We start from the raw sequence: 57,671 nt of genomic DNA on the forward strand, positions 1-57,671 counted from the left end.
AAAACGGTGTTTTCGTAGTGGCCGGCTTTCACGTATTCAATGAAGTTGGCGACGGTGATCGGCGCTTTCTCGGCGTTCAGCTCGATGACGATGTCACCGTGGTTGGTGGTCAGTTTGACTTGAGTCATGTTCACTACTCTTTTCAGGGAATTCGTGGGTGTGGGCGCCTGGGCACCTTACCTGTCTGGCTAAACGACGGCCAAGGCGCGCAGTTTAGCGTGCCCTGCGGGAATTTCGAGGTGGTTTTTTACCGCCCGGGCAATTAATTGGCCGCGCTCTGTATGTGTCTTGACTGCTTCGGCTATTATGAGCCCTTTGTTTTATCTGGCCCCACCTGGCCATGCACCTGTCTGTTCAAGGATCCTATGAGCAAGCCCACTGTCGACCCTACCTCGAATACCAAGGCCGGACCTGCCGTCCCGGTCAATTTCCTGCGCCCGATCATCCAGGCGGACCTGGATTCGGGCAAGCACACGCAGATCGTCACCCGTTTCCCGCCAGAGCCCAACGGCTACCTGCACATCGGCCACGCCAAGTCGATCTGTGTGAACTTCGGCCTGGCCCAGGAGTTCGGTGGCGTCACGCACCTACGTTTCGACGACACCAACCCGGCCAAGGAAGACCAGGAATACATCGACGCCATCGAAAGCGACATCAAGTGGCTGGGCTTCGAATGGTCCGGTGAAGTGCGCTATGCCTCCAAGTATTTCGACCAGTTGTTCGACTGGGCCGTCGAGCTGATCAAGGCCGGCAAGGCTTATGTGGACGACCTGACCCCGGAGCAGGCCAAGGAATACCGTGGCACGCTGACCGAGCCGGGTAAGAACAGCCCGTTCCGCGACCGTTCGGTAGAAGAGAACCTGGACTGGTTCAACCGTATGCGCGCCGGCGAATTCCCGGACGGCGCCCGCGTGCTGCGCGCCAAGATCGACATGGCCTCGCCGAACATGAACCTGCGTGACCCGATCATGTACCGCATCCGCCATGCCCATCACCACCAGACCGGTGACAAGTGGTGCATCTACCCCAACTACGACTTCACCCACGGTCAGTCGGACGCCATCGAAGGCATCACCCACTCCATCTGCACCCTGGAGTTCGAAAGCCATCGCCCGCTGTACGAATGGTTCCTGGACAGTCTGCCGGTTCCGGCGCACCCGCGTCAGTACGAGTTCAGCCGCCTGAACCTGAACTACACCATCACCAGCAAGCGCAAGCTCAAGCAACTGGTGGATGAAAAACACGTGCATGGCTGGGACGACCCGCGCATGTCCACACTGTCGGGCTTCCGTCGCCGTGGCTACACCCCGGCGTCGATCCGCAACTTCTGCGACATGGTCGGCACCAACCGCTCCGACGGCGTGGTCGATTTCGGCATGCTCGAATTCAGCATCCGTCAGGACCTGGATGCCAATGCACCGCGCGCCATGTGCGTGCTGCGTCCGTTGAAAGTCGTGATCACCAACTACCCGGAAGGCCAGGTCGAGAACCTCGAACTGCCGCGCCACCCGCAGAAAGAAGAGCTGGGCGTGCGCAAATTGCCATTCGCCCGCGAAATCTACATCGACCGTGACGACTTCATGGAAGAGCCGCCCAAGGGCTACAAGCGCCTGGAGCCGAATGGCGAAGTGCGCCTGCGCGGCAGCTACGTGATCCGTGCGGACGAAGCGATCAAGGACGCCGATGGCAACATCGTTGAACTGCGTTGCTCGTACGATCCGGACACCCTGGGCAAGAACCCTGAAGGCCGCAAGGTCAAGGGTGTGGTCCACTGGGTACCGGCCGCTGCCAGCATCGAGTGCGAAGTGCGCCTGTACGATCGTCTGTTCCGCTCGCCGAACCCTGAGAAGGCGGAAGACAGCGCGAGTTTCCTCGACAACATCAACCCTGACTCCCTGCAAGTACTCACTGGTTGTCGTGCCGAGCCATCGCTTGGCGACGCACAGCCGGAAGACCGTTTCCAGTTCGAGCGCGAAGGCTACTTCTGCGCGGATATCAAGGACTCGAAACCTGGTGCTCCGGTATTCAACCGTACCGTGACCTTGCGAGATTCGTGGGGCCAGTGATTTAAGGGAAACATCGTGCTAACGATCTACAACACGCTCAGCAAGACCAAAGAAGTCTTCAAGCCGCTGGACGGCAACAAGGTGCGCATGTACGTGTGCGGCATGACCGTGTACGACTACTGCCACATCGGCCACGGCCGCAGCATGGTTGCCTTCGACCTGGTGACCCGCTGGTTGCGTTTCAGTGGCTATGACTTGACGTATGTGCGCAACATAACCGACATCGACGACAAGATCATCAACCGTGCCAACGAAAACGGCGAGTCGTTCGATGCGCTGACCGAGCGCATGATCGCCGCCATGCACGAGGACGAGGCGCGCCTCAACATCCTCAAGCCGGACATGGAACCGCGTGCCACGGACCACATCCCTGGCATGCACGCGATGATCCAGACCTTGATCGACAAGGGCTACGCCTACGCCCCAGGCAACGGCGACGTGTACTACCGCGTCGCCAAGTTCATGGGCTACGGCAAGCTGTCGCGCAAGAAGATCGAAGACCTGCGCATCGGCGCGCGGATCGAAGTCGACGAAGCCAAGCAGGACCCGCTCGACTTCGTACTGTGGAAAGGTACCAAGCCGGGCGAGCCGAGCTGGGAGTCGCCGTGGGGCGCCGGGCGTCCGGGCTGGCACATCGAATGCTCGGTGATGTCCACCTGCTGCCTGGGCGAGACCTTCGACATTCATGGCGGCGGCAGCGACCTTGAGTTCCCGCACCACGAAAACGAAATCGCCCAGAGCGAAGCCGCCACCGGCAAGACCTACGCCAATGCCTGGATGCACTGCGGCATGATCCGCATCAATGGCGAGAAGATGTCCAAGTCCTTGAACAACTTCTTCACCATCCGCGACGTGCTGGAAAAGTACCACCCGGAAGTGGTGCGTTACCTGCTGGTGTCGAGCCACTACCGCAGCGCCATCAACTACTCCGAAGACAACCTCAAGGACGCCAAGGGCGCTTTGGAGCGTTTCTATCACGCGTTGAAAGGCCTGCCCGCGGTGGCACCTGCAGGCGGCGAAGCCTTCGTGGCACGTTTCACCGAAGTGATGAACGACGACTTCGGCACCCCGGAAGCCTGCGCCGTGCTGTTCGAGATGGTGCGCGAGATCAACCGCTTGCGCGAGACCGATATCGACGCAGCGGCGGGCCTGGCGGCGCGCCTGAAAGAACTGGCCAGCGTGCTGGGCGTGTTGCAGATGGAAGCCGATGACTTCCTGCAAGCGGGTGCCGAAGGGCGTGTGGATGCCGCTGAGGTAGATGCACTGATCCAGGCGCGTCTGGCGGCTCGCACCAATAAAGACTGGGCGGAATCCGACCGTATCCGCGACCAACTGACCGCGATGGGTGTGGTGTTGGAAGACGGCAAGGGTGGGACGACGTGGCGGTTGGCTGACTGACCGTTGAAAGCTGCACGCTGAATAAAAAAACGCCCCGACTGGTTCGGGGCGTTTTTTTGCACTCTCGTTCCCACGCTCTGCGTGGGAATGCATACCGAGACGCTCCGCGTCGCCCGCTCGCCCGAGTGGGGCGGACGCGGAGCGTCCTGAGCGGCGTTACCACGCAGAGCGTGGGAACGATCTGCGGGCTGCTGACTTCGGCGGGGACGTCATCACCGGCCATGCGTTTGCGGAACAGGTTAGTTGGATCGTTCCCAAACCGCTTTACTGATCGACCGGGCGCTTCCCGGTGTGGCGCGTAGCGGGATGATGCTAAGTTGGCGCAATTGGTGGCGCGTATCCGATCTTTTGCCTGACACCAAACCAAATGTGGGAGCTGGCTTGCCTGCGATAGCGGTTTATCAGTCACAGCATCATTGACTGAAATTCCGCTATCGCAGGCAAGCCAGCTCCCACATTTTTACTGAATTCGCCTGAAGAATCAGCGGCGGCTGCTGACTTCGGCGGGGACGTCATCACCGGCCATGCGTTTGCGGAACAGCGCCGTTCGCGCCAGCAGCAGTGTGGTGACCGGCACGGTGATCGCGAGCAAAATCGGAATCAACCAGCCGTGCAACACCGGCCCGGATTTGAGCGTTGAAAAATAAATGATCGACGCCAGCGCCACGCTCCACGCCCCCAGCGTCGAGGCCAGTGCCGGCGGGTGCATGCGTTGGAAAAATTCTTTCATCCGCAGCAAGCCAATCGCGCCAATCAAGGCAAACAGGCTGCTGAGCAACAGCAACGCCGCCACGATAATCTCAACCCATAACGGCATCATTCAATCACCTCCCCACGCAGCAGGAATTTGGCCAGGGCGAACGAGCCGACGAAGCCGAACAGTGCGATCAATAGCGCTGCTTCAAAGTAAGTGTCGCTGGCATAGCGAATACCCAGGGTCAGCATCATCAGCATCGCCAGGATGTACAGGTAGTCCAGCGCCAGTACCCGGTCTTGGGCCGAGGGGCCTTTGAACAGGCGCACCAGGGTCAGCACCATGGCCAGGGAGAACAGGAACAGGCTGAACAGGATCGCATTGGCGAGCAGGGCGCTCATTCGAAGATCTCCATCAGGGGCCGTTCGTAGGCGTGCTTGAATTGCTGGATAAACGAGGCTTCGTCATCCAGGTCGAAAACGTGCAGCAGCAGGATGCTGCGGTCCAGGGCCAGTTCCGACCAGACGGTGCCGGGGGTCACGCTGGTGATCATCGCCAGCATCGCCAGGCCGTTGGCGTCGCGCAGGTCCAGGGGGATCTTGATAAAGCGCGAGCGCGGTGGGCGTGAGCCGCAAGTGAGTACGCCCCAGGCGACGTGCAGGTTGGAGATGATTACGTCAAGGCCGACCCGGAAAAACAGGCGGATGATCACCCCAGGGCGACGGATGCGGATCGGCAGCGGGCGCAGCGGCGCCATCATCAGCGGCGCAAGAAAGCCCAACAGTGCGCCCAGCAGCAGGTTGCCGGGGCTGATCGACAAGTTCAGCACCAGCCACAATACCCACAACGCCAACGACAGCCAGGGAGCCGGGAACAGACGTTTCATGGCTGCACCTCCAGGGCGGCGGCCTTGGCTTCAGGGCTGGGCACTGGGCGGGTCGCGAGCACTGCCATCACGTAGTGTTCCGGGTTGTTCAGGCTTTGCGCGGTGGCCTGGGTGTAGCGCATCAGCGCCTCGGCCTTGAAGGTCAGCGCGATGCTCAACCCCAGCAGCAGGAAGATCGGCACACACTCGTAGCGGCGCAGCAGCGGTGATGGGCGTTCTTCCGGGGTCCAGAAGCGCTGGATGCCGAGGCGGGCGAAAGCGATGAGCGAGGCCAGGCCGGAGAGAATCAGCAGCGCGACCAGGCCCCAGGCCGCCGGGCGGATGGACTCGTCCACGGCGTTGCCCAGGCCCAGTGGATTGATCAGCGCACTCAACAGGCTGAGCTTGCCGATAAACCCGGACAGCGGCGGCATGCCGATAATCAACAGCGCGCAGGCGATAAAGCTCAGGCCCAGGAAGGCCATGGTCCAAGGGATGACCTGGCCGATCACCGCTTTTTGCTCATCGTCCAGGTTCACACCCGGGCGCGGATGCAGCGATTCCATGGCTTTGGGCAGCGCATCAATCTCCTCATCCAGCGGCAGGTCGTTGGCCGAACGCGAACGCCGATCAACTCCGCCAGCAAAAACAATGCACTCAGTGCCAGGGTTGAGCTGACCAGATAGAACAGCGCCCCCGCGGTCAGGCTCGGCTGGGCAAACCCTACCGCTGACAGCAGGATCCCGGCCGACACCAGGATACTCAGGCTGGCCATGCGCTCCAGGCGCTGCGCCGCCACCATCGCCAGTGCCGCGCAAATGATGGTCGCCATGCCGCCATACACCAGCCAATCCCCGCCAAACAGCGCCGAGGCGCCGGCCTGGCCGGAGAACAGCAGGGTCCACAGGCGCAGCACGGTGTACACGCCGACCTTGGTCATGATCGCGAACATTGCCGCCACCGGCGCGCTGGCCGAGGAATAGGCGGGCGCCAGCCAGAAGTTCAGCGGCCACATGCCGGCCTTGGCCAGGAACGCCGTAGCCAGGATCGCCGCACCGGCATGCAACAGGCCGCGATCCGCCTCCGGCACCAGCGGGATCTTCAACGCCAGGTCGGCAAAGTTCAGCGTGCCGGTGACGCCGTAGATCATCGCCGCGCCAATCAGGAACAGCGACGACGCCAGCAGGTTGATCGCAATGTAATGCAGCCCCGACGATACCCGCGCGCGGCCGGAACCGTGCAGCATCAGGCCGTAGGAGGCGGCCAGCAGCACTTCGAAGAACACGAACAGGTTGAACAGGTCGGCGGTGAGGAAGGCGCCATACAGCCCCATCAGTTGGATCTGGAACAGGGCATGGAAGCTGGTGCCCGCACGGTCCCAGCGGGCCATGGCGAACAGCAGCGCGCTGACGCCGATAACTCCGGTCAGCACCAGCATCATCGCCGACAGTTGGTCCACCACCAACACGATGCCGAACGGCACCTGCCAGTTGCCCGGCAGGTACACGCCAATGGAGCCGGGGCCGCCTTGTTGCGTCCAGTACAAGAGCAGGATGGCCACGCCCAGGCCGACGATGCTGGAGCACAGATTGATCTGGGCTTTGAGCGGGCGGCGTTTCTCGCCCAGCATCAGCATCAGCCCGGCGGTGAGCAGCGGCAGCAGGATCGGCGCGACGATCAGTTGATTCATCCACGTCATTCCTTGGGCTCCCGGCCGTCTACATGGTCAGTGCCGGTGAGGCCCCGGGAGGCCAGCAGCACCACCAGGAACAACGCGGTCATGGCGAAGCTGATCACGATGGCCGTGAGCACCAGGGCCTGGGGCAGTGGGTCGGTGTAGTTGAGCAGGTCTTGGGGCACGCCGTCCTTGATGATCGGCTCCTTGCCGATAAACAGGCTGCCCATGCTGAAGATGAACAGGTTGACGCCGTAGGACAGCAGGCACAAACCCATGACCACCTGGAACGTCCGTGGCCGCAGGATCAACCAGACGCCGGAGGCCGCCAGGACCCCAATGGCTATTGCGATGACTTCTTCCATCAGGCGGCTCCTTCGGTTGCAACAACCACTTTGGGCTGGTTGCTCGGTTTATGCGCGCGCACCGACTGGTGGCCGAGGGCGGTGAGCATCAACAGGGTCGAGCCCACGACCATGGCGTACACGCCGACGTCAAAGAACAGCGCACTGGCGATATGAATATCGCCCAGTAACGGCAGGCTGAAATGCCAGGTATGCGTAGTGAGGAACGGGTACCCGGCGAACAGCGCACCCAGCCCGGTCAAGGTGGCCGACAGCAGGCCGAAGCCCATCCAACGCATGGGCCGCAGGCTCATCTGCGCCTCGACCCACTGGGTGCCGGCAACCATGTATTGCAGGATAAACGCCACCGACATCACCAGCCCGGCGACGAAACCACCACCCGGTTGGTTGTGGCCACGCATGAACAGGTAGAACGACACCACCAGCGCAATCGGCAGCAGCAGGCGCACCAGCACCGCCGGTACCATCATAAAGCCCAGGGCGGTGTCGCTGGCCTGGCGCGGGTTGACCAGGTCGGTCGCCACGTCCGGCGCCAGTTGGCGCTGTTGGGGCGGCAACTCCATGCTTTCCTTGGATGGGCGGAAGCGGCGCAGCAAGGCGTACACGGTCAAGGCTACAGCGCCCAGTACGGTGATTTCGCCCAGGGTGTCGAAGCCACGGAAGTCCACCAGCATCACGTTCACCACATTGCTGCCGCCGCCTTCGGGCAGGGCACGGCTTAAGTAGAACGAGGAAATATCGTTGGGCGTCTGGCGGGTCAGCATCGCGTAGGACAACAGCGCCATGCCGCCGCCCACCGCGGTGGACAGCAACAAGTCGCGTACCCGGCGAATACGCGCCTTGCGCAGGGTATTGGGCAATGGCCAAACCTCCTCGATACGCCGTGGCAGCCAGCGCAGGCCAAGCAGGATCAACACGGTAGTGACTACTTCCACCACCAATTGGGTGAGGGCCAGGTCCGGCGCCGAGAACCACACGAAGGTGACGCAGGTCATCAGGCCGCACACGCTGACCATGGTCAGGGCCGCCAGCCGGTGGTACTTGGCTTGCCAGGCGGCGCCGAGGGCGCAGGCAATCGCCAGCAACCACAGGTGACGAAGACGATGGACCCCGGGATTTTGGGGCGGTCACCCCAGCTGAGGCCACTGTTGAGCATCGGGATCATCGCGCCGATCACTGCCAGCAGCACCAACAGGAACAACTGGGTTTGCAGGCGCTTGGTGCTGATGCGTTTCTCGATCCGGCGCACACCGCGCATCATCACCACCAGGCAGCGTTCGAAACCGCGCTTGCCGTTGAAGTAGCCGATCAGCGGCGGGTATTCGAAGCGGCCACGCTTGAGTTGTTTGCGCAGCATCAGGTACAGCACCACGCCGCCGGTCATCGCCACCAGGCTCATGATCATCGGCGCGTTCCAGCCGTGCCAGATCGCCAGGCTATATTCCGGCAACGTACCGCCCACCACCGGCAGGGCGGCAGCGGCGAGGATCGAGCCGACCATCTGGGCCGGGAAAATCCCCACCAGCAGGCAGGTGAACACCAACAACTCGACCGGTGCACGCATCCAGCGCGGCGGCTCGTGGGGCGTGTGTGGCAAGTCGGTGGCGGGCGGGCCGAAGAACACATCCACGGTAAAACGCAGGGCATAGGCCACGCTGAATGTACCGGCAATGGTCGCGATCAGCGGCAGGGCGATTTCCACCCACTGAGTCGACGAGATAAACACGGTTTCGGCAAAGAACATCTCTTTGGACAGGAAGCCATTGAGCAACGGCACCCCGGCCATGGACGCGCTGGCGACCATCGCCAGGGTCGCGGTAAACGGGATCAGGCGCACCAGCCCGCTGAGCTTGCGGATATCCCGCGTGCCGCTTTCGTGGTCGATGATGCCCGCGGCCATGAACAGCGAAGCCTTGAAGGTGGCGTGGTTGAGAATATGGAATACCGCGGCAACAGCGGCCAGCGGGCTGTTAAGGCCCAGCAGCAGGGTGATCAGCCCGAGATGGCTGATGGTGGAATAGGCCAGCAGGCCCTTGAGATCGTTTTGAAACATGGCGCAGTAAGCGCCGAGGAGGAGCGTGAGGGCGCCGGCACCGCCGACGATCCAGAACCATTCTTCGCTGCCGGACAGCGATGGCCACAGGCGGGCCAGCAGGAACACGCCGGCCTTCACCATCGTCGCCGAGTGCAGGTAGGCCGAAACCGGCGTTGGCGCCGCCATGGCGTGGGGCAGCCAGAAATGGAAGGGGAACTGCGCGCTTTTGCTCAAGGCGCCGATCAGCACCAGGGCGAGCATGACCGGGTACAGCGAATGCGCGCGAATCTGATCGCCCGCCGCCAGCACCTGGTCCAGATCATAGCTGCCGACGATATGCCCCAGCAGCATCACCCCCGCCAACAGGCACAGCCCGCCGGCGCCGGTGACCATCAGCGCCATATACGCCCCGCGTCGCGCATCGGCACGGTGGTGCCAATAGCCGATCAGCAGGAACGAGAACAGGCTGGTCAGTTCCCAGAAGAATACGATCTGGATCAGGTTGCCGGAGATCACCAAACCCAGCATGGCGCCCATGAACGCCAGGAAAAACGCAAAGAAACGCGGCACCGGGTCGTCCGGCGACATGTAGTAGCGCGCATACAGCGACACCAGCGTGCCGATGCCCAGCACCAGCATCGAGAACAGCCAGGCAAACCCATCCATGCGCAACACGAAGTTCAGCCCCAGGCTGGGCAACCACATGAATTCTTCGCGGATCACGCCACCGTGGGCGATCTGGGGGTAGAGCAGGGCGACTTGAATAGTACCGACCAGCGCCACAAGGCCGGCCAACAGGGATTCGGTGTTACGTGCGTTATGCGGCAGCAAGGCCGCCAGACAGCTGCCGATAAAAGGCAGAAGCAGTAGAACTATCAGGGACATAGGCTTCTAATCTGCGGGAGTTTGGGATGCATCATACGTGCCGCTTTCATGATCACCAAACGCCAAGATGTGGCAGGATCCTACAAGGTAGGCTGAAACCTCCCATTTGGCACTGTTTCAACCTCCCTCTGAACTGAAATGCCGACCCTCTGGGAGCCGGGCTTGCCCGCGATGACCATAGACCTGGCACTCCAGCGTTCCCAGGTTAGCCCTGACGCTCCTGTTCCAAGGCATCTGAGCTCAACGGCCTTTTGCCCCTTGGTCTTCAACTCACTCACAATCACCGCCAGCACAATCAACACCGCACCCAGCATCGCGATTGGCGGGAACCGTTCCCCGGCGATCCGCCCCACAACGCCTGCCCACACCGGCTCACCGGCATAAATCAACGTCGCCCGCGTTGGCGAAACACTTTGCTGGGCCCAGTTCATTGCCACCTGGATCACCGCACTGGTCAAACCCAGGCCTACGGCGCTGAACAGCAGCAACCACGAAAAGCCGGGTAACGCCTCGCCCATCGGCACCACCATCATGAACGACAGCACTGAAGCCGTGGCCAATTGCACAACGGTCACCCGACGAATATCCACTTGGCCGGCAAATGCGCTGATCAAAATGATCTCGGCCGCTATGGCCACTGCACCGATCAAGGTGGCGATTTCACCCGCGCTGAAATTCAGCGAGGCCCCCGCCGGGCCGGTCAACAGCATCAACCCGGCAAACGCCAACATGATGCCGATGCTGGGCATCAAGCCGGGGCGACGGCCCAGCACCAGCCACTGCAACAGCGGTACGAACGGCACATACAAGGCGGTGATAAACGCCGATTGGCTGCTCAAGATGGTTTGCAGGCCAATGGTCTGCAAACCGTAGCCGAACATGATCGCCACCCCGATAAACACTCCGGCCTTCAATTCGAACAGGGTCAGGTCGCGCAGGGTGCGCAAGGAAAAGAACCCCACCACAATCGTCGCGGCTGCGAAGCGCAGGCCGACAAAGAACATCGGCCCGCTGACGGTCATGGCGTGCTGCACCAGTAAAAAGGTGCCGCCCCAGATCATGGTGATCACCACCAGGATGCATTCGGCTTTACTGAAACGGTTGAAACGCGAAGGGGAGTTCGGGGCGGTCATGGCGGCTCGGTCTTGCAAGGGGAAAGCACGGACCGCACAATGCGCCGCACGCTGGGCAGTATACTGCGCACACCCACCTATTGAGCAATATAGTGCACAAAGAAAATCCGCAACGGGCTTCGGTCCTGCAGCACGTCAGCCAGAACGTTCGTCGCCTGCGCCATGCCGCCGACTTGAGCCAGACCGCGCTCTCGGAAAAGTCCGGAGTCAGCCGGCGTATGCTGGTGGCGATTGAGGCGGGGAGAAGAACGTCAGCCTGTCGACCCTGGACCGTGTCGCCGAAGCGTTGGGCGTGGCGTTCAGTGACCTGATCCAGGCGCCGGATGTGCGGGACCACAGCCGTATCAACGAGCTGGCCTGGGCGGGCGAGATTGTCGGCAGTAAGGCAGTGTTGCTGGCCAAGGCCACGGCACGGCGTGAAGTCGAATTGTGGGAGTGGCGGCTTGAGCCTGGTGATCGTTATTGCCCGGACCCTGATTTGGAAGGGTGGAGCGAGCAACTGTTTGTGTTCGAGGGCAGCCTGACGCTGGTGATAGGTGATCAGGAAACTGTCATCGAGGCTGGAGAGTTCTTTATGTTCGCCAGCCACCAGCCCCATGCTTATCGCAATGATGGGAGCGCGGCGGTACGGTTTGTTCGAAATGTGGTGATTTGAGCAACAATAAGGGCGAACTGGCATGAGTGAATCCACCCGCGTTGCAGACGTACTGATCATCGGTGGTGGCCTGAGCGGCACGATGCTGGCCGTGCAACTGCTGCGCCTGCCGGGCACGCGGCGCATCCTGATAGTCGAACCCCGTGCGGAACTGGGGCGCGGCGAAGCCTACAGCGCGGTCGAATTGGGCCATACGCTAAACGGCAATGCGGCGCGCATGAGCGTTGACCCGGACAACGCCGACGACCTGACCCAATGGCTCACCGACTACATCAGCGCCGGCGGATGGCCCGAGTCGTACCAACAGCATGTGCCCATCAGCGAACTGTTCCCGCCGCGGGGGCTTTTCGGCCTGTACGCCCAGCAGCGTCTGGCGCAAGCCAAGGCAGTGTCCACCTCGATCGTCGAGCACATCCGCGCCGAAGGGGTAGACCTGCAAGTCGACCCCACCTCGGCGTTGTTGACCCTCGATACTGGCGAGCAACTGCGCGGCGCCTGTGCGGTAGTGGCCACCGGCATGTTTGCGGCGGCGCGCACTCCGCAGACCGAGTCCACAGGATTGAATGCCGCCGCGTTGGACCCTTGGGATGTCCCCGCGGTGGCTCGTCTCGACCCACAATCGACCGTACTGATCATCGGCTCCGGCCTGACCATGGTCGATGCAGTAGTCTCCCTGGAACAAGCCGGGCATCGCGGACCTATCGAGGTTTTTTCGCGCCACGGCTTGTTGCCCCATGTACGCCGGCAACCGCCGAGCTGGGACGACTTCCTCGCCGCTGACCACAGCCTGAGCAGCCCCCGACAATTGCTGCGTGAGGTGCGACGCCAATGCCAGCTCGCGCTGAGGCAAGGCATTGACTGGCAGGCACCGCTGGACACGGTGCGCGCGCACATAGCACGCCTGTGGAGCCAGGCCAGTGAGGCTCACAAGCGCCAGTTCGTGCGGCATGTACGGCCTTGGTGGGAAAGCCATCACCACCGTTCGCCGCCCTTGAGCGCGCAGTTGGTGGCGCGGTTGCAGGAGCAAGGGCGATTGCGGATTCAGGCGGCGTCGTTCAAGGGCTTGGTGCCGTCGCAAGAGGGAGTTGCCATTGCGGTGCGTTACCGTGGCGAGGATGTGATCACCCCGGTGTTGGGCGCTGCGCTGATCAATTCCAGCGGCATCGAATACGACTGGCGCCGGGTGGCCCGGCCTTTACCGCAGCAACTGCTCAAGCGTGGGTTGGTCCAGCCTGGGCCGCTGGCGCTGGGGATTGCGGCGGATGCAACGGGGGCGGTGCTGGATGCTCGCGGCCAGGTCAGCCAGCGACTGTTCGCCATGGGGCCGCCGTTGCGGGGCATGTGGTGGGAGAGCACGGCGGTGACCGATGTGGCCCTGCAGGCCAAGGCGCTGGCCGCCAGGCTGGTACAGCGCTGAATGTGGGAGCTGGCTTGCCTGCGAAAGCGCTAGTGCAGTAACAGATGCAGTGACTGACACACCGCTTTCGCGGGCAAGCCCGCTTGTATGCTAGGACTTGAAGGGAGGAGAAGGGACAAAGCCCGATTCTGACTGTTGACGCAGTACAGACCGTGGGAGATTTCGCCCCTCCTCCTTTCACCCAAGCGCCGATAAAGAATGCATCTGGCTATGACCGACGATAGGAACAAGCCTGCGCCTCTGGGTGAGCCCTTCAAGTGCTCAAAACCTTAGCCCGGAGGAAGCCCCATGGCAATGCCAGTTTCTGTCTCAAAGCCAATCGTAGGCGTCGATGTCGCTAAGAATGAACTGGTGATTTATCACGCTGAAGTCGATCTGTTAGAAACAATCCCAAACACCAAAGCCGCTATCAAAAAATGGCTGAAGGCCTTGTCCTGCAAAGTGGCCATCGCAATTGAAGCCACCAATATCTACCACTTGGAGTTTGCTGATCTAGCTCATGAAGCTGGTTGCGTGGTTTACATGGTTGGAGGTTATGAGCTCAAGCATTACCGCGAAAGCGTGAAGATCCGGGCCAAGACCGATGCTTTGGATGCCAAGCTGCTCGTCCGCTATTTGAGAAAGGAGGCAGACGAACTGCGTCCCTGGACACCTCCATCACCGCTGTATCGCCATCTTCTAAGCCTGTTTCGTCGGCGCGCAGCCTTGGTTCAGGCGCGCGTCAGCCTGACGCAAAGCTGGGCGAACGAGCCGCTTCTTAAGGCCTCGTTTGCCGAGCAGGTGAAGTCGATGCAGAGACTGGAAGGGTTAATCGAAAAAATGATCAGTGACTGCCTGAAAGAAGCAGGTTTACTGGGTCAGTTGAAGCGTTGCTTGAAAGTCGAAGGCATCGGTTTTTTGACTGGCGCGCGTTTGATTGCCACCTTCCAACGGGGAGAGTTCAGGAATTCGGACGCGTTTATCGCCTTTCTTGGTATGGATTTGCGCGTCAACAAGTCAGGACAGAAGGATGGTCGTCGTAGTTTAAGTAAGCGCGGCGACTCAGAAGCTCGGCGCCTGCTGCATAACGCAGCGATGGCGGCTAGCCGAACAGAGACATGGAAAGCGTTTTATCAAGCACAGAGGGCGCGAGGCTATAGCACCACACAGGCGTTGGTAATACTGGCCCGCAAGCTTGCTCGGGTGGTGTTCGCTCTGCTGAAAGGGCAAAGCGAATATCAGCCAAAAGTTGGTTGAGGGTTGCCCCTCAACCATAGAATCTCCCACATTGTGTTCTCCTTTTATCTTGAGATTTTCACAAACCCGGATGTCAGCCCAAACACCTCAACCCCCTGGGGCGTCGATTGCCCAGGGGTCACTTTCACCCGCTGCACCGGTTTATCCATCGCCGCCCGATACTCCACCGTCATGTCCGCCTGGATCGCCTGGCTGGGAATCACGATCGCCTGGTCATTGTTATAAGTGACAATCGTCAACCGCGCACTCATGCCCAGACGCACCCGCTGCAACTGCTGGGGCGTCAGGGTGGGGATCGACAAGGTCACCGGAAACTGCGCGCTGCCCTGGCTGTCGCTGGCGATGGCCAGGCCGCTGACCACACTGACTGAACCCGACAGCCGCTCGCCATCAAAGCCATCGCCCATGACTTCAACGGCCTGACCCTGACGCAACTGGTTGATATCCAGCTCTGAGACTTTGGCGACGATTTTCAAGCGTTCGATATTGGCCAGGCCGAACAGCACCTGGCCCTGGCTGACCTTGCTGCCGGCCTGCACCGGCGCGTTGTTATTGCCGCCACCTTGAGCGGTATTGGTGTTGCCGGGCGCCGGTACTACGATGCCGGAGAAGGGCGCCTTGACCTCCTTGCCTTCGAGCAGTGTTTGCAAGGCTTGGTACTTCACCGTGGCATTGGTCAGCTCCATCTCGGCGATCTGCCGGTATTCGCCCTGGCCTTGGTCCAGGGCTTGTTGCAGCTCACTGCGCGCCGCCACCAAGTCCAATTGCTGTTGCTGGGTTTGCTGTTTGAGGTCATCCAGTTCGTTGCGCGGGATGATGCCGCGCTTGAACAGGTTTTCGCTCTCGGTGAGTTTGCGTTGGGTGTTGCCTGCGGTCATTTCAGCGGTGCGTAAACTGCGACGGGCGCGGCTGACGGTGGGGCTGCTGCCCCAGTCCTGCATTTCCTGCACGGTACGCCGGGCCTTGAGTTGCGCGGAGAGGGCGTCGCGCAGCTGTATTTCAAGCGTCGCCGGGTCCATGCGCAACAGGACCTGGCCGGCCTCGACGCGCTGGCCTTGTTCGACCAGGTTGGCCAGCACATTGCCGTCGAACGGTGCTGTCAGGACGACGGTGGTGTCAGGCTCGATCTTGCCCACCAGGCCGATCTGGTGCACCAATGGGTCGGGCTTTACGGCCAGCCACTGTTCGCCTGTAGCCGCTTGCTCAGCCCCGCTGCGTTGAATGAGCAGGCCGGCGGCCGCGCCGGCCAACAGCAGGATCAAGGCAACGGCCAGCAGGGATTTTCTGTTAGTAGTCATTGAGGGCAATTTCCCAACTTTCCAGCGTCATGCCCAGGGTCAGATCGAGCTGGGTCTGGGCGTTCAAATAAGCGATCAGCGCATTGAGCTGGGCATTTTCGGCGTTGCGCAGGTCGGTCTCGAAGCTCAGCACCTGAAAGTTGGTGGAGCGCCCGGCGCTGAGCTTTTCCCGCTCGATCTCGATCTTGCGTCTGGACAACTCCACGGCGCGCTTGGAGATTTCATATTGGCGCCAGCGGGTGCCGAGGTCACGCACCACATTGTTGACGTTGCGCTCCAGTTCCTGACGAGCGTCGGTAATGCGGATTTCCTGATCCTCCACATTCACCCGCGCACGCACTTCGGCCTGGCGCGTGCTGATATCGCCGATGGGGATCTGCACCTGCACCCCGGCGTAACTGTCCCAGGTGCGGTTATTGTTATGGCCGTCGTCGTTGTCGGTGGCGGCGCGTATCTGGTTGGCGCCGGCGACCAGGTCCACCTGCCAGCGCCCGGAATCCTTGGCGATCACCAGGTTGAGGTCGGCCTGCTGACTGCCGAGCAGGGCGGCGAGGTATTCCGGTTGCTGGTTTTGCGCGAGGTTGAAGGCCTGGCGTTTGTCGATCTCCAGGGGGGTGGCTTCCAGCGCCTCGGTGGCACGCACCGGTGTCGACAGGTCCAGGGCCAGCAGGCGCAGCAACGCCAGGCGGCTGGTGTCGAGTTGGTTGCGCGCTTCTTCCACGCCTAATTGCTGGGTGGCGATATCGGCTTCGGTCTGGACGATCTCGAACTCGGCCATGCGCCCGGCGCTGATCAGCGCTTTGTTCACCTCCAGTAAAGTAGTGGAGCGTTTGAGCGCTTCCTGGACGATCACCAACTGTTCCTGAGCGCGCAACAATTCGCGGTAGGTGGCGATGATCTGGCTGATGGTCTGCGCCACGGTGGCTTTGAGGTTCAGGCGGTTGGCCTGCTCGGCCAGGCGCGACAGGCGCAGCGGTGCGGTGGTGGCATCCCAACCGGCCCCGCGCATCAGCGGTTGGATGATCGCCAGGTCCAGGCCGTCGCTGCGGTAGCGGCCGGCGCGGTTGGCGTTGTTCAACTGCTGGGTCCAGGCCATGCTCAAGCGCGTGCCGTATTCGCCGAGCAGGCTGCTGGTGGGCGCGACGTTGGCGTTGCGCGCATTGTCTTGGGAGCCGCGGGTGCTGCGGTAGTAGCTGTTGAGGGTGAGTTTGGGGTTGAACACGTCTTCGGCCACGCGCAGGTCGAACTTCTGCGCCACCCGTTGCAAGTAGGCGCTGCGGATCGCCGGGTTATTACGCAGGCCCAGGTACACCGCGTCCCCCAGGGTCATGGTAGTAGCTTGGGCGTTCAGCGAGACGCTACGCTCGTAGCCGCTGCGGGTAGTGCTGGGGGCCTGAGGGGTGATCACCACATCGGCGGCCATGCCCGGCAGGCTGATCAGCATGAGCAGTGCCAGGTACTTATTCATCGCGCAGGGCCTCAACCGGCTGCAAGCGTGAGGCCGACACCGCCGGATAAATGCCAAAGAACAACCCCACCAGCAACGTGCTGCCCACGCCCAGGGGCAGCGCGGCCACCGCCAGGGAAAACGCCCAGCCCGACAGCCACGCATACACCCAGGCGGCAGTCATGCCCAGAACTGCGCCGCACAGGGCCCCCACGGCGGTGAGGGTGACCGCTTCGAGCAAAAACAGATTACGGATGTCCCGCTGGCGTGCGCCCAAGGCCATGCGGATGCCGATCTCACGGCGGCGTTCCGAGACGTTCATCAGCATCACGTTCATCACTCCGACACCGCCGCCTACCAGGGAGATTGCGCCGAGAGCCAGCAGCAGATAGGCGAAGGTGCGGCTTTGGCGGGTCATGCCATCGATCATTTGCTGGGGCACTGTGATGTCGACGCTATGGTCGGTGAGCTGGGGTTGCAGCGCGGCGGCGGCATCCTTGGCGATACGTTCCATGTCCTGTCCCGGCGCTGCGCGAATGATCAGGTTGTTGATCTGCGGGTTGGCGTAGATGCGGCGCATGCCCTCGGCGGGAATAAACAACGATTCGTTGGCTTGCACCGGCATCAGCATGGCCCTGGGCTGGTTGCGCAGGATGCCCACCACCAGAAACAGGTAATCGTTGATACGCACACGGTCGCCCAGTTGCAGCGGGTCACCTGGCGCGCCAAGGGCCTGGGCGAGTTGGTCGCCGATCACTCCGTAGGTTTCGTTGGCATCGAAGGGTGACAGGAAGCGCCCCTCACGCAGCGCCAGGCGCATGGCGTCCTGGATGCCCGCAGTACTGCCGACAAAGTTGGCATTGGCGGTCCGCCCATGAAACACAATGGGCCCGCTGAACAGGCTGAGCGCGCCGATATGGGCAATGCCCGGCACTGCCTGGCGCACCGCGTCGAGGTCGAGCTGGGTGCGCATCGGCACGTTGCTGCTGCCCTTGGGCGGGAACTGGGCGATGAGGGTGTCGGTACCCATGTCCTTGAAAATCATCGCCGCATCCACCGCCGCGTTGTGGCCGATATTGATCAGCGCCACCACCGAGGAACTGCCGATGACGATCCCCAGGAGCGCTAGGATCGAGCGCTTGCCCAAGGTACGCAGGCTGATAAACGCTTCATGCAGCAGTTGGCTGAGGCTCTGCTCGACCCGCAGGCTCATGGGCGCCCGGCCTCACGCACCACGCCATTGCGCACCAGGATCTTGCGCTCCAGGCGGTCGGCAATGTGGGGGTCGTGGGTGACGATGATCAGCGTCACCTGTTGTTCACGATTGAGGTTCAACAGCAGGTCCATGATCTCTTGGGCGGTGGTGCTGTCGAGGTTGCCGGTGGGTTCGTCGGCCAAAATCACCGAGGGGTTGCCTACCAGGGCGCGAGCAATGGCCACGCGCTGGCGCTGGCCGCCGGAGAGGTCGGCGGGGCGGTGGTGGGCGCGTTCGGCGAGGCCGACTTGTGCGAGCATGCGCTGGGCGTGTTCCACCGATTCATGCCGCGACACGCCGCGATAACTCAAGGGCAGTGCGACGTTGTCCAGGGCACTTAGGCGGGGCAGCAGGTTGAAGCTCTGGAACACGAAGCCGATCTGCTGGTTGCGGATCGCCGCCAGCTCATCGGGGGTGGCGTTGAAAATATCGTGGCCGGCAAAGTGGTATTGGCCGCAGTTGGGCAGGTCCAGCAGGCCGAGGATGTTGAGCAGGGTGCTTTTGCCGGAGCCGGAGGCACCGAGGATACCGCAGCTGTCACCGCTGGCGATGGACAGGCACACGTCATTGAGAATGTTCAACTCTTGCCCGGCGAGCTGATAGCGCTTGCCGATGCCTTGCAGGGAAATCAAGCCGGGTTGCGCGGGGGTCTGTGTCATCATGACTACGCCTGCAGTCTCGACGGTGCCGACTTGCTCCCCGAAAACCCTTGTAACAAGTTCGGAAGCTGCCTGTACGCGTCACGGACTGGTTTTATTTCTTGTTTTTAAAATATTGTTTGAATAGTAACTGCCTTCCTGACGCTTCGCCAGCCACGGAGGTAGAGCGGTTTTCTCTCTCGAAGCGATTTCGCCGTCACCTGTGTGTGGCTCACAAAAATCCCATACCTGGTCTCAAAAGCCCGGTTATACAGGCTTTGGAAGATATGGCGGAGTGTCACTACTTGCTTTCGACGGGCCGCCCCGGTATAAAAAATCAAATTATTTTTTAAAACAATATTTCCGCCGTGGAATCCATATGGTCGCGAAGAAACTCAGCGCTCCAAACGTTACCAAGACTCGACTGCTGGATGCGACAGAGGCTCTTTTTATCAAGTACGGCTATGACGCCGTGTTGCTACGGCAGATAACCGAACGCGCCCAGGTCAACCTGGCGGCGGTGAACTACCACTTCGGGGACAAGGACTCCCTGATGAAAACCCTGCTGATGCAGCGCCTGGAGCCGCTCAACGAGCAGCGCCTGGAATTGCTTGCGCGCTGTGAAGCCGAATCCGATGGCCCACTGGACTGCGACACGCTACTGGGCGTGCTGTTTGCCCCGGCCATGGGCCTGGAGCGCAGCGACCCAGCCAGCGGGGAAGGGCGTTCGTTCATCCGCTTCCTGGGCCGGGTCTACAGCGACACGTCGCCGTTCATTCAGGAATACCTCAAGGTCCATTACCAGCCGGTGTTCCAGCGGTTCTTCGAAGCCTTCGCCCTGGCCTTGCCGGATTTGCCACGTAATGAACTGGGGGTGCGCCTGCAATTTGCACTCAAGGCCATCTCCGGGGTCATGGCCGGCACCGAACTGCGCTTGCTGATGAACTCCATGAGCCTGGGCCGCCCCGCCACGGATGCCGAGGTGATGGCCAAGCTGATTACCTTGGTGTCGGCAGCGATCCGAGTGCCGCAGCAGAGTGCAGAGGCTGAAACGGCGTTGGCGAAGGTGCTGGATACCCAGCGCGCCATTCGCGAACAAGCCACACGCTGAAGCCAATCCTCAAACCCCTGTAGGAACGAGCTTGCTCGCGGATAACGTCAACGATAACGCGGGCATTCTGGTTAACCGCGCCGTCATTACGTTCTTCGCGAGCAAGCTCGCTCCTACAAAAGCGGGGCGTTTTCCAGCACCAAAAGGCAGGCAAAAAAAAGCCCGCTGGGGCGGCGGGCTTGATATGCAACGTTTGTAACGGATGAGGCTTCACACTACGTCTCGGCTTGTGAATAAAACGTGAAAAATATGTAAGAAGAAATGTGAATGTGCGGACATTGTATTAACGGCGCTTTTGCTCGCTGTATTACCTCTCGTCGCCACTGTCATCTTTGACAGCTAGACGCCTATCCCTTTCAAGCGTCTGATTTCCTTGTCCCATAGCCGTCAAGGCCCCAGCCAAGGAGTTCAGCCATGTCCAAATTACATGCCCCCGAAGAGCGCTTTCCGGTAGCGCGAAGCTCATCCACTCCCCGCAATGATCTCGACCCGCCGGCCTACTCGAACCCGGTGCTCAACGTGGTTGGGGCTGACAGGGGCCTAGGCGCGCGGCATCTCGATACTTACCTATATGTAACCATTTTGCGCTGGATTAATTTGCAAGCGGGTGATACCTGCGAGTACTTCCACGGCAGCCGTACGTTGCGCCTGGGCTTTCACACCGTCAAACCAGAGGAAACAGGCAAAAACTTTTTTCAACTGGCCATCAACGAGGAAAGTATACCGCGGGGGCTATCCTTTCCTGTGTTTGTACGCGTTGTCCGTAATGGCTCTGGCACGCCAAGTACCTCAGGTGAGCTGACTGTCTTCGTCAAGGACACGCGACCTGGCCTGGATGAACAGCCCGGGCTGGGGTACCACGACAAATTGCTGCTCAGCTTGCCGGACGACCTCGCAGCGCCCGGCGCAATCTTGACTCCGGAGCGCGCCGCCCAAGGCGTAGTGTTCACGCTCGATTACCCCGGTAAACGTGTGCGAGACAAGATTCTTTTGTATTGGGACACGATCGCGCAGGTGGTGGTTTTCCAACTCGATGACGACCACGCCAGCGGGGCAAAGCCGATTGAAGTGGAAGTTCCGGCAAGCGTCATCGGCACCGGCAGCGGCCTCCTACCGATACGTTATCAGGTGCTCGATGAAGTGGAAAACCGCTCCGGGCATGTCGAGCACTTTTCTCAGGCCGTGCATGTACAGGCCGAGCTTGACCCCAGCCTGCTCAGGCGGGCGCGCTTCCTCGTCGGCTCCACCTCGGTCACCTCGGTCAATTATGATCAGGATGCAGGGAAATTCTTTGCTGTTCAGGTAGTCACGCCTTTTCAGCTTCCGGATGGCCGTTTTGTCCCGGCGAATACTCGCGTCATTGCAACCTTGAGTGGTACTCACGCCGATGAGTCAACGTTTGAACTCGATCTGACCGATCAGCGCGCGGACCCGGGTTGGCCGACTTCGTTTCCTGTCGATGACGACACCATCAAACAATTGATCCAAGGCTCGATGAAGATCACCTGGCGGCTTGAGTTCCCGCTGGGCACCTTACTGGCCACATCCCAATCCCTGACGATCCTGATCTCTGGCACGATTGCGGACATGCCGGCAGTCACGGTGGTGCAGGCCGATGCCGGCTTGATTGACCCCGAAGAGCCTTACATCACCATTAATTATCCGAACCCGGCCTATACGCCCTACGATCCGGATAATCTGGTCAGGCTGCGGCTGGAGGCTGTTCTACCGGGTGGCGGGCTCGTTGAATACGAACAACGCCATAACGCAGGCGCTCCACCACCGCCCACCCGTTTTCGTACCGTAACCCAAGCCAACTTCGCTCGATTTATCGGGCTGGGCGATGTGCGGGTTTTCTACACGGTAGACGACGGCCTCATGCGGGCATTGGGTACAGGGACGCAGGCCATCCGCGAGTCGGAGTCGACGTATGTGCGGTTCGGCGAGCGTATTGCCGAAATGCCAAGGCCGGAAATCGACCGGGTCGATGAGGACGACAACCTAGACCCAGATGACTTGTTTGGCCAGCTCGACATCACGCTGCCCTACGCTGAAACTTACGATGGCGATGTCTTTACATGGCGCCTGACAGGGACGGCTGTGGACGGCAGCACCCAGGGTGACATCCGCCTGAATCGCGCCACCGCGGGAGCCCCCGTCTCCTTTTCGCTGGACCGGCACTACGCCGACACCAACCTGGGCGGCGTGATTCGCTTGAGCTATTCAATGATCCCCGCGAATGGTGGGCGCACCCTGCGCTCTGAAATACTCGAAGTGACTGTCGGTAAGGCGCTGGGTGACCTGCCTTGCCCGGAAGTCCTCGAAGCATCCAAAGCCCCCGACCAATTGGCACCGGAAGCGGTTACCGCCGGTGCGACCATTCGGGTCACCTTCGCGCAGATGCTACCGACCGACCGTATCCGAGCGTGCTGGACCGGCATTCCCGACATCGGCAGCCACTGTGAAACCCAAGACGGCAACACCCGTAAAACCGTGGACTTCACCGTCCCGCCTGAAGTCGTGGGCGCCAATATTGCGCCATTTGGCCAACGGATCAACGTGCAATACTTCCTCATACGTAACGGACGAGAAACACCTTCTCCAATCCTCGACCTGCTGCTGCTCAACCTGACCACCTTGCCGATCCCGACCATCGAAGGGATTGGAGACGCCCCGGTGCTCGAGACCTCCAAGTTGAATGGAACCGAGCGCACGATGATCAATATCTGGCACTTCATTCATCGGGCTCAGCGCATCTGGATGGAGTACAGCGGCATCTATGACACCGTTCCAGAGACGCCGTACTTCGAGGCCACCTACACCAACAACCTCGTGACCGAAGAAGGCGAACGCACTGGAATCCTGCCACCGACCCCCGTGGACGAACTGCGCAAGCTCAAGGATGGAACGCTATTAACCATCCGTTTCTGGGTCTGCTTTGACCGCAGTTTCAACAAGGCCAATGCGGTGTTGTTCCGCGAGCGCCACTACACCATCCAGTCCCTGCCGGGCGTATTGCCCCACCCGTTTATCAATGGCACCACCGACACCGGGCCGAACGTGACGGTGGACCCGCTGCCGATTGAGCACAATACGACGGTCACTGTTCGCTACACCGGTATGAGCAATCGGGATCGCATAACGTTTGAATGGATTTTTGCCGATGGTACCCACCATACGGCGGTCGAGAATGGGTTGGATGGGGGCACGGTGGTGTTCAACCTGACCTCGGTCAAGGTCTTGCACCGCAGTGTGAACAGTACCGTGTGCTTGAAGTATTCGGTGGTGCGCACGGGCGTAGCCGACCCAATCCCGTCGCAGGTGCAGACGGTGAAAGTCGATACGATTGCGGCCACGGACTTACCGCAGCCACTCATCAACGGTGTTATTAATAGGGGCACGCTGGACCTGACTACCTTTACCGGCGATGGGTTGCTGTCAGTCATTAAGTGGGCCCTGAGTGCGGGCCTGCAACGTGCATGGATCACCTGCAGCAGTTCGGGTGTGGAACCTCTGCATGTACTCACCGTCGATGGAGCTTTGATTACCCAAACAGAAGCCGCCAATGGGCTCGTGGACAAAGCTGTGCTGCGTAGCTGGCTGACAAGGCTGGCTCATAACTCGGAATTAACGTCAATTATCGAGGTGGAGTTTAACGGGAAAGAGAGCAAGGCAAATGCCGTCCAGTTCCTTCCAACGATTTACACCGTCAAGACCCTGCGTGGGATAACCATGAATGAAAGTACTCTGTACGTTAATTTGCGTGGATGGGTGTTACAGAACTTCGGGTTCACTGATGTGGCATATACAGGCGCAGTTGGCCGTACCGCCACTGGCGGGTCGGGAACCCTGACATACCGTTCAAGTAATGCATCGGTAGTTACCGTCGACTTGTACAGCGGACGACTTACATTCACAGGGGTAGGTAGTGCAACAATTACCGTCTCAGACACCGCGAGCCAGACGAAAAGCTACATCGTCCAGACGTCAGGAGGCGGTAGGATATGTCGCTACTACGGCGGGTTAGCGCCGTGGCAAACGGTCTACAACCAAATCAGAAGCTCGGGTGCGATCATGCTTAAATATGATACTGCTCGAAGTCTCTACAGCGCATTTGGACGCGCGTTCCCTAACCATGATGTTGCTTGGGTTGATGAAGGTATTCCACCTGAGTCCCCCAACGCTCATTACAGTGTCCAGGTATCGAATGGTCTCGGATTCAACCGTGATCAGTGGTCTGGAAACGCCTATGGGTATGGTATTTTTTAGTTGAAACGGAGTTTATTGAAAAGGTGAATAAAAAGGGACGGATCGATGTCATCTATTGATCCGTCCCAATTGCTCATGAATTCAAATCTTCCAGTGCGACGAATGCTTGGACAGCCGCCCGCGCATCGCATCCACATTCGCCGCCAACTGCAACGTCAACAACCGATACCCATCCAGCGCACTGTAAACCGGCGCATCCAGCGCAGACTCACTGCCGGTTGCGTAGCCGCTGCGCTCCAACCGCTCCGTCACCCCCGACTTCAATGCCCGCGCCATCCCCACCAACTGCACCCGAATCTGCCGATGCTCGGCCTTCAGCATCACCCGCATCCGAGCCGTGGCCTGCTCGTCGCGCGGGTCCGGCCGGGTATTGCCCAGAATCTCCAGGGTGCTGATGCACAGGCGCAGGTGCCGCTGGATCGCATCCAGTTCAGTCATGGAAATCCGCACTTCCTTGGACACCGACGGCATCAACGAGCGCAGTTGCACCATCGCCCCGTTCAAGCGGTTGAGCAGCTTGAGGTGTTCATCGTCAGTTACCGATTGGCCATTGATGATCCGGCTATAAATCTGCGCGCAGTCACGCAGGGCGCTGGCCAGGTTGTAGCGCCACGAATACACGGCGTACAACGGCAAGGCAAAGGAAAACGCCAGGGCCAGCACAATGCCGATCAGGATATCGACGGTGCGCCACAATCCATCGGAGATAGGGTTATCGCCGTGGCCGGCGACGATAAACACCGTGATCGCCGACAGCAGTGCGATATAGCCGCCTTTGCCGATGGCGTGATAGGAAAAGAACCCGCACACCACCGACATCAACAGGTAGGTGAGCAACGGCAGGCCGAAGTAAGCCTGCTGCACCACCAGCAGCAAGCCGACGCTGGCGCCGATCAAGGTGCCGTAGGCGCGCTCGACGGCTTTTTTGCCGATATTGCCGTGGTGCTGCAACCCGCCGATCACGATCAGCATGGTCACCGACGCCCATTCACCGTGGGGCAGGTTGAGGCCGGTGGTCAGCAGGATGGTTGCCAGCAACCCCACCGACACGCGCGCGGCGTGGATCAGCTTGGCATGGCGAAAGCGGCGGTAGGGGTCGAGCAAGGGGCGCAGCAGGCGCCGGGCAAAGAAGGGCAGGTTCATCAGCAGTAAAGTGGCCTCGATTATCTGAGTGCGCGCGATCAAATGTGGGAGCTGGCTTGCCTGCGATAGCATCACCGCGACCTGACTGAAAGACCGCGGTACCCGCATCGCAGGCAAGCCAGTTCCCACACTGACCTGCCTGCATATTGGAGCGGGGTTGATTTTAGAAGATGTAATCGGTAGTCAGGAAACTCGAATCGCGGTTGCGCAAAATATCGCTGACCAACGCCTTGTTACTCTCCTGGAACTTGGTCGCCACCAAAGTTCGGATCGAGAACACGCGCAAGGCGTCATGCACCGACAACGTGCCCTCGGCCGAGTTCTTGCGCCCGTTGAAGGGGAATGTGTCCGGACCGCGCTGGCATTGGGCGTTGATATTGATACGGCCCACCTGGTTGGCGAAGGTGTCCACCAGGCGTCCGACTGCCACGGGGTCGGTGCCGAAGAGGCTCAACTGCTGGCCGAAGTCCGAGTCCAGCACGTAGTCGATCACGGTCTCCAGGTCGCGATAGGGCACGATCGGCACCACGGGGCCGAATTGCTCTTCGTGGTAGACGCGCATCTGCGGGTTCACCGGGTACAGCACTGCCGGGTAGAAGAACGAACCACGGCTGCTGCCGCCCTCGGGGTTCATGACCTTGGCGCCATGGCGCGCCGCATCGGCCACCAGTTCGCTGAGGTAATCGACCTTGCCCACTTCCGGCAGTGGCGTCAGCGCCACGCCATCCTCCCACGGCATGCCGGGCTTGAGCGTCGCCAGCTTGGCGTTGAATTTCTCGATAAAGCGCTCGACCACGTCTTCATGCACGAACAGGATCTTCAACGCGGTGCAACGCTGGCCGTTGAACGACAGCGAGCCGGTGACGGCTTCGTTCACCGCGTTGTCCAAGTCCACTTCGGGCAGCACGATCCCCGGGTTTTTGGCATCCAGGCCCAGCGCAGCACGCAAACGGTGTGGCTTGGGGTGCAGTTTTTTCAAATCACTGGCGGCCTTGTTGGTGCCGATAAATGCAAAGATATCGATCTTGCCGCTGGCCATCAGCGCGCTCACGGTCTCGCGGCCGCTGCCGTAGATCACGTTGATCACCCCGGCCGGGAAGCTGTCGCGGAACGCCTCCAGCAACGGGCGGATCAACAGCACACCGAGCTTGGCCGGCTTGAACACCACGGTATTGCCCATGATCAAGGCTGGGATCAGCGTGGTGAAGGTCTCGTTCAAGGGGTAGTTGTAAGGCCCCATGCACAGCGCCACGCCCAGGGGCACGCGACGGATTTGCCCGAGGGTGTCCTGCTCCAGTTCGAAGCGGCTACTGCGGCGGTCAAGCTCCTTGAGGGCATTGATGGTGTCGGTGATGTAGTCGCAGGTGCGGTCGAATTCTTTCTGCGAGTCTTTGAGGTTCTTGCCGATCTCCCACATCAGCAGTTTGACCACCGCATCGCGCTGTTCGCGCATGCGCCGCAAAAACGCTTCGACGTGCTGGATGCGCTCAACAACGCGCATCGTCGGCCACTCACCCTGGCCACGGTCATAAGCACGCACCGCCGCATCCAGCGCGGTTAGGGCGGTCTCCGCGTCCAGCAGCGGCGTGCTGCCGATATGCACGCGTTCATCGCCCAACTGCACCGGGCTTTGCACGCGCGCAAGCGGGCCGTTCCACACCCGCAGCTGGCCATCGACCAGGTAGTCGCGCTGTTCAATGGGCGCCGCCAGGCGAAATTGCTCGGGAATCTGGGAGCCGGAAGTGGGAAACAGCTGGGCGAGCAGGTTGCTGGTGGTCATGTCGCTACCCCTGGAATAGTTGCAAAACATGACTAGAGAGTCACCCAACTGACGGCTCTAAGGCAAGGCTTACGCGCATTGTTGTTCGCAGCGCGGTGCGCGCCGGGTAAACTGCGCGGCTTTTCAGAAGGAGTTCACATGAGTCAGTACCAGCCGGGCATTCTTGCCGCACCGGTGCCTTTGCAGGCCCGCCATCTGTTTTTCGCCCTCGATTCCCTGCAAGCCGTGCCCGCAGCATTGGACGCGCTGGTGCAACTGACGGATGCGCAGGCGGTGGTCGGTTTCGGTGAGCCGCTGGTAAAGGCACTGGGCGCCGAGATTGAAGGGCTGCGCGCATTTCCCTCAGTAAGCGCCCCTGGCGCGCACAACCCGTCCACCCAGCAGGCGTTGTGGGTATGGCTGCATGGGGTGGATCGCGGTGAGTTGCTGCTGCGCAGCCGGGCCGTCGAAAAAGCCCTGGCCCCGGCGTTTGCCCTGGTGCAATCGATTGAAGGCTTCCGCTACAAGACCGGTTTTGACCTGACCGACTACGAAGACGGCACAGAGAACCCTCACGACGATGCCGCCGTGGAAGCGGCGTTGACCGACAGCGGCGCCAGCTTTGCCGCGATCCAGCAATGGCAGCACGATCTCGACGGTTTCGCCGCATTGCCTGCCCAGGAGCGTGATCACATTATCGGCCGTCGCCATGGCGACAACGAAGAACTCGACGACGCCCCGGAATCGGCCCATACCAAACGCACGGCCCAGGAGAGCTTTACCCCGGAAGCCTTCGTGGTACGTCGTTCGATGCCCTGGGCCGAGAATGGCCAAGCGGGGTTGATGTTTCTCGCCTTCGGGCATTCCTTCGATGCGTTTGAGGCCCAGCTTCGGCGTATGAGCGGGTTGGAGGACGGGATCGTCGATGGCCTGTATCGCATCAGCAAACCGCTGACCGGTGGCTATTACTGGTGCCCGCCGGTGAGGGAAGGGCGCCTGGACCTGAGTCTGGTTTTTTAACTGCTTTTTGCCTGCGTCCTGAGGTACGCCTCAAGCGCTTTTGAGCGTTTCCAGCCACGCGGGATCGAGCCGGGTTTGTTCGGTATCGATCCCCATCGCGTGCATCTTCGCCTTGTGTGCGTCAATCTCGCCGACCAGTTGCGCCTCGGCGCTGGAGTTGGCGTCCAGCTCATGCATCTGCGTCAGCCCCAAGTGATAGAAACGCAACAGCTTGATGGCGGTGGGGTCGTTAGCTTGTACCCGCTCGGTGACCTTGTGCATCACGTTGGTCACGCTCATCAGGCTGCGCTTGAGCTGCCAGCCATACACCGCTGGCGCCAACCAGGCCTGGCTCCAGAACGGACCACGCACCAGCGCCAAGACGATCAACACAGCGGCAAATACACCGCCGACATTGAAGCGAAAGTTGTCACCGCCAGGTTCGCCGAATAGCATCACCGCCAGGCTCGACAGCAGCATGGCCAGGGCCAGGAATAGCACGGCCACGATCAACGTGCTACGGCGGGTCTGTTGGCGATAGGCAGTGGGGTCGCAGGGTTTGAGTTCGAACATCCGGGGCAGTTCTCCAAAAAGGGCGGTCATCTTCTCACGCCTGGCGCAATGAAGTTGAACGATGGCGCGGGGCGGTTTCTCTAAAATGATGAACCCCTCATGAGGTCAGTCATCATGTCTGAACACAAGCAGCCACCGCCAGGTACACCGGATCCGAACCGTACGCCGGGCGAGGAGGAGCGTGATAACGATGCGTTGCGCCCCAACGATCCCAAAGAGCGCGGTCCGGACAACGATGTCGAGCGCGTAGAAGAAGACCTGGAAAACCTCCACGACAGAGCCCGCCCGCTTTAGCAGGAGAATATGATGAACAAACCTACCGATGGTCCCTCTTCCAACGAACACGCCAGTGGCAAGGATGAACTGGGCTTCGACCCGGACTCGCCGGATGTAGCCGACCCACAGGTCGATCCCATCGGCCCGGCTATTGCGCCGTTGGACAAAAAGGACGACGAGACAGCGAAAAAAAAGCCGCCCTACGATCCGTTGGGCGACTTGAAGCAATGAACCGAGCCCCGCCGTTGTGCGGGGCTTTGTTTACCTGGGCGGCGACCAGCTGACGTCGCTGATACCGTATTTTTCCGCCCAGGGCCGGGTGGTCTTTTTCACCTGTTCGTGACCTACGCGGCCGATGCGGCTGACATGGGCAATGTCGGCATCGACGGCCGCCCAATGCCAGGCCTCGGCGTTGTTCATCACTTCGGCGCGCACCACGAAAGACTTGGGTTTACCGTGTAGCTGATAGTGGACGGTGTAGATTTTTGCGGTACTCATGCTGCCTCCCAATCTTGTTATAGATGGATAGGCCGGCGCTCCAAAAGGTTCATTCAAAATGACAACGTACGCAGAGGCGCGGCATAGTGACGCTCTTGCCCTGCGCCCGAGGATCGCGCCATGCTCACACCCACGGATAGCCGCCTGTACCTGCAACGCCTGGGCTATGCCTCGCCACCGGCGCCGACCTTGCAGACCCTGCGGGACTTGCAACTGCGCCATGTGTGCACCTTCGCCTTTGAAAGCCTGTCGACCCTGATGCAGGTGCCGGTGCCGATTGACCTGCCAAGCGTCGCGCAGAAGGTGTTGCACCAGGGACGCGGCGGCTATTGCTATGAGTTGAACCAGCTGTTCCTGGCGCTGTTGCAGGCGCTCGGTTTTGACGCCCGTGGCATCACCGGTCGTGTGGTGATTGGCGGGCCACCGGACGCCCACACCGGGCGTACTCACCGTCTGAGCCTGGTGACCGTTGATGGCGTGCGCTATATCACCGATGTGGGCTTCGGTGGCATGGTCCCCAGCAGCCCGTTGCAACTGGACAACGAAGCGCCCCAGACCACGGCCCATGAGCCTTTTCGCCTGACACACCATCAGGGCAGCTACACGTTGTGGGCCCAGGTCGGTGAGGAGTGGCGTGGCTTGTATGTGTTCGACCTGCAAGTGCAGGCCGATATCGACTACGAAATCGGCAACTGGTATGTCTCAACGCACCCGGGGTCACCGTTCGTGGGGCAGTTGAAAGCGGCGCTACTGGCTCCCGGCCAACGTCATACTTTGGCCAACGCCCGCTATGCGCTTCATTACCTGGATCGACCCAGTGAAAAGCGCACGCTTGAGAGTGCCGATGAACTGCTGGGGCTCTTGCGCGACACCTTCGGCATTCGGCTGCCGGATCAGCCTCAACTGCGCGAAGCCGTCGAACGCCTTATTCGCATGAATCCTGAAGAATATTGAGATAGAGCCTTCGCTGAACCGTTTTTTCTCCATTTTGGTGCAAATCAGTTCGAACTTTTTGCAAACGCCAAGGTTCGAACCGATTCCTGAATACTTTGCCCACCTTAAAATGGAGATGTAAAACGATGTCCAAACTATTCGGAAAATTTCTCAAGAACACCTCGTTGCTGGCCCTGGTGGCTGCGCCTGGCGTGGTGTTCGCAGCACCTTCCACCGACCCGATTTCCACGTTCGGGATCATGGGCAGCTACAACGACTTCAAACTTGAAGGCGGTAGCGAAAGCGACAAGGACCACATGCCCGAAGCCGGCCTGTTCTACAACTTCGGCAACAAGCTCACCGCCGAATCCGGCTTCATTTACCAGGCCGGTATCGAAGCCAAGTACGGCGAGAAGAGCGATAACAAGCTCAAGGAAGGCCAGGCCGACCTCGACCTCGGCTGGCGTGCCGCGCTGGATGCGCGCAACTTCGTCGATGTGATCGTGGGCGGTGGCTACACCTGGACTCGCTACGAGCCGGACACCAATGGCTACGACATGAAGCTCACCAATAAGTCGCCGTTTGCCAAGGCAGCCCTGGGCTACAACCACCAGTTCGATGACATGACCCTGCGCGTTGAAGCCGGCGCCCGTCGCACCATCGACGGTCGCGCCAAGCTCAAGGTGGACGGCGTTGGCAGCGACAGCGTGGACCTCAAGGACCGCACCAACCCTTATGCCGAAGTCAGCCTGCTGATGAACCAGAAGGGCGACCTGCCAGTGATGGCGGGCTTGTACTACACGCGTACCGAGTACAAGCTCGACGACGACTCCTATGTGGCCGATAACACCAAGCTCAAGCGTGATGAGTATGGTTTCAAGGTGGGTATTGCGTTCTAAGGTTGCGGCCTTGACCAATCCCAGGTTTGAATAAAAAACGCCCCGCTATAAGTCGGGGCGTTTTTTTGTCTACCCTGTATTGGGCCAGACAGTTCTGGGGTGTTTGGTCTGGCGCCTTCGCGGGCAAGCCCGCTCCCACAATGGGAACGTGTTCCCCTGTGGGAGCGGGCTTGCCCGCGAAGGCGACGGTGAATGCACCGCCTCTCTAATACCTCGCCCCTGAAACGCAAAACGGCGCCCAAAGGCGCCGTTCTGTTTACTGCATCAACCTAAGCGATCAAACGCCCAGCACCGCGTGCTGCACCAGGGTGAGCAACGGTTGTGGGTACACGCCCAGGAAGAACGCGAGCAGGGCGATAGCCAGCAGCATGACGCCGCCTGCCTTCTGTTCCCAATGCAGCTCGGCATCTACACGGCGCAGGTTTGGCTCGATCAGGTACAGGGTGACCATCACGCGCAGGTAGTAGAACACGCCGATGGCGCTGCCCAGTACCAGCGAGGCAACCAGCCACCATTCGTGGGCTTCGACACCGGTCGCGACAATGTAGAACTTGCCGATAAAGCCCGCCGTCAGCGGAATACCGGCCAACGACAGCATCATCACGGTGAGCACGGCGGTCAGGTACGGACGGCGCCAGAACAGGCCGCGGTATTCGTACAGCGCGTCGGCGTCACGGCCTTTGTACGGCGACGACATCAAGGTGATGACGCCGAACGCACCCAGGCTGGTGATCACGTAGGTGACCAGGTACACGCCAATGGCTTCTACAGCCAGGCCTTTGCTCGCCACCAAGGCGATCAGCAGGTAGCCGAAGTGGGCGATGGACGAATAACCCAGCAGACGCTTGAGGTTGTTCTGGGTCAGGGCCAGCAGGTTACCGAACAGGATCGACGCGATGGCGATCACCGTCAGCACGTTGCTCAGCACGCCGGTGTTGGCGGCGGGGGAGATCTGGAACAGACGCACCATCACCGCAAACACCGCCACTTTCGACGCGGTGGCCAGGAACGCCGCCACCGGCGCCGGGGCGCCTTCGTACACGTCCGGGGTCCACAGGTGGAACGGCACCAGCGACAGCTTGAACGCCAGGCCGATCAGCATCATCGCCAGGCCCAACTGGGCAATCGGCGCCGGGCTGTTGGTGGCGGCCAGCGCGTGGCCGATACCGGTGAAGCTCAGGCTGCCGGCTTCGGCGTAGAGCAGGGCCATACCGAACAACAGGAACGCGGAACCGGCTGCCGACAGCACCATGTACTTGATGCCGGCTTCCAGGGAGCGTTTATTGAAGAAGGCATAGGCCACCAGGCCGTAGGTCGGGATCGACAGCAGTTCCAGGCCGATGAACAAGCCAGCCAGGTGCTGCGCGCTGACCAGCACGATACCGCCGGCCGCAGCCAGCAGGATCAGCAGGTACAGCTCTTCGCGGTTGCCCGGGTAGCCGGTGCCGCCTTCGCCGAGGTAGGCGTGGGCGAGGGTGACGCAGGCCAGGGTCGCCACCAGGATCAGGGCGATGTACAGCAGCGCGAAGTCATCGACCATCATCAATGGCGTGACTGCCAGTGGCGCGACCTTGAGGGCCGGGATGATCGACAGCAGGGCCAGGTTCAACCCGGCGCAGGACAGCAGGAACGTTTGCGAGTGATTGCGGCGCCAGGCGATTGCCAGCATCACCACCACGATGGTGAGGCTGGTAATCAGCAGCGGCGCAAGCGCGATAAAGTGTTGGATCGTGAATTCCATAGCGCTCTTACCGGGCCGAAGCGAGTTGGGAGAAGGCGGTGCCGAACCACTGCTGCACGCCATGCATCGTTGCGGCAGAAGTGTCCAGGAACGGTTGCGGGTACACGCCGATGAAGATCAGCAGTACCGCAAGGCCGAGCACCATGATCAGTTCGCGCGCGTCCATGCCTTGCAGGACGGTGTCGGACTTGGCCGGGCCGAAGTAGGCGCGGTGGATCATGATCAGCGAGTAGACCGAACCGAACACCAGGCCGGAGGTAGCAATGGCACTGATCCACGGCGTCTGCACAAAGGCACCCATCAGGATCAGGAACTCGCCGATGAAGTTACCGGTACCCGGCAAGCCGAGGGATGCGGCGGCGAAGAACAGGCTGATCGCCGGCAGGTATGCGATGCGCGACCACACGCCACCCATCTCACGCATGTCACGGGTGTGCAGGCGTTCGTACAGCTGGCCACTGAGGATAAAGAGGGCAGCGGCCGAAACACCGTGGGCCAACATCTGGATCACTGCGCCTTGCAACGCCAGCTGGCTGCCGGAGTAGATGCCGATCAGTACGAAACCCATGTGGGAAACGGACGAGAAGGCAATCAGGCGCTTGATGTCGGTTTGGGCGAAGGCCAGGAACGCACCGTAGAAGATCCCGATCAGACCCAGGGTCATGGCAATCGGCGCGAACTCGGCCGAGGCATTCGGGAACAGCGGCAGGGCGAAACGCAGCAGGCCGTAGGCAGCGGTCTTCAACAGGATACCGGCGAGGTCCACAGAGCCGGCAGTCGGCGCCTGGGCGTGGGCGTCAGGCAACCAGGAGTGGAACGGCACCACCGGCAGCTTCACCGCGAAGGCGATGAAGAAGCCCAGCATCAGCACGTACTCGGTGGTCAGCGACATCTTGGTTTTCAACAGGTCGGCGTAGTTGAAGGTAATCACGCCGGTGTTGTTGAAGTTGACCAGGACCAGACCCAGGATCGCCACCAACATGATCAGGCCGGAAGCCTGGGTAAAGATGAAGAACTTGGTCGCTGCGTAGATCCGGGTTTTCTTGCCGTCCGAAGAACTGTGACCCCAGAGCGCGATGAGGAAGTACATCGGCACCAGCATCATTTCCCAGAAGAAGAAGAACATGAACAGGTCGAGGGCGAGGAACACGCCGACAACGCCGCCCAGGATCCACATCAGGTTCAGGTGGAAGAAGCCCACGTGACGCTGGATCTCTTTCCAGGAGCAGAGTACCGAGAGGATACCCAGCAGGCCGGTCAGCAGGATCATCAACAGCGACAGGCCGTCGAGGGCCAGGTGCACGTTGATGCCGAAGCGCTGGATCCACACGTGCTTGAATTCAAGCGCGAAGGTGGGATCGACACCCGGTGCCGGAGCGAATGAATAGTCACCGTGGGCCCACAGCCAGAGGCCGAGCGCGAGTTCCAGGGACATGGTCAGCAACGCAATCCAGCGGGGGAGGGTGGCGCCGAAGCGTTCACCCATCCAGCAGAGCAGGCCGCCGATAAAGGGGATCAGGATTAGCCAGGGCAGAATCATGACGGGCTCGTTTCCTTTCGCAAGTTTGCAAAGTACGCAGTGCACTTAAACATAGTCAGACCGCTACCACGACGATGGCGCCGATCACCAGCACGGCACCGGCCGCCATGGACGCTGCATACCAACGCAATTGGCCGGTCTCGCTGCGGCTCAGGGCGGTGTGACCGGCCTTAGCGGCACGCGGGATCAAACCGATGGTCTGGTCGAGCGGGTCTTTGCGCAGCACGTGGCTGATCGCAAGGTAAGGTTTGACGAACAGTTTGTCGTAGATCCAGTCGAAGCCCCAGGCGGCGAACCACCAGGCCGACAGGAAGCGACCAATGCCACTGTTGGCCACGGCAGTCACGAAGCGACGCTTGCCGAGGAACAGCAGGGCCGCCAGCAGGATACCGGCGATGGCGATGGCGCCCGAGGCGATTTCCAGGCTGTGCTGGGCTTCGCCGCCGGCATGGCCCACGCTTTGTGGCAATACACCGTGCAGTGGCGGGGTGATCATCGCACCGACGAAGGTCGACAGGATGATCAGCACCGACAGTGGCAACCAATGGGAGATGCCGTGGCCTGCGTGCGCTTCGGTCTTGGCTTCACCGTGGAAGGTGATGAAGATCAGGCGGAAGGTGTACAGCGAGGTCATGAACGCACCCACCAGGCCTGCGTACAGCAGGTTCTGGTTACCGCTGGCAAAGGCTTCCCAGAGGATCTCGTCCTTGGAGTAGAAACCGGCGGTCACCAACGGCAGGGCTGCCAGGGCGGCACCACCGACGATGAAGCTGGCGTACGCCAGTGGCAGTTTCTTCCACAGGCCGCCCATCTTGAAGATGTTCTGCTCGTGGTGGCAGGCGACGATCACCGCACCGGAGGCGAGGAACAGCAACGCCTTGAAGAACGCGTGGGTCATCAGGTGGAAGATCGCCGCGTCCCAGGCGCCAACGCCCAGGGCCAGGAACATGTAGCCGATCTGGCTCATGGTCGAGTAGGCGAGGATACGTTTGATGTCGGTCTGCACCAGCGCGGCGAAGCCGGCCAGTACCAGGGTCACGCCGCCCACGATGCCTACAAGGTGCAGGATGTCCGGCGCCAGGGTGAACAGGCCGTGGGTACGGGCGATCAGGTAGACACCGGCGGTCACCATGGTGGCGGCGTGGATCAGTGCCGACACCGGGGTAGGGCCGGCCATCGCATCCGCCAGCCAGGTTTGCAGTGGCAGTTGCGCAGATTTACCCACGGCGCCGCCCAGCAGCATCAGGGTGGCCAGGGTGATCCAGAAGTCGCCGACCTGGAATTTCTGCGGTGCCAGCACCAGCAGTTCCTGGATGTTCAGCGTGCCCACCTGTTGGAACAGGATGAACAGGCCTATGGCCATGAACACGTCGCCGATGCGGGTGACGATAAATGCCTTGAGTGCCGCGTTACCGTTGTTGCGGTTGCTGTAGTAGAAACCGATCAACAGGTACGAGCACAGGCCCACGCCTTCCCAGCCGAAATACAGGAACAACAGGTTATCGCCCAGCACCAGGAACAGCATGCTGGCGATAAACAGGTTGGTGTACGAGAAGAAGCGTGAGTAACCCGCTTCACCGCGCATGTACCAGGATGCGAACAGGTGGATCAGGAAGCCCACACCCACCACCACGCCGAGCATGGTGATCGACAGGCCGTCGATGTAGAGGGCGAAGTTGGGCTTGAAGCCCTCGACCGCCATCCACTGCCACAGCACCAGGGTGTAGTGACCGCCTTCAGGCGGTGCCACGTTGAATTGCCAGATGACGTAGGCGGCCACGATGGCCGACAGGCCGATGGAGCCCACGCCGATCAGGGCCGAGAGGTTTTCCGACCAGCGCCCGCGAGAGAACGACAGCAGCAGGAAACCGATCAGGGGGAATACGAAAGTCAGAAAGATCATGTTCATCCGCGCATCTCACTGGCAGCGTCGATATCAAGCGTGTGGAAGCGACGATACAGCTGCAGCAGGATCGCCAGGCCAATACTGGCTTCGGCGGCTGCCAGGCTGATCACCAGGACGAACATCACTTGCCCATCCGGCTGGCCCCAACGTGCGCCTGCCACAATGAACGCCAGTGCCGCGGCGTTCATCATGATTTCCAGGCTCATCAACACGAACAGAATGTTACGGCGAACCATCAGGCCGACCAGGCCAAGGCAGAACAGGATGCCGGCGACCGCCAGACCATGCTCCAAAGGGATAGCAGGCATCGTCATTGCTCCTTGGCTTCGTTGCGGCCCAAGTGGAAGGCAGTGATGGCTGCGGCGAGCAGCAGCATCGAAGCCAGTTCGACCACCAGCAGGTACGGGCCGAACAGGCTGATGCCCACGGCTTTCGCGTCTACGGTGGTGTGGCCGATGGCCTGGCCGCTCTGGTGAGCGAACAGCACATACAGCAGTTCACCCAGCAGCAAGGCGGCGAGGACAACCGGGCCGAGCCAGATGCCGGGCTTGAGCCAGACGCGCTCCTGGGCGACCGAAGCCGGCCCCAGGTTGAGCATCATCACCACAAACACGAACAGCACCATGATGGCGCCGGCGTAGGCGATCACTTCCAGCACACCGGCGAACGGTGCGCCGAGGCTGAAAAAGGTCATGGCCACGGCGATCAGTGAAATGATCAGGTAGAGCAGGGCGTGCACGGGGTTAGTGTTGGTGATCACGCGAAGCGTGGACACCACTGCAATACCCGATGCGAAATAGAAAGCGAATTCCATCTTTCTTCCTTAAGGCAGCAAGCTCTTCACGTTGATCGGCTCGGCTTCGTTTTGTGCGGCGCCTTTTGGCTTACCGGCAACGGCCATACCTGCAACACGATAGAAGTTGTAATCAGGGTTTTTACCGGTACCTGCGATCAAAAGATCTTCTTTCTCGTACACCAGGTCCTGACGTTTGAACTCGGCCATCTCGAAATCCGGTGTGAGCTGGATCGCGGTGGTCGGGCAAGCTTCCTCGCAGAGGCCGCAGAAAATGCAGCGCGAGAAGTTGATGCGGAAGAAGTCCGGGTACCAGCGACCGTCTTCGGTTTCAGCTTTCTGCAGGGAGATGCAACCCACCGGGCACGCCACGGCGCACAGGTTGCAGGCTACGCAACGCTCTTCGCCGTCGGGGTCGCGGGTCAGTACGATGCGGCCGCGATAGCGCGGCGGCAGGTACACCGCTTCTTCGGGGTATTGCAGGGTGTCGCGTTTGCGAAAGCCGTGACCGAACACCATCACCAGGCTTCGCAACTGGGTACCGGTACCCTTAACGATGTCGCCAATATATTTGAACATGGGTCAAATCCTCACTGAACCGCGGCAGCGGGCGTGTTCAACAACACGACGGCAGCCGTCACCAGCAAATTGATCAGGGTCAGCGGCAGGCAGAATCTCCAGCTGAAATCCATCACCTGGTCATAACGCGGGCGCGGAATCGAGGCGCGCAGCAGGATGAACAGCATGATGAAGAACGCGGTCTTCAGGAAGAACCAGAAGAAGGCCAACTGCGGCAGGATGCCAAACGGACCGTGCCAGCCGCCGAAGAACAGCGTGACCAGCAGGGCCGAGATCAAGATGATGCCGATGTACTCACCGACGAAGAACATGCCCCACTTCATGCCGGCATATTCAATGTGGTAACCGTCGGCCAGTTCCTGTTCCGCTTCCGGCTGGTCGAACGGGTGACGGTGAGTCACGGCCACGCCAGCGATGAAGAAGGTGCAGAAGCCGAAGAACTGCGGAATGATGAACCACAGGTTCTGTGCCTGGTACTCGACGATGTCGCGCATGTTGAACGAGCCAACCTGCACCACGATGCCCATCAGTGCCAACCCCATGAACACTTCATAGGATACGGTTTGCGCCGAGGCACGCAAGCTGCCCAGCAGGGCGAACTTGTTGTTGCTCGACCAACCGGCGAACAGCACCGCGTATACCGACAAACCGGCCATGGCGAAGAAGAACAGCAAGCCGATGTTCAGGTCCGCCACGCCCCAGGTCGGGGTGATCGGGATGATCGCAAACGCAATCAGCAAGGCGCTCATGGCGACCACCGGTGCCAGGGTGAAGATCACCTTGTCGGCAAACGGCGGGGTCCAGTCTTCCTTGAAGAACATTTTCAGCATGTCGGCAGCGATCTGGAACATGCCGAACGGGCCAACGCGGTTCGGACCGTAACGGTCCTGCCACCAGCCCAGCAGGCGACGTTCGACGAAGCTGAGCAGGGCGCCCGCGACGACCACGGCCAACAGGATCACGATGGCCTTGACCACCGAGATGATCACGTCAATTACTTCCGGCGTGAACCAAGTCATTGCGCTGCCTCCTGCAGACCGTCAACGGTTTTGCCGAAAATGGCAGGCGGAATACCGGCGATGCCTTTAGGCAGTGCAACCAGGCCGGCACCCAGCTCGTCATTGATACGCAGCGGCAGACGCAAGGTCTGGCCGGCGACGTTGAGGCTGAGTAGCGCGCCGTCGTTGACACCCAGGCGGTCGGCTTCGGACTTGGCCACGGACACATAGGCGGCAGGAATGCGCTCTTGAACCGGCGCGGCCTTGGAAGAGGTCTCTTCGCTGCCGAACAGGTGGAAGAACGGCACGACCTGCCAGGTACCCGGCGCCGGGTTGAACGGACGCGGTACGGCAGCGAACCAGTTCAGCGAGTCACCGCTGCTTTCGATCAGGCGAGTGCCTGGGTCGCCAGCGCGGATATGACCACCGACTTCGTCCTGGAACTTGTTCCAGGCCTGCGGCGAGTTCCAGCCCGGCGACCAGGCAAATGGCACCTGCTGACGCGGTTCGGCCGAACCCGAGTAACCTTCCATGGAGAAGGCAAACGCGGTGTCGTTGTCTTGCGGGGTACGCGGCTCGTGCACGCTGATGTCAGCACGCATGGCGGTGCGGCCGGAGTAGCGCAGCGGCTCACGTGCCAGTTTCAGGCCCTTGATGCGGAACGCGGCGGACGGCGCGGCATCGACGATACGAGCAAGCTGCGGCGCGCTGGCGGCGGTGGCAGCGGTCACGTGGTCGAGCTGAGTCCAGTCGATCGGCTGGTTCAGCAGGGTGGCGCGCAGGGCATGCAGCCAGCGCCAGCCTTCGTGCACCAGGATGCTGGCGTCCATGTACTTCGGATCGAACACCTGGAAGAAGCGCTGGGCGCGGCCTTCCTGGCTGACCAGGGTACCGTCGCCTTCGGCGAAGGTGGCGGCTGGCAGCACCAGATCGGCGCGGTCGCTGGTGGCGGTCTTCTGGTGGTCGGCGACGATCAGCACCTTGGCCGCATCCAGTGCCGCGTCAACCTTGGCCGCAGCGGTGCGGGTGTACAGGTCGTTTTCCAGCACCACGATGGCGTCGGCACGGCCGTCGGTCACGGCTTGCAGCGCTGTGTCCACGGACTCGCCACCGAGCATGGCCAGGCCCAGGCTGTTGGCTTCCGGCACCACCAGGCTGATGGAGCCATTTTTGTCGCGCAGCTTCAGGGCCTTGGCGATGTTGGCGGCGGCTTCGATCAGCGCTTTGGAACCCAACGAGGTACCGGCAATGATCAGCGGACGCTTGGCCGCCAGCAGGGCGTCGGCAATGCGCTGGGCCAACTCGGCAGCTTCAGCGTCCAGGCCTTCAACGGCGGGTGCGCTGGCGTCGAGGGCGTGGGCCACGGCGAAACCGAGGCGGGCCAGGTCGTCCGGCGCGGCGTGCACGCACTCTTCGGCGATGTCGTCGAGCTTGGTTTCAGCCAGGGAGGCGATAAACAGCGGGTTCAGCGCGTGCTGGCCGATGTTCTTCACGGCGGCGTCGAGCCAAGGCTGTACGCGCATGGCGTCGGCCATTTCTTCGGCCTTGCCTTTGACCGACTGACGCAGCGACAGCGCGATGCGTGCAGCGGTCTGGGTCAGGTCTTCACCGAGTACGAAGATCGCATCGTGGTCTTCGATGTCGCGCATGTTCGGAACCGGCAGCGGGCTGTCGTTCAGCACTTGCAGAACCAGGCGGATGCGCTCCAGCTCGCCGGCTTCGATACCGCAGTAGAAGTGTTCGGCACCTACCAGCTCGCGCAACGCGAAGTTGCTTTCGAGGCTGGCGCGTGGCGAACCGATACCCACGATATTGCGCCCGCGCAACAGGTCGGCAGCCTTATCCAGCGCTGCGTCCAGGCTCAGCTTGGCGCCATCGGCCAGCAGGGGCTGGCGTGGGCGGTCTTCGCGGTTGACGTAGCCATAGCCGAAACGGCCACGGTCGCACAGGAAGTACTGGTTGACCGAACCGTTGAAGCGGTTTTCGATACGACGCAGTTCACCGTAGCGCTCGCCCGGGGAGATGTTGCAACCGCTGGAGCAGCCATGGCAGATGCTCGGCGCAAATTGCATGTCCCACTTACGGTTGTAGCGCTCGGAGTGGGTCTTGTCGGTGAACACACCGGTCGGGCAGACCTCGGTGAGGTTGCCGGAGAACTCGCTCTCCAGCACGCCGTCTTCAACGCGACCGAAGTACACGTTGTCGTGGGCGCCGAACACGCCGAGGTCGGTGCCGCCGGCGTAGTCTTTATAGAAGCGCACGCAGCGGTAGCAGGCGATGCAGCGGTTCATTTCGTGGGAAATGAACGGGCCGAGGTCCTGGTTCTGGTGGGTACGCTTGGTGAAGCGATAACGGCGCTCGTTGTGGCCGGTCATCACCGTCATGTCTTGCAGGTGGCAGTGACCGCCTTCCTCACAGACCGGGCAGTCGTGGGGGTGGTTGGTCATCAGCCATTCGACAACGCTGGCGCGAAACGCCTTGGATTCTTCATCGTCGATGGAGATCCAGGTGTTGTCGGTGGCTGGGGTCATGCAGGACATGACGATACGACCACGGGTGTCGTTCTCGTCGGTGTATTGCTTGACCGCACACTGGCGACAGGCACCGACGCTACCAAGCGCGGGGTGCCAGCAGAAATACGGGATGTCGAGGCCGAGTGACAGACACGCCTGTAACAGGTTGTCCGCCCCATCGACTTCGAGCGCTTTGCCGTCTACGTGGATAGTGGCCATGGTTCAAAGTTCTTCGTTGGCCCGTTGTCAGCGGGCGTGGCTAATGGAATCTTGTTATTCATGTGCATCTACACAGCCTTTACGGCGTCAGCACATGAGCAGGCGAAGGGCACGGACCCTTCGCCTGTTTAAGCGTTACGCGCCGACTACGATCGGCTTCGCCAGAGGCGGGACGGCGGCGCTGGTGGGCGCGATGCCGGCTTCGAACTCCGAGCGGAAGTATTTGATTGCGCTGCCCAATGGCTCCACGGCGCCTGGTGCGTGAGCACAGAAAGTCTTGCCTGGGCCGAGGAAACCGACCAGACCCAGCAGGGTTTCGATGTCGCCCTCGCGGCCTTCGCCATTTTCCAGGGCCATCAGCAGCTTGACGCTCCAAGGCAGGCCGTCGCGGCATGGGGTGCAGAAGCCGCAGGATTCGCGGGCAAAAAACTGCTCCATGTTGCGCAGCAACGAGACCATGTTCACGGTGTTGTCGACCGCCATCGCCAGGCCGGTACCCATCCGGGTGCCCACCTTGCCGATACCGCCGGCATACATTTGTGCATCGAGGTGCTCGGGCAGCAGGAAACCGGTGCCGGCGCCGCCTGGCTGCCAGGCTTTCAAGGTGTAGCCGTCGCGCATACCGCCGGCGTAGTCCTCGAACAGCTCGCGTGCGGTCACGCCGAATGGCAGTTCCCACAGGCCAGGGTTCTTGACCTTGCCGGAGAAGCCCATGAGCTTGGTGCCCATGTCTTCGCTGCCTTCGCGGGCCAGGGATTTGTACCAGTCCACGCCGTCGGCGATGATCGCCGGCACGTTGCACAGGGTCTCGACGTTGTTCACACACGTCGGCTTGCCCCACACGCCCACGGCGGCGGGGAAGGGCGGCTTGGAACGCGGGTTGGCGCGGCGGCCTTCGAGGGAGTTGATCAGTGCGGTCTCTTCACCGCAGATATAACGCCCGGCGCCGGTGTGCACGAACAGTTCGAAGTCAAAACCGGAACCGAGGATATTCTTGCCCAACAGGCCAGCGGCCTTGGCTTCTGCCACTGCACGGTTGAGGTGCTTGGCGGCGGTGGTGTACTCGCCACGCAGGAAGATATAGCCACGGTAGGTCTTGAGCGCACGGGCACTGATCAACATGCCTTCGATCAGCAGATGGGGCAGTTGCTCCATCAGCATGCGGTCTTTCCAGGTGTTGGGCTCCATTTCATCCGCGTTGCACAGCAGGTAGCGGATGTTGATGGATTCGTCCTTGGGCATCAGGCCCCACTTCACGCCAGTGGGGAAGCCTGCGCCGCCGCGGCCCTTGAGACCGGCGTCTTTCACGGTCTGGACGATATCGTCCTGGGCCATGTCGGCGAAAGCTTTGCGCGCAGCGGCGTAGCCGTTCTTGGCCTGGTATTCGTCGAGCCATACCGGCTCGCCGTCGTCACGCAAGCGCCAGGTCAGCGGGTGGGTCTCGGCCGAACGCTTGATCAGGTTGGCCGGGCCGAAAGAGGTCAGGGTCATGGGTAGCCCTCGAGCAATTGGGTCACGCCAGCAGGCTGTACGTCACCGAATGTGTCGTCGTCGATCATCAACGCCGGCGCCTTGTCGCAGTTGCCCAGGCAGCACACCGGCAGCAGCGTGAAGCGGCCGTCGGCGGTGGTCTGGCCGAGGCCGATGCCCAGCTTGGCCTGGATTTCGCTGACCACGGACTCATGGCCACCGATGTAGCAGACCATGCTGTCGCACACACGAATGATGTGGCGGCCCACCGGTTGGCGGAAGATCTGGCTGTAGAACGTCGCCACGCCTTCAACGTCGCTGGCGGGGATGCCGAGGATCTCGCCGATGGCGTAGAGGGCGCCGTCGGGCACCCAGCCACGTTCCTTCTGGACGATCTTCAGGGCTTCGATCGACGCCGCGCGCGGGTCTTCGTAGTGATGCAGCTCGTGCTCGATGGCCGAGCGCTCGGTTTCACTCAAGGTGAAACGGTCTGTCTGGATAAGCGTGCTGTTCATGCTTAGCGGTCCACGTCGGCCATAACGAAATCGATACTACCCAGGTACGCAATCAAGTCCGCGACCATCTCGCCTTTGATCACCGAAGGGATCTGCTGCAAGTGGGCAAAACTTGGGGTACGAATCCGGGTGCGGTAGCTCATGGTGCCGCCATCGCTCGTCAGGTAATAACTGTTGATACCCTTGGTCGCTTCGATCATCTGGAAGGATTCGTTGGCCGGCATCACCGGGCCCCACGAAACCTGCAGGAAGTGCGTGATCAGGGTTTCGATGTGCTGCAGCGTGCGCTCTTTGGGCGGCGGCGTGGTCAGCGGGTGATCCGCCTTGTACGGGCCGGCCGGCATGTTGCGCATGCACTGCTCGATGATCTTCAGGCTCTGGCGCATTTCTTCGACGCGCACGATGCAACGGTCGTAGGCATCGCCATTGGCCGCCAGCGGTACTTCGAACTCGAAGTTCTCGTAGCCGGAGTACGGGCGTGCTTTACGCAGGTCGAAGTCGCAACCGGTGGAACGCAGGCCGGCACCGGTGACGCCCCATTCCAGGGCCTCTTTGGTGTTGTACTGCGCGACGCCGATGGTGCGGCCCTTGAGGATGCTGTTGTCCAGCGCGGCTTTCTGGTACTCGTCCAGGCGCTTGGGCATCCAGTCGATGAATTCCTTGACCAGGCGTTCCCAGCCGTTCGGCAGGTCGTGGGCCACTCCGCCGATGCGGTACCAGGCCGGGTGCAGACGGAAACCGGTGATGGCTTCGATGACCTTGTAGGCACGCTGACGGTCGGTGAAGGTGAAGAACACCGGCGTCATGGCGCCGACGTCCTGGATATAGGTACCCAGGAACAGCAGGTGGCTGGTGATGCGGAAGAACTCGGCCATCATGATGCGGATGGTGTCGACGCGGTCCGGTACCTTGATACCGGCCAGCTTCTCGACCGAGAGCACGTACGGCAGGTTGTTCATCACGCCGCCGAGGTAGTCGATACGGTCGGTGTACGGGATGAAGCTGTGCCAGGACTGACGCTCGGCCATCTTCTCGGCGCCACGGTGGTGGTAGCCGATGTCCGGGACGCAGTCGACGATTTCTTCGCCGTCCAGTTGCAGGATGATACGGAAGGCACCGTGGGCCGAAGGGTGGTTCGGGCCCAGGTTGAGGAACATGTAGTCCTCGTTGGTGCCGGAGCGCTTCATGCCCCAGTCTTCGGGGCGGAAGCGCGCCGCCTCTTCTTCAAGCTGTTGCTTGGCGAGGTTGAGGCTGTACGGGTCGAATTCGGTGGCGCGGGCAGGGAAGTCCTTGCGCAGCGGGTGACCTTCCCAGGTCGGCGGCATCATGATGCGCGTCAGGTGCGGGTGGCCAGGGAAGTCGATGCCGAACATGTCCCAGACTTCACGCTCGTACCAGCTGGCGTTCGGCCAGATACCGGTCACGGTCGGGATGCTCAGGTCGCTCTCGCTCAGGGCGACCTTGATCATCACGTCGCTGTTACGTTCCAGCGACATCAGGTGGTAGAACACGGTGAAATCGGCACCGCTCGGCATGCCCTGGCGCTTGGTGCGCAGACGCTCGTCCACGCCATGCAGGTCATAGAGCATGACGTACGGCTTGGGCAGGTTGCGCAGGAAGGTCAGGACTTCGACGAGCCTGGCACGCGCCACCCACAGCACCGGCATACCGGTGCGTGTGGCCTGGGCGGTGAAGGCGTCAGGGCCGAAACGGTTATTGAGTTCGACAACCACATCCTGGTCGTCTGCCTTATAAGGCGGGATGTACAGAGCACTGCCTGTAGTCATGGTTTTTTATCGCTTTCGGTCAACGTAAAGAATGAAGCCAGGTTTTCGTTCTATAAAAGAAGCGGGCTGGATCAGACTTCGTCGGGGCTGCGCAGGTTGGTGACTGCGATTCGCTGTTCGCGGCGCTGTTCCTTTTGAGACGGCATCTCGGCGCGATAAACGCCTTGATCACCGACCACCCAGGACAGTGGGCGACGCTCCTTGCCAATCGATTCCTGCAACAGCATCAAGCCTTGCAGGAACGCTTCGGGACGGGGCGGGCAGCCAGGCACGTAGACGTCCACGGGCAGGAACTTGTCCACCCCTTGAACGACCGAGTAGATGTCGTACATGCCACCGGAGTTGGCGCACGAACCCATGGAGATAACCCACTTTGGTTCGAGCATTTGCTCATAGAGGCGCTGGATGATCGGCGCCATCTTGATGAAGCAGGTACCGGCGATAACCATGAAATCCGCCTGGCGCGGCGAGGCCCGGATCACTTCGGCGCCAAAGCGCGCGATGTCGTGGGGCGCCGTGAAGGCGGTGGTCATTTCCACGTAGCAGCACGAAAGACCGAAGTTGTACGGCCACAGGGAGTTTTTACGCCCCCAGTTGACCGCGCCACTCAGCACGTCTTCCAGCTTGCCCATGTAGATGTTTTTGTGGACTTGGTCTTCTAACGGGTCGGAGACGGTTTCCCGTTCGCCGATGGGGTACTGCTCGTTAGGAGCATCCGGGTCGATCCTGGTGAGATTGTATTGCATTGCCAAAGCCTCATTGTTTCAGCTTCGCTTGCCGCTTGCGACGAGCTTCCGGAGCCCAGTCAAGGGCGCCCACTCGGAACAGGTAGACAAGACCTGCCAACAGAATTGCTATGAAAACGAGAGCTTCGACGAATCCGGTCCAGCCGCTTTCGCGGACGGACACAGACCATGCAAAGAGAAAGAGGGCTTCGATATCGAAGATCACGAAGAGCATCGCGACCAGATAGAATTTGGCTGAGAGCCGCAAGCGGGCGCCACCTGTAGGTAGCATGCCGGATTCGAACGGTTCGTTTTTGCTGCGGCCCCAGGCTTTTGACCCGAGGAGGCTGGAGACGCCAAGCATGAAGGCGCAGAGGCCTACAACACCGAGAAGGAAAATGGCAAAGCCCCAGTTGTGGGCCATGAGTCCTGTCGCGTCGGTCATGCTGGAAATCCTTAACAGAGAGCAAAGGTCTCTGAGCTCGAAAAAGTAACGATGCAGTGACGATATGTCGCACTGCAATCAATCGCGGTGATTTTATGGCTAAACACCGGGCAAGTAAAATTCCTAGGGCGAAATTATTCGGTGGAATAAGCACATAGTGCACCTTCTTGGGGCTGTAGCCCTTGTGGCGTGGGCATTAGCGGGCTTTTCATCAATTATGTTTTGTTTAAGCGGTAACGAAGTTTTCAGGCGCTAAATGATAATGAATATTGTTTGCGTGGGGTGTAAGCGAGTGTTTCTCATGTGGCGCGGGAAGTTACCGTTACTTGCTTGAGTGTCGCTTAGTTGTCGCAACGGTTCTTTTAACCGATCGGATGTGCGCGGATACCGCTCTGGATCAATGTTTTTAGCAAAAAACTATGGATAGGGGGCGGTCAATGTAGGAGCTGGCTTGCCTGCGGTGGCGGCGGATCAGCTGAAACACCTGCCTCTGACCCACCGCCATCGCAGGCAAGCCAGCTCCCACCCTTGATTTTCGGTGATTCCTAGGCAAAAAAAACGCCCCGAACCAGTCGGGGCGTGATTGTTGCGCGGTACTGCGGTTAGGTCTTCCGTGGGGCCGCAGTGGCCGTGTACGCGGTACTTAGTGGAACTGCTCTTCTTCGGTCGAACCGGTCAGCGCGGTCACGGACGAGGTGCCGCCCTGGATCACGGTGGTCATGTCGTCGAAGTAGCCGGTGCCCACTTCCTGCTGGTGCGCCACGAAGGTGTAGCCTTTGGCGGCGTCAGCGAATTCCTGCTCCTGCAGCTTCACGTAGGCGGTCATGTCGTTGCGGGCGTAGTCGTGCGCCAGGTTGAACATGCTGTGCCACATGTTGTGGATACCGGCCAGGGTGATGAACTGGTGCTTGTAGCCCATGGCCGACAGCTCACGCTGGAACTTGGCGATGGTCGCGTCGTCCAGGTTCTTCTTCCAGTTGAAGGAAGGCGAGCAGTTGTAGGACAGCAGTTGGTCCGGGTACTCCTTCTTGATCGCTTCGGCAAAGCGGCGTGCTTCGTCCAGGTCTGGCTTGGCGGTTTCGCACCAGATCAGATCGGCGTACGGCGCGTAGGCCAGGCCACGGGCGATTGCCTGGTCGAGGCCGGCGCGCACTTTATAGAAGCCTTCCTGGGTGCGCTCGCCGGTAACGAATGGTTGGTCGTACGGGTCGCAGTCCGAGGTCAGCAAGTCTGCCGCGTTGGCGTCGGTACGGGCCAGGATGATGGTCGGTGTACCGGCAACGTCAGCGGCCAGGCGAGCGGCGGTCAGCTTCTGTACAGCTTCCTGGGTCGGTACCAGTACCTTGCCACCCATGTGGCCGCATTTTTTCACCGAAGCCAGCTGGTCTTCGAAGTGCACGCCGGCAGCGCCTGCCTCGATCATGCTCTTCATCAGCTCGTAGGCGTTGAGTACGCCACCGAAACCGGCTTCGGCGTCTGCCACGATTGGCGCGAAGTAGTCGATGTAGCCTTCATCGCCTGGGTTCTTGCCGGCTTTCCACTGGATCTGGTCGGCACGACGGAACGAGTTGTTGATGCGCTTGACCACGGTTGGCACCGAGTCCACCGGGTACAGCGATTGGTCGGGGTACATGGATTCAGCGGAGTTGTTGTCCGCTGCCACTTGCCAACCGGACAGGTAGATCGCCTGGATACCGGCTTTTACCTGCTGGACTGCCTGGCCGCCAGTGAGGGCGCCCATGCAGTTGACGAAATCTTTGTCGGGACGGAAAGAAGGCTTGGCACCCTGAGTGACCAGGTTCCACAGCTTCTCGGCGCCGAGTTTTGCAAAGGTGTGCTCAGGTTGGACCGAGCCACGCAGGCGGACGACGTCAGCAGCGGAATAAGCGCGGGTTACGCCTTTCCAGCGTGGGTTTTCAGCCCAGTCTTTTTCAAGGGCTGCAATTTGCTGTTCGCGTGTCAGTGCCATGGGGAAAAACCTCGTCGCGTCTTGTTTGAAGTATCCGTTTGCCAGCCCGGCATTCGTTGCCTGGGTAGGATTGCTCGCTGACCAGAAGCTTTGGGGTTCAAGTCAAATCTGACGGAGGTAGGCGACGGGATGAACGATGGGGCTCAAGGGGGAGTTGAGCAGGTAAGGGCAAACTGCGAACGGTCTTCGGGCGTCGTGGGCCTTTGTACGATCCATCAGTGTGTAGCCGGGTTACCTGGTTAGCTTCCGTCCCTCGGGACAACTTCGTTCCAGTCGCAACCAACGTCAAACACACCTTGTGGGCGGTACAGACACGAATCGGCTCAGGTGGGTAGCTTAGAGCGGCGATCCGAAGGCCCTTGCCAGGGCCCCTGATTAGCGGGAGCGAGGCCATCATGCCCATGCTTTTTTGGCTCGTCAAATGTTTTGTAGTGCTTTTTTTCTGGCACTACATCTTTAGTCTAATGCGACTTGCCAGTCAGTTTTCGGTGCTTCAGTTCAAGGTGTCGACCTTGACCCGTAAAGTCAGGTCATCGCGGCCCTGAGTAGAGTAGCTGCGGGTTGTAGAGGACTTGTCCGCCTGGGTTTCACGATTGATGCCGGCCAGGGGAATCCATTCGCCCAGGCGGCCGCTGACAGTTGTGTCGGTGCTTTGCACGTTCACTACATCGGGACGTTCCTGGCTCATGCGGTCACGGTTGGTACTGATGGCCAGGTGTACGGTCTCGCCGGTGACGCTGGCGGTCACGTAAAAGCCCTGGGTGACGTTGCGATACTGGGTCTGGTTTTGCAGACGGCCGTAGCTGTCCTGTTGCGTGGTGGTCAGCGGTACGCTCTGGCCGACCTGGATCAGCGCAGGCACGCCTTCGCTGGCCTGGATCTGCTGCACGCCACCGTCGCGGCTGGCAGTGCCGTAGCTGATGATGCGGGTCTGGCTGTCACCACTGTTCTGTTGGTTGTTCTCGTTGGTATCGACGGTGATCAGCAGACGTTTGGCCGGTGTATCCAATTGGCCGAGCAGTGCGCGCAAGCCCTCGATCCTGGCGGGCTCAGCGTTAACGATAAGCTGGTTGCCGTAGGCGCTGACGGTGCCGTCCTTGCCAATGAAGTTCTGCGCCACGGGCAGCAGGTCGGCGCTGGTGCGGTTGTTCAGGTTGACGACTTCAGTGGCGGCCATGGCGCAAGCGCTGACGGTCATCACGAGGGCGGTGAGCAGGGTGCGTAGGGACATGTCCGTTATCTCTGCGAGTCATTTGCTTGATAGTGCCAGTTTGTCGGCCTGGCAGGGCGCAAGTTGAATCGTAGACGGCAAAATGCCCTGGCAGGCAGGGCATTCAGGATGTTGCTGAAATAGCTATCGCAGGCAAGCCAGCTCCCACACTTGGAATGCAGTCAAATGTGGGAGCTGGCTTGCCTGCGATGCAGGCGACGCGGACTCGGGTCAGTCCCCGCGCACCATATCCACATGCGGAATCCCGACCTCAAGAAACTCATCGCTGACGATCTTGAAACCCAGCCGCTCATAAAACGGCGCCGCATACACCTGCGCACTCAGGAATTGCCGGGTCTGGCCGCGTTTCACCGCCTCGCCGATCACCGCTTCCATCAGCTTGTCGCCGACTTTCAGCCCACGCCAGTCCTTGAGCACTGATACCCGACCGATCTCGCCGCTGGGCAGCAATCGAGCGGTGCCAATCGGGAAATCACCTTCGTATGCAAGAAAATGCATGGCGCCGGCATCGTCCGCGTCCCACTCCAATTCAGGCGGGACCGATTGTTCAGCGATGAATACCGCTTCACGAATGCGCCGAATCTCGTCGATATCCTTTCGCCAGTCCGCGACACTTACGTGAATTCTATTCATCCGCGAACCCCAGGCTGCCTTGCTTGACCAGTTCGCACAGCAGGTCGCGACCGTCTTCGTCGGCCAGCCACTCGCCCAGGTTTTCGCTGTGCAGTGCATCGGCCGAGCACACCAGCTTCAACAGTTCACGCAGTTTGCCCGGCAGGTAACGGCTCTGGCCGCTGGCGAACAGCAATACGTCGTCGTCCACTTCGGACCAGGCCAGGCGTGCGCTCGGGTTGCGTACCAGGATCGCGCCGTCTTGCAGGCTGTTGATGAAATCTTCTTCGCCCAACTCTTCGCCGGCCACCAGTTCCGGGTAGCGTGGCTCGGTCATGAACTGGCCGAACCAGGTCAGCAGCATGCGCTCATCGCTCATGTGCTCGGCGAGCAAGCCCTTGAGGCGGTCCAGTGCGTCGCCCTGGATCTGGTGCGGGTCGCTGACCGGCTGGGCGTCTGCGTCGGTGTAGCGCTCTTCGTCGGTCAGGTACTGGCTGAGGAAGTCGGTGAAGTGGGTCAGCACTTCAGCGGCGCTCGGTGCACGGAAACCCACGGAATAGGTCATGCAGTCGTCTTCAGCAATGCCGAAATGGGCCAGGCGCGGCGGCAGGTAGAGCATGTCGCCCGGTTCCAGCACCCATTCGGCGCTTTCTTCGAATTCGGCGAGGATGCGCAGGTCGGCGTGTTGCAGCAACGGGCTTTCGGAATTGCACATCTGGCCGATCTTCCAGTTGCGCTTGCCCTGGGCTTGCAGCAGGAACACATCGTAGTTATCGAAATGCGGACCGACGCTGCCACCCGGCGCGGCGAAGCTGATCATCACATCATCGATACGCCAGCTCGGCAGGAAGCGGAAGTGCTCCAGCAGCTCAGCCACTTCCGGCACGAACTGGTCGACCGCCTGCACCAGCAGGGTCCACTCGCGCTCGGGCAGGGTGCTGAAAGCGTCTTCGGCGAACGGGCCGCGACGCAGTTCCCACGGGCGCTCGCCGTGTTCGATCACCAGGCGCGACTCGACTTCTTCTTCCAGGGCCAGGCCTGCCAGTTCGTCGGCGTCGATCGGGCTTTCGAAGTCAGGGATGGCCTGGCGGATCAGCAGCGGTTTTTTCTGCCAGTAGTCGCGCAGGAATTCCCGTGCCGTGATGCCGCCCAGAAGTTGAAGAGGGATATCAGGATTCATGTGTAACCTATTGAAAAAAAGCACTTTAAGACAGGAATAAAAACGCCCGGCGCGGCCGGGCGTCTCAAAGGAGCTTGCTTGGATCAGATGCGCTTGGCTTGCTCTACAGCGTTGCCGATGTAGTTGGCCGGGGTGAGCAGCTTCAGCTCGGCCTTGGCCGCGGCTGGCATGTCCAGGCCGTCGATGAAAGTTTGCAGTGCTTCGGGGCTGATGCCCTTGCCGCGCGTCAATTCTTTCAGCTTCTCGTAGGGGTTTTCGATGTTGTAGCGGCGCATCACGGTCTGGATCGGCTCGGCCAATACTTCCCAGCACGCGTCCAGGTCAGCGGCAATCTTCTGCTCGTTGAGCTCCAGCTTGCTGATGCCTTTGAGGCTGGCTTCGTACGCGATCACGCTGTGGGCAAAGCCGACACCGAGGTTGCGCAATACGGTGGAGTCGGTCAGGTCGCGCTGCCAGCGAGAGATCGGCAACTTGCTGGCCAGGTGCTGGAACAGGGCGTTGGCGATACCCAGGTTGCCTTCGGAGTTTTCGAAGTCGATCGGGTTGACCTTGTGCGGCATGGTCGACGAACCGATTTCGCCTGCAATAGTGCGCTGCTTGAAGTAGCCCAGGGAGATGTAGCCCCAGATATCGCGATCGAAATCGATCAGGATGGTGTTGAAGCGTGCAATCGCGTCGAACAGCTCGGCGATGTAGTCGTGGGGCTCGATCTGCGTGGTGTAGGGGTTGAAGCCCAGGCCCAATTCGTCTTCGATGAAGGCGCGGGCGTTGGCTTCCCAGTCGATCTCAGGATAGGCCGACAGGTGGGCGTTGTAGTTGCCTACGGCGCCATTGATCTTGCCCAGCAATGGCACGGCGGCGACTAGGGCGATCTGGCGCTCCAGGCGGTACACCACGTTGGCCAGTTCTTTGCCCAGGGTGGTCGGCGAGGCCGGCTGGCCGTGGGTGCGCGACAGCATCGGCACGGCAGCGAAACGGATCGCCAGCTCGCGGATGGCTTCGGCGGTCTGGCGCATCAGCGGCAGCATCACGTCATCACGGCCTTCGCGCAGCATCAGGGCGTGGGACAGGTTGTTGATGTCCTCGCTGGTGCAGGCAAAGTGGATGAACTCGCTGACCTGGGCCAGTTCCGGCAGTTGGGCCGCTTGCTCTTTGAGCAGGTATTCGATGGCTTTGACGTCGTGGTTGGTGGTGCGCTCGATCTCTTTGACACGCTCGGCGTGCTCCAAGGAGAAGTTTTCCGCCAGGGTGTTCAATACAGCGTTGGCTTCGGCGGAAAACGCCGGCACTTCGCTGATGGCGGGGTGAGCGGCCAGGCGCTGGAGCCAGCGCACTTCAACCAGGACACGGGCACGGATCAGGCCGTACTCGCTGAAAATAGGGCGCAGGGCCTGGGTTTTGCCGGCGTAGCGGCCGTCAACAGGGGAAACCGCAGTGAGCGAAGAGAGCTGCATGGGGTGTTCTCGGACAGTCGGGCAACGAAATGGGGCGCGTATCATACATGAAAAAATCCGCCGGTCCGTCGCCAACTGACCGGCGTATTACGCGTAATGGCTTGAAAACAGCCTGCTGGTGCGACTTATTCGTTGCGCATCAACGGGTAAAGCTCTTTGAGCAATTTGCGTCGGCTGATCACCAACTGCCAGCGATGACCGCCCAGTTGGCGCCACAAGCGTGCCGAACGAATACCGGCCAGGAGCAGGGCGCGGATTTTCGACGCGTTGTTGGGTTGCTGCAGGTTGCGCATGTCGCCGTGCACCTGGATGCGCTGGCGCAGGGTGCTCAAGGTGTCCTGGTACAGCGCACCACAGGCTGCGATCACGTTTTCGTGGGCCGGGCCGAAGTGTTCTACCTGGGACTGGATCTGCGGCAGGCGCTTGCCGATGGTGTCCAGCAGGTCGTCACGCTTGGCCAGTTGGCGCTCAAGGCCGAGCATCGACAGGGCATAGCGCAACGGTTCGCGCTGCAGAGTGCTGGGGTCGCGCTCCAGGGCGCCGATCAGGGCGCGATAGCCTTCACGCAGGGCCAGGTCGTCACCGCCGTAAACCTCAAGGGTGTCCTTGGGATCGCGGATCAGCAGGCTGCCGAGCATGCAGGTCAGGCCGGCTTCAGTGACCTGGCCGGTCTTGGCGATCTTGTCCACCAGTACCGCAGCGAGAAAGACACCGCCAAGGGCCGTCAATTGCTCCTGGGTCGGGCTCATGCCGGGTTGCTCCAGGCTTGCGCGACTTCAATCACGCCGCCGCCCAGGCAGATTTCGCCGTCATAGAACACCACGGACTGGCCAGGGGTGACCGCGCGCTGCGGGTCATCGAAGGTGGCACGGTAGCCGGTGGCGGTCTTTTCCAGGGTGCAGGGCTGGTCGCTCTGGCGATAACGCACTTTGGCGGTCAGGCGGCGCGGGGTGCTCAAGTCGATAGGGTTGACCCAATAGATCTCGGAAGCGAGCAGGGCGCCGGAGAACAGCAGCGGGTGCTCGTTGCCTTGGCCGACCACCAGCACGTTGTTTTCCAGGTCTTTGACCAGCACGTACCACGGCTCTTCACCGGCGTCCTTCAAACCGCCAATACCCAGGCCCTGGCGCTGGCCGATGGTGTGGTACATCAGGCCGTGGTGGCGGCCGATCACTTCACCCTCGGTGGTCTTGATCTCGCCCGGTTGCGCCGGCAGGTATTGCTTGAGGAAATCACTGAAGCGCCGCTCGCCGATAAAGCAGATACCGGTGGAATCTTTCTTCTTGGCGGTGGCCAGGCCGTGTTTCTCGGCAATTTTGCGCACTTCGGGCTTTTCCAGCTCGCCGACCGGAAACAGGGTCTTGGCGATCTGCTCACCACCGACGGCGTGCAGGAAGTAGCTCTGGTCCTTGTTCGGGTCCAGGCCCTTGAGCAATTCGGTGCGGCCATCGATATCGCGACGGCGCACGTAGTGGCCGGTAGCTATCAGGTCGGCGCCGAGCATCATGGCGTAGTCGAGGAAGGCCTTGAACTTGATTTCGCGGTTACACAGGATGTCCGGGTTCGGCGTGCGGCCGGCCTTGTATTCGGCCAGGAAGTGCTCGAACACGTTGTCCCAGTACTCGGCGGCGAAGTTGGCGGTGTGCAGCTTGATGCCGATCTTGTCGCACACGGCCTGGGCGTCCGCGAGGTCGTCCATGGCGGTGCAGTATTCGGTTCCATCGTCTTCTTCCCAGTTCTTCATGAACAGGCCTTCCACCTCATAACCCTGCTCCATGAGCAGAACGGCGGAAACGGAAGAGTCCACGCCGCCGGACATGCCGACGATGACGCGCTTCTTTTGTGTGTCAGAAGGGGCTGAATCACGCATAGGGTTTCAACGGGTGTCTTGAAAAAGGACGCGATTCTAGCAGGCCTGGGCCCGCAAGGCTAAAGAGAAGGGCGGATCAATTCGAGACTGTGGCATTGGCCGGCCAGATAATCATCGATGCAGCGGATAATCAGCTCGCTGCGCCAGTCGTCGCGCACGGCCATCAGTTCGTCACGGGTCAGCCAGCGGGCGCGCAGGATGCCTTCGTCGAGTTGATAGTCCGGGCGGTGTCTCAGGGCCTTGGCGATAAAGCAGACCCGTTGATAGGTGACGCCATTGCTGGGTGCGGTGTACAGGTAGATGCCGACGATGCCGGTAGCTTCCACGTCCCAGCCGGTTTCTTCCAGCGTTTCGCGCACGGCAGCTTCGGTCAGGGTTTCGTTCGGGTCCAGATGGCCGGCGGGCTGGTTGAGCACGGCGCGGCCGCCCTTGAGTTCTTCGACCATCAGGAAGCGGCCGTTGTCTTCGACGATGGTGGCGACGGTGATGTGGGGGAGCCAGGTCATTGCGAACCTCGGTATCTGGAAGGTGGCATGCTCAATGTGGGAGCTGGCTTGCCTGCGATGGCGGTGGGTCAGCTACGCCTGTATGAACTGACAGACTGCAATCGCAGGCAAGCCAGCTCCCACATTGGATTGGGTTTCTTCAATGAAGTCCCTACAAGCAGAAACCCCGGCACTGGGCCGGGGCTTCTTCGCATCCTTACAACCTTACTTCAACTTGGCAATCGCCGCATTGAGGGTGTTGCTTGGGCGCATGGCCTTGCTGGTCAGCTCTGGGTTCGGCGCGTAGTAGCCGCCGATGCCCACTGGCTTGCCCTGTACGGCGTTGAGTTCGGCAACGATGGTTGCTTCGTTCTCGGCCAGGGTTTTGGCCAATTCGCCAAACTGCGCTTGCAGTGCAGTGTCTTCGGTCTGGGCCGCCAGGGCTTGTGCCCAGTACAGCGCCAGGTAGAAGTGGCTGCCGCGGTTGTCGATGTTGCCGACCTTGCGCGATGGCGACTTGTTGTTGTCCAGGAACTGGCCGGTGGCCTGGTCCAGGGTCTTGGACAGTACCAGGGCTTTGGGGTTGTTGTACGTCACACCCAAATGCTCGAGGGACGCGGCCAGGGCCAGGAACTCGCCCAGGGAATCCCAGCGCAGGAAGTTTTCTTCCAGCAGTTGCTGCACGTGCTTTGGAGCCGAACCGCCAGCACCGGTTTCGAACAGGCCACCGCCATTCATCAGCGGCACGATCGACAGCATCTTGGCGCTGGTGCCCAGTTCCATGATCGGGAACAGGTCGGTCAGGTAGTCGCGCAGTACGTTGCCGGTCACCGAGATGGTGTCCAGGCCCTTGCGGGTGCGCTCCAGGGTGAACTTCATCGCATCGACCGGGGCCATGATGCGGATGTCCAGGCCTTCGGTGTTGTGATCTTTCAGGTAGGTCTGAACTTTCTCGACCACCACGCCATCGTGCGCGCGCTTAGGGTCCAGCCAGAAAATGGCCGGGGTGTTGCTGGCGCGGGCACGGTTGACGGCGAGCTTGACCCAGTCCTGGATCGGCGCGTCTTTGGTCTGGCACATGCGGAAGATGTCGCCAGCTTCGACGTTCTGTTCCATCAGCAGGTTGCCCTGGCTGTCGGTGACGCGGACAACGCCGTCAGCCTTGATCTGGAAGGTCTTGTCGTGGGAGCCGTACTCTTCGGCTTTCTTCGCCATCAGGCCAACGTTTGGCACGCTGCCCATGGTGGTGGGGTCGAAGGCGCCATTGGCCTTGCAGTCTTCGATGACCGCCTGGTAGATGGTGGCGTAGCAGCGATCCGGGATCACAGCCTTGGTGTCGTGCAGTTGGCCGTCGGTGCCCCACATCTTGCCGGAGTCACGGATCATCGCTGGCATCGAGGCGTCGACGATGACGTCGCTCGGCACGTGCAGGTTGGTGATGCCTTTGTCGGAGTTGACCATCGCCAGGGCAGGGCGAACGGCGTAGACCGCCTGGATATCGGCTTCGATCTGCGCCTGCTGGTCGGCCGGCAGGGCTTTGATGCGGGCGTACAGGTCGCCGATGCCGTTGTTCAGGTTGAAGCCGATCTGTTCCAGCACGGTCGCGTGCTTGGCCAGGGCGTCTTTATAGAACTCGGCAACGATCTGGCCGAACATGATCGGGTCGGAGACCTTCATCATGGTGGCTTTCAAGTGAACCGACAGCAGCACGCCTTGCTTCTTGGCGTCTTCGATTTCAGCGGCGATGAAGCTGCGCAGGGCTTTCTTGCTCAGCACGGCGGTGTCGATGATTTCGCCGGCCTGAACGCTGGTCTTTTCCTTCAGGACGGTGGTGGTGCCGTCCTTCGCAACCAGCGCAATTTTGACCGCGTCAGCGGTTTCGATCTGCACGGCTTTTTCGCTGCCGTAGAAGTCGCCGTTGTTCATGTGGGCAATGTGCGACTTGGAGTCGGCAGCCCAGGCGCCCATCTTGTGCGGGTGCTTGCGTGCGTAGTTCTTGACCGACAGCGGTGCGCGACGGTCGGAGTTGCCTTCGCGCAGTACCGGGTTCACGGCACTGCCCTTGACCTTGTCGTAACGTGCACGGGTTTCTTTTTCCGCGTCGGTGGTTACGGTTT

At 60.7% G+C, this 57,671-nt stretch carries 47 protein-coding genes and 4 pseudogenes (2 of these 51 cut by a window edge); 13 read left to right on the forward strand and 38 right to left on the reverse strand.

Features of this window, described 5'->3' with window-relative positions:
* Positions 1 to 128, reverse strand: the start of a protein-coding gene (locus tag MHH62_RS00490; RefSeq protein WP_014718940.1) for a peptidylprolyl isomerase. Its footprint begins 379 nt before the window's first position; only the first 128 of its 507 coding nucleotides appear in the window; it begins with the start codon at positions 126 to 128; the stop codon falls past the left edge of the window.
* A gap of 237 nt (positions 129 to 365) precedes the next feature.
* Between MHH62_RS00490 and MHH62_RS00495 the strand changes: the two genes are divergently transcribed.
* Both MHH62_RS00495 and cysS read left to right on the forward strand, forming a co-directional pair.
* Positions 366 to 2,066 (forward strand): glutamine--tRNA ligase/YqeY domain fusion protein, encoded by a 1,701-nt coding sequence (locus MHH62_RS00495; protein WP_003192174.1) that lies wholly within the window; start codon positions 366 to 368, stop codon positions 2,064 to 2,066.
* A gap of 15 nt (positions 2,067 to 2,081) precedes the next feature.
* Entirely contained in the window at positions 2,082 to 3,464 is a 1,383-nt protein-coding gene (gene cysS / locus MHH62_RS00500) for a cysteine--tRNA ligase (RefSeq protein WP_032902823.1), read from the forward strand.
* 481 nt (positions 3,465 to 3,945) lie between these two features.
* On the opposite strand, the gene MHH62_RS00505 is transcribed toward cysS, so the two are convergent.
* The 7 genes and pseudogenes from MHH62_RS00505 to MHH62_RS00535 all read right to left on the reverse strand — a co-directional run bounded on the left by MHH62_RS00505 (position 3,946) and on the right by MHH62_RS00535 (position 11,116).
* Positions 3,946 to 4,284: a Na+/H+ antiporter subunit G gene (locus MHH62_RS00505; protein ID WP_014718935.1), complete on the reverse strand. Its 339-nt coding sequence runs from the start codon at positions 4,282 to 4,284 to the stop codon at positions 3,946 to 3,948.
* Positions 4,281 to 4,559 carry a K+/H+ antiporter subunit F gene (locus MHH62_RS00510; RefSeq protein ID WP_003192168.1) on the reverse strand — a complete coding sequence of 93 codons (279 nt, stop codon included), beginning with the start codon at positions 4,557 to 4,559 and terminating at the stop codon, positions 4,281 to 4,283. Before MHH62_RS00510 ends, MHH62_RS00505 begins: the two co-directional genes overlap by 4 nt.
* The gene (locus tag MHH62_RS00515) at positions 4,556 to 5,044 is read right to left on the reverse strand and encodes a Na+/H+ antiporter subunit E (protein ID WP_339232219.1); all 489 of its coding nucleotides are present in this window, start codon (positions 5,042 to 5,044) and stop codon (positions 4,556 to 4,558) included. Before MHH62_RS00515 ends, MHH62_RS00510 begins: the two co-directional genes overlap by 4 nt.
* Positions 5,041 to 6,722: pseudogene (locus MHH62_RS00520) on the reverse strand (monovalent cation/H+ antiporter subunit D). Before MHH62_RS00520 ends, MHH62_RS00515 begins: the two are co-directional and overlap by 4 nt.
* On the reverse strand, positions 6,719 to 7,063 hold the full coding sequence (locus tag MHH62_RS00525) for a Na+/H+ antiporter subunit C (protein ID WP_003192163.1): 345 nt from the start codon (positions 7,061 to 7,063) through the stop codon (positions 6,719 to 6,721). The pseudogene MHH62_RS00520 and the gene MHH62_RS00525 overlap by 4 nt, the downstream one beginning before the upstream one ends.
* A pseudogene (locus MHH62_RS00530) lies at positions 7,063 to 9,983 on the reverse strand (monovalent cation/H+ antiporter subunit A). The gene MHH62_RS00525 and the pseudogene MHH62_RS00530 overlap by 1 nt, the downstream one beginning before the upstream one ends.
* A gap of 205 nt (positions 9,984 to 10,188) precedes the next feature.
* Positions 10,189 to 11,116: pseudogene (locus tag MHH62_RS00535) on the reverse strand (DMT family transporter).
* Between the two features lie 92 nt (positions 11,117 to 11,208).
* Between MHH62_RS00535 and MHH62_RS00540 the strand changes: the two are divergent.
* From MHH62_RS00540 to MHH62_RS00550, 3 genes and pseudogenes are all read left to right on the forward strand, one after another.
* Positions 11,209 to 11,771 (forward strand): annotated as a pseudogene (locus MHH62_RS00540) (XRE family transcriptional regulator).
* Between the two features lie 22 nt (positions 11,772 to 11,793).
* Positions 11,794 to 13,188, forward strand: coding sequence for an FAD/NAD(P)-binding protein (locus MHH62_RS00545; protein WP_020302323.1), 1,395 nt, complete (start codon positions 11,794 to 11,796; stop codon positions 13,186 to 13,188).
* A gap of 294 nt (positions 13,189 to 13,482) precedes the next feature.
* Entirely contained in the window at positions 13,483 to 14,424 is a 942-nt protein-coding gene (locus MHH62_RS00550) for a transposase (RefSeq protein ID WP_172832683.1), read from the forward strand.
* A 44-nt stretch (positions 14,425 to 14,468) separates the two neighbouring features.
* Here the strand turns inward: MHH62_RS00550 and MHH62_RS00555 are convergent, their stop codons facing one another.
* From MHH62_RS00555 to MHH62_RS00570, 4 genes are read right to left on the reverse strand one after another with little or no spacing between them, the layout of a single operon-like run.
* Positions 14,469 to 15,722, reverse strand: a complete 1,254-nt coding sequence (locus tag MHH62_RS00555) for an HlyD family efflux transporter periplasmic adaptor subunit (protein WP_102666589.1) — start codon at positions 15,720 to 15,722, stop codon at positions 14,469 to 14,471.
* Positions 15,712 to 17,190 carry a TolC family protein gene (locus MHH62_RS00560; protein ID WP_060767008.1) on the reverse strand — a complete coding sequence of 493 codons (1,479 nt, stop codon included), beginning with the start codon at positions 17,188 to 17,190 and terminating at the stop codon, positions 15,712 to 15,714. The genes MHH62_RS00555 and MHH62_RS00560 overlap by 11 nt, the downstream gene beginning before the upstream one ends.
* The gene (locus MHH62_RS00565) at positions 17,183 to 18,382 is read right to left on the reverse strand and encodes an ABC transporter permease (protein WP_014718927.1); all 1,200 of its coding nucleotides are present in this window, start codon (positions 18,380 to 18,382) and stop codon (positions 17,183 to 17,185) included. Before MHH62_RS00565 ends, MHH62_RS00560 begins: the two co-directional genes overlap by 8 nt.
* Positions 18,379 to 19,086: an ABC transporter ATP-binding protein gene (locus MHH62_RS00570; protein WP_019819404.1), complete on the reverse strand. Its 708-nt coding sequence runs from the start codon at positions 19,084 to 19,086 to the stop codon at positions 18,379 to 18,381. The genes MHH62_RS00565 and MHH62_RS00570 overlap by 4 nt, the downstream gene beginning before the upstream one ends.
* Before the next feature lie 355 nt (positions 19,087 to 19,441).
* Between MHH62_RS00570 and MHH62_RS00575 the strand changes: the two genes are divergently transcribed.
* The 3 genes from MHH62_RS00575 to MHH62_RS00585 all read left to right on the forward strand — a co-directional run bounded on the left by MHH62_RS00575 (position 19,442) and on the right by MHH62_RS00585 (position 24,442).
* Positions 19,442 to 20,173, forward strand: a complete 732-nt coding sequence (locus MHH62_RS00575) for a TetR/AcrR family transcriptional regulator (RefSeq protein WP_014718925.1) — start codon at positions 19,442 to 19,444, stop codon at positions 20,171 to 20,173.
* Positions 20,174 to 20,204: 31 nt separating this feature from the next.
* Positions 20,205 to 20,372, forward strand: coding sequence for a hypothetical protein (locus tag MHH62_RS00580; RefSeq protein WP_339232220.1), 168 nt, complete (start codon positions 20,205 to 20,207; stop codon positions 20,370 to 20,372).
* A 215-nt stretch (positions 20,373 to 20,587) separates the two neighbouring features.
* Positions 20,588 to 24,442 (forward strand): Ig-like domain-containing protein, encoded by a 3,855-nt coding sequence (locus tag MHH62_RS00585; protein ID WP_339232221.1) that lies wholly within the window; start codon positions 20,588 to 20,590, stop codon positions 24,440 to 24,442.
* An 81-nt stretch (positions 24,443 to 24,523) separates the two neighbouring features.
* Here the strand turns inward: MHH62_RS00585 and MHH62_RS00590 are convergent, their stop codons facing one another.
* Positions 24,524 to 25,585, reverse strand: coding sequence for an FUSC family protein (locus tag MHH62_RS00590; protein WP_032902832.1), 1,062 nt, complete (start codon positions 25,583 to 25,585; stop codon positions 24,524 to 24,526).
* Positions 25,586 to 25,748: 163 nt separating this feature from the next.
* Positions 25,749 to 27,365: an NADP-dependent glyceraldehyde-3-phosphate dehydrogenase gene (locus MHH62_RS00595; RefSeq protein WP_032902833.1), complete on the reverse strand. Its 1,617-nt coding sequence runs from the start codon at positions 27,363 to 27,365 to the stop codon at positions 25,749 to 25,751.
* 138 nt (positions 27,366 to 27,503) lie between these two features.
* Between MHH62_RS00595 and MHH62_RS00600 the strand changes: the two genes are divergently transcribed.
* Entirely contained in the window at positions 27,504 to 28,364 is an 861-nt protein-coding gene (locus MHH62_RS00600; RefSeq protein WP_020302316.1) for a Dyp-type peroxidase, read from the forward strand.
* 30 nt (positions 28,365 to 28,394) lie between these two features.
* Here MHH62_RS00600 and MHH62_RS00605 read toward each other — a convergent pair whose 3' ends face one another.
* Positions 28,395 to 28,916, reverse strand: a complete 522-nt coding sequence (locus tag MHH62_RS00605; RefSeq protein ID WP_339233043.1) for a DUF3087 family protein — start codon at positions 28,914 to 28,916, stop codon at positions 28,395 to 28,397.
* 114 nt (positions 28,917 to 29,030) lie between these two features.
* Here MHH62_RS00605 and MHH62_RS00610 point away from each other — a divergent pair, with 114 nt between their 5' ends.
* On the forward strand, positions 29,031 to 29,210 hold the full coding sequence (locus tag MHH62_RS00610; RefSeq protein WP_032902836.1) for a hypothetical protein: 180 nt from the start codon (positions 29,031 to 29,033) through the stop codon (positions 29,208 to 29,210).
* Positions 29,211 to 29,222: 12 nt separating this feature from the next.
* Positions 29,223 to 29,423 (forward strand): DUF6021 family protein, encoded by a 201-nt coding sequence (locus tag MHH62_RS00615; RefSeq protein ID WP_032902837.1) that lies wholly within the window; start codon positions 29,223 to 29,225, stop codon positions 29,421 to 29,423.
* A 30-nt stretch (positions 29,424 to 29,453) separates the two neighbouring features.
* Here the strand turns inward: MHH62_RS00615 and MHH62_RS00620 are convergent, their stop codons facing one another.
* Positions 29,454 to 29,690, reverse strand: a complete 237-nt coding sequence (locus MHH62_RS00620) for a DUF6555 family protein (RefSeq protein WP_003192128.1) — start codon at positions 29,688 to 29,690, stop codon at positions 29,454 to 29,456.
* A 120-nt stretch (positions 29,691 to 29,810) separates the two neighbouring features.
* Here MHH62_RS00620 and MHH62_RS00625 point away from each other — a divergent pair, with 120 nt between their 5' ends.
* Entirely contained in the window at positions 29,811 to 30,644 is an 834-nt protein-coding gene (locus tag MHH62_RS00625; protein WP_038450528.1) for an arylamine N-acetyltransferase, read from the forward strand.
* A 125-nt stretch (positions 30,645 to 30,769) separates the two neighbouring features.
* The gene (locus MHH62_RS00630; RefSeq protein WP_032902839.1) at positions 30,770 to 31,522 is read left to right on the forward strand and encodes an outer membrane beta-barrel protein; all 753 of its coding nucleotides are present in this window, start codon (positions 30,770 to 30,772) and stop codon (positions 31,520 to 31,522) included.
* A gap of 277 nt (positions 31,523 to 31,799) precedes the next feature.
* Here the strand turns inward: MHH62_RS00630 and nuoN are convergent, their stop codons facing one another.
* The 22 genes from nuoN to MHH62_RS00740 form a co-directional block, all read right to left on the reverse strand.
* Entirely contained in the window at positions 31,800 to 33,263 is a 1,464-nt protein-coding gene (gene nuoN, locus MHH62_RS00635) for an NADH-quinone oxidoreductase subunit NuoN (protein ID WP_003174731.1), read from the reverse strand.
* Positions 33,264 to 33,270: 7 nt separating this feature from the next.
* Positions 33,271 to 34,803 carry an NADH-quinone oxidoreductase subunit M gene (nuoM, locus tag MHH62_RS00640; RefSeq protein WP_014718913.1) on the reverse strand — a complete coding sequence of 511 codons (1,533 nt, stop codon included), beginning with the start codon at positions 34,801 to 34,803 and terminating at the stop codon, positions 33,271 to 33,273.
* 55 nt (positions 34,804 to 34,858) lie between these two features.
* Complete coding sequence (nuoL, locus tag MHH62_RS00645; protein ID WP_014718912.1) at positions 34,859 to 36,712, reverse strand: NADH-quinone oxidoreductase subunit L; 1,854 nt, start codon at positions 36,710 to 36,712, stop codon at positions 34,859 to 34,861.
* Positions 36,709 to 37,017 (reverse strand): NADH-quinone oxidoreductase subunit NuoK, encoded by a 309-nt coding sequence (gene nuoK, locus MHH62_RS00650; protein WP_339232225.1) that lies wholly within the window; start codon positions 37,015 to 37,017, stop codon positions 36,709 to 36,711. Before nuoK ends, nuoL begins: the two co-directional genes overlap by 4 nt.
* Before the next feature lie 2 nt (positions 37,018 to 37,019).
* On the reverse strand, positions 37,020 to 37,523 hold the full coding sequence (gene nuoJ / locus MHH62_RS00655) for an NADH-quinone oxidoreductase subunit J (RefSeq protein ID WP_003174726.1): 504 nt from the start codon (positions 37,521 to 37,523) through the stop codon (positions 37,020 to 37,022).
* Between the two features lie 9 nt (positions 37,524 to 37,532).
* The gene (gene nuoI, locus MHH62_RS00660; protein WP_014718911.1) at positions 37,533 to 38,081 is read right to left on the reverse strand and encodes an NADH-quinone oxidoreductase subunit NuoI; all 549 of its coding nucleotides are present in this window, start codon (positions 38,079 to 38,081) and stop codon (positions 37,533 to 37,535) included.
* An 11-nt stretch (positions 38,082 to 38,092) separates the two neighbouring features.
* Positions 38,093 to 39,100: an NADH-quinone oxidoreductase subunit NuoH gene (nuoH, locus tag MHH62_RS00665; protein WP_003174724.1), complete on the reverse strand. Its 1,008-nt coding sequence runs from the start codon at positions 39,098 to 39,100 to the stop codon at positions 38,093 to 38,095.
* Positions 39,097 to 41,811 carry an NADH-quinone oxidoreductase subunit NuoG gene (nuoG, locus tag MHH62_RS00670; protein WP_201914781.1) on the reverse strand — a complete coding sequence of 905 codons (2,715 nt, stop codon included), beginning with the start codon at positions 41,809 to 41,811 and terminating at the stop codon, positions 39,097 to 39,099. Before nuoG ends, nuoH begins: the two co-directional genes overlap by 4 nt.
* Positions 41,812 to 41,946: 135 nt before the next feature.
* Positions 41,947 to 43,302, reverse strand: a complete 1,356-nt coding sequence (nuoF, locus tag MHH62_RS00675) for an NADH-quinone oxidoreductase subunit NuoF (protein WP_005789119.1) — start codon at positions 43,300 to 43,302, stop codon at positions 41,947 to 41,949.
* Positions 43,299 to 43,796 (reverse strand): NADH-quinone oxidoreductase subunit NuoE, encoded by a 498-nt coding sequence (gene nuoE, locus MHH62_RS00680; protein WP_003232080.1) that lies wholly within the window; start codon positions 43,794 to 43,796, stop codon positions 43,299 to 43,301. Before nuoE ends, nuoF begins: the two co-directional genes overlap by 4 nt.
* Positions 43,797 to 43,798: 2 nt before the next feature.
* Positions 43,799 to 45,583, reverse strand: a complete 1,785-nt coding sequence (gene nuoC, locus MHH62_RS00685; protein WP_339232226.1) for an NADH-quinone oxidoreductase subunit C/D — start codon at positions 45,581 to 45,583, stop codon at positions 43,799 to 43,801.
* A 71-nt stretch (positions 45,584 to 45,654) separates the two neighbouring features.
* Positions 45,655 to 46,329, reverse strand: a complete 675-nt coding sequence (locus MHH62_RS00690; protein WP_003174719.1) for an NADH-quinone oxidoreductase subunit B — start codon at positions 46,327 to 46,329, stop codon at positions 45,655 to 45,657.
* A gap of 10 nt (positions 46,330 to 46,339) precedes the next feature.
* Positions 46,340 to 46,753: an NADH-quinone oxidoreductase subunit A gene (locus MHH62_RS00695; protein ID WP_003192109.1), complete on the reverse strand. Its 414-nt coding sequence runs from the start codon at positions 46,751 to 46,753 to the stop codon at positions 46,340 to 46,342.
* 643 nt (positions 46,754 to 47,396) lie between these two features.
* Positions 47,397 to 48,722 carry an isocitrate lyase gene (gene aceA / locus MHH62_RS00700; protein WP_003174717.1) on the reverse strand — a complete coding sequence of 442 codons (1,326 nt, stop codon included), beginning with the start codon at positions 48,720 to 48,722 and terminating at the stop codon, positions 47,397 to 47,399.
* Between the two features lie 493 nt (positions 48,723 to 49,215).
* Positions 49,216 to 49,953 carry a secretin N-terminal domain-containing protein gene (locus MHH62_RS00705; protein ID WP_014718909.1) on the reverse strand — a complete coding sequence of 246 codons (738 nt, stop codon included), beginning with the start codon at positions 49,951 to 49,953 and terminating at the stop codon, positions 49,216 to 49,218.
* 210 nt (positions 49,954 to 50,163) lie between these two features.
* Positions 50,164 to 50,586 (reverse strand): GNAT family N-acetyltransferase, encoded by a 423-nt coding sequence (locus MHH62_RS00710; RefSeq protein ID WP_014718908.1) that lies wholly within the window; start codon positions 50,584 to 50,586, stop codon positions 50,164 to 50,166.
* Positions 50,579 to 51,745 carry a cupin domain-containing protein gene (locus MHH62_RS00715; RefSeq protein WP_014718907.1) on the reverse strand — a complete coding sequence of 389 codons (1,167 nt, stop codon included), beginning with the start codon at positions 51,743 to 51,745 and terminating at the stop codon, positions 50,579 to 50,581. Before MHH62_RS00715 ends, MHH62_RS00710 begins: the two co-directional genes overlap by 8 nt.
* Before the next feature lie 83 nt (positions 51,746 to 51,828).
* Positions 51,829 to 53,199, reverse strand: coding sequence for an adenylosuccinate lyase (gene purB, locus MHH62_RS00720; protein WP_339232227.1), 1,371 nt, complete (start codon positions 53,197 to 53,199; stop codon positions 51,829 to 51,831).
* Positions 53,200 to 53,324: 125 nt separating this feature from the next.
* Entirely contained in the window at positions 53,325 to 53,948 is a 624-nt protein-coding gene (gene hflD, locus MHH62_RS00725) for a high frequency lysogenization protein HflD (RefSeq protein WP_003192101.1), read from the reverse strand.
* Positions 53,945 to 55,069, reverse strand: coding sequence for a tRNA 2-thiouridine(34) synthase MnmA (gene mnmA / locus MHH62_RS00730; protein WP_014718905.1), 1,125 nt, complete (start codon positions 55,067 to 55,069; stop codon positions 53,945 to 53,947). The genes hflD and mnmA overlap by 4 nt, the downstream gene beginning before the upstream one ends.
* Positions 55,070 to 55,128: 59 nt before the next feature.
* Positions 55,129 to 55,575: an NUDIX hydrolase gene (locus tag MHH62_RS00735; protein WP_014718904.1), complete on the reverse strand. Its 447-nt coding sequence runs from the start codon at positions 55,573 to 55,575 to the stop codon at positions 55,129 to 55,131.
* Positions 55,576 to 55,779: 204 nt separating this feature from the next.
* Positions 55,780 to 57,671, reverse strand: the 3' portion of a protein-coding gene (locus MHH62_RS00740) for an NADP-dependent isocitrate dehydrogenase (protein ID WP_339232228.1). 334 nt of this gene lie beyond the right edge of the window; the window shows 1,892 of its 2,226 coding nt (coding positions 335–2,226); its start codon lies off the right edge, out of view; its stop codon occupies positions 55,780 to 55,782.

The sequence above is a fragment of the Pseudomonas sp. FSL L8-0168 genome, assembly GCF_037976155.1.
Taxonomy (GTDB): Bacteria; Pseudomonadota; Gammaproteobacteria; order Pseudomonadales; family Pseudomonadaceae; genus Aquipseudomonas; species Aquipseudomonas paracarnis.

Coding starts and splice junctions, on each gene's coding strand:
- MHH62_RS00495 (WP_003192174.1), top strand. CDS start 366: ATGAGCAAGCCCACTGTCGACCCTACCTCGAATACCAAGGCCGGACCT.
- MHH62_RS00505 (WP_014718935.1), bottom strand. CDS start 4,284: ATGATGCCGTTATGGGTTGAGATTATCGTGGCGGCGTTGCTGTTGCTC.
- MHH62_RS00510 (WP_003192168.1), bottom strand. CDS start 4,559: ATGAGCGCCCTGCTCGCCAATGCGATCCTGTTCAGCCTGTTCCTGTTC.
- MHH62_RS00515 (WP_339232219.1), bottom strand. CDS start 5,044: ATGAAACGTCTGTTCCCGGCTCCCTGGCTGTCGTTGGCGTTGTGGGTA.
- MHH62_RS00525 (WP_003192163.1), bottom strand. CDS start 7,063: ATGGAAGAAGTCATCGCAATAGCCATTGGGGTCCTGGCGGCCTCCGGC.
- MHH62_RS00545 (WP_020302323.1), top strand. CDS start 11,794: ATGAGTGAATCCACCCGCGTTGCAGACGTACTGATCATCGGTGGTGGC.
- MHH62_RS00550 (WP_172832683.1), top strand. CDS start 13,483: ATGCCAGTTTCTGTCTCAAAGCCAATCGTAGGCGTCGATGTCGCTAAG.
- MHH62_RS00555 (WP_102666589.1), bottom strand. CDS start 15,722: ATGACTACTAACAGAAAATCCCTGCTGGCCGTTGCCTTGATCCTGCTG.
- MHH62_RS00560 (WP_060767008.1), bottom strand. CDS start 17,190: ATGAATAAGTACCTGGCACTGCTCATGCTGATCAGCCTGCCGGGCATG.
- MHH62_RS00565 (WP_014718927.1), bottom strand. CDS start 18,382: ATGAGCCTGCGGGTCGAGCAGAGCCTCAGCCAACTGCTGCATGAAGCG.
- MHH62_RS00570 (WP_019819404.1), bottom strand. CDS start 19,086: ATGATGACACAGACCCCCGCGCAACCCGGCTTGATTTCCCTGCAAGGC.
- MHH62_RS00575 (WP_014718925.1), top strand. CDS start 19,442: ATGGTCGCGAAGAAACTCAGCGCTCCAAACGTTACCAAGACTCGACTG.
- MHH62_RS00585 (WP_339232221.1), top strand. CDS start 20,588: ATGTCCAAATTACATGCCCCCGAAGAGCGCTTTCCGGTAGCGCGAAGC.
- MHH62_RS00590 (WP_032902832.1), bottom strand. CDS start 25,585: ATGAACCTGCCCTTCTTTGCCCGGCGCCTGCTGCGCCCCTTGCTCGAC.
- MHH62_RS00595 (WP_032902833.1), bottom strand. CDS start 27,365: ATGACCACCAGCAACCTGCTCGCCCAGCTGTTTCCCACTTCCGGCTCC.
- MHH62_RS00600 (WP_020302316.1), top strand. CDS start 27,504: ATGAGTCAGTACCAGCCGGGCATTCTTGCCGCACCGGTGCCTTTGCAG.
- MHH62_RS00605 (WP_339233043.1), bottom strand. CDS start 28,916: ATGTTCGAACTCAAACCCTGCGACCCCACTGCCTATCGCCAACAGACC.
- MHH62_RS00610 (WP_032902836.1), top strand. CDS start 29,031: ATGTCTGAACACAAGCAGCCACCGCCAGGTACACCGGATCCGAACCGT.
- MHH62_RS00615 (WP_032902837.1), top strand. CDS start 29,223: ATGAACAAACCTACCGATGGTCCCTCTTCCAACGAACACGCCAGTGGC.
- MHH62_RS00620 (WP_003192128.1), bottom strand. CDS start 29,690: ATGAGTACCGCAAAAATCTACACCGTCCACTATCAGCTACACGGTAAA.
- MHH62_RS00625 (WP_038450528.1), top strand. CDS start 29,811: ATGCTCACACCCACGGATAGCCGCCTGTACCTGCAACGCCTGGGCTAT.
- MHH62_RS00630 (WP_032902839.1), top strand. CDS start 30,770: ATGTCCAAACTATTCGGAAAATTTCTCAAGAACACCTCGTTGCTGGCC.
- nuoN (WP_003174731.1), bottom strand. CDS start 33,263: ATGGAATTCACGATCCAACACTTTATCGCGCTTGCGCCGCTGCTGATT.
- nuoM (WP_014718913.1), bottom strand. CDS start 34,803: ATGATTCTGCCCTGGCTAATCCTGATCCCCTTTATCGGCGGCCTGCTC.
- nuoL (WP_014718912.1), bottom strand. CDS start 36,712: ATGAACATGATCTTTCTGACTTTCGTATTCCCCCTGATCGGTTTCCTG.
- nuoK (WP_339232225.1), bottom strand. CDS start 37,017: ATGCCTGCTATCCCTTTGGAGCATGGTCTGGCGGTCGCCGGCATCCTG.
- nuoJ (WP_003174726.1), bottom strand. CDS start 37,523: ATGGAATTCGCTTTCTATTTCGCATCGGGTATTGCAGTGGTGTCCACG.
- nuoI (WP_014718911.1), bottom strand. CDS start 38,081: ATGTTCAAATATATTGGCGACATCGTTAAGGGTACCGGTACCCAGTTG.
- nuoH (WP_003174724.1), bottom strand. CDS start 39,100: ATGACTTGGTTCACGCCGGAAGTAATTGACGTGATCATCTCGGTGGTC.
- nuoG (WP_201914781.1), bottom strand. CDS start 41,811: ATGGCCACTATCCACGTAGACGGCAAAGCGCTCGAAGTCGATGGGGCG.
- nuoF (WP_005789119.1), bottom strand. CDS start 43,302: ATGACCCTGACCTCTTTCGGCCCGGCCAACCTGATCAAGCGTTCGGCC.
- nuoE (WP_003232080.1), bottom strand. CDS start 43,796: ATGAACAGCACGCTTATCCAGACAGACCGTTTCACCTTGAGTGAAACC.
- nuoC (WP_339232226.1), bottom strand. CDS start 45,583: ATGACTACAGGCAGTGCTCTGTACATCCCGCCTTATAAGGCAGACGAC.
- MHH62_RS00690 (WP_003174719.1), bottom strand. CDS start 46,329: ATGCAATACAATCTCACCAGGATCGACCCGGATGCTCCTAACGAGCAG.
- MHH62_RS00695 (WP_003192109.1), bottom strand. CDS start 46,753: ATGACCGACGCGACAGGACTCATGGCCCACAACTGGGGCTTTGCCATT.
- aceA (WP_003174717.1), bottom strand. CDS start 48,722: ATGGCACTGACACGCGAACAGCAAATTGCAGCCCTTGAAAAAGACTGG.
- MHH62_RS00705 (WP_014718909.1), bottom strand. CDS start 49,953: ATGTCCCTACGCACCCTGCTCACCGCCCTCGTGATGACCGTCAGCGCT.
- MHH62_RS00710 (WP_014718908.1), bottom strand. CDS start 50,586: ATGAATAGAATTCACGTAAGTGTCGCGGACTGGCGAAAGGATATCGAC.
- MHH62_RS00715 (WP_014718907.1), bottom strand. CDS start 51,745: ATGAATCCTGATATCCCTCTTCAACTTCTGGGCGGCATCACGGCACGG.
- purB (WP_339232227.1), bottom strand. CDS start 53,199: ATGCAGCTCTCTTCGCTCACTGCGGTTTCCCCTGTTGACGGCCGCTAC.
- hflD (WP_003192101.1), bottom strand. CDS start 53,948: ATGAGCCCGACCCAGGAGCAATTGACGGCCCTTGGCGGTGTCTTTCTC.
- mnmA (WP_014718905.1), bottom strand. CDS start 55,069: ATGCGTGATTCAGCCCCTTCTGACACACAAAAGAAGCGCGTCATCGTC.
- MHH62_RS00735 (WP_014718904.1), bottom strand. CDS start 55,575: ATGACCTGGCTCCCCCACATCACCGTCGCCACCATCGTCGAAGACAAC.